The organism is Actinomadura sp. KC06, from assembly GCF_004348735.1.
Taxonomy (GTDB): domain Bacteria; phylum Actinomycetota; class Actinomycetes; order Streptosporangiales; family Streptosporangiaceae; genus Spirillospora.
In genome coordinates this window covers 1-44,757 of record NZ_SMKT01000066.1, presented here as the reverse complement: position 1 = coordinate 44,757, position 44,757 = coordinate 1, and the positions used below count along the sequence as shown (strand labels likewise).

Genomic DNA, 44,757 nt, shown 5'->3' with positions numbered 1-44,757 from the left:
GGGAATGGTTCGACGGGGAACCGCTCCGTGGGGAACGGCTCGGCGGCGTACGGTCCGGTCTCGGGGGACCACGGGGGGTCGCGGGGACCCTCCGCGGTCGCACCGGACCGTACGTCGCTGTGGTTCACGGAGGAGATGAAGGGCTCGGTCACCTACGGCGAGACCGATCCGCGGACCGGCGCGAAGGCGGAGGGGCGGCGGCCGCTGTCGTTCCGCCTGACGATCACGGCGGACGACACCGACCGGTTCGTCCGCGAGCCGGGTCACGAGGCGCGTGCCGAGGGGTGGGTCGACGCGTCCGGGCACGGGGGCCGGCGCCGCGTCGAGCACGGCACGTTCAACCTGTTCGTCGACCCGTCGCCGGGCGTGGACGGCGAGGACAGGCGGCTGATGAAGTACCGCCTGTTCTACACCGACGGCGACGGCCACGCCCGCACGCTCAGCGGTGTGAAGAACGTCCTGCACGGTCCGCCGACGCGGATCTGGCCGGACACGTCGACGCTGTACGTGCGGCTGCTGGACGGCCACGTCGGCGAGGCCGAGGAGGACGGCGCGGAGGTCGTCGCGGCCGGTGTGCTGCACATCCGGCTGACGGACTTCGCGCGGCAGCTCACGACGTTCCGGACGTCGGGTCCGGACGGCGCGGAGTCGCTGCTGAACTTCGGCAGGTTCTTCGCGGGCGAGCTGTGGGAGGTCTACGGTCCGGACCCCGTCTAGGCGGGGGCGGGGTCCATCGGGGGGCCGAATACGTGCAGGCCGAGGGAACTGCGGGGTGCTCTCGGCCTGCACCCTTTTCGCCGGGGGTCGCGCGGGGGGTCGCGCGGCCTCCGGCCCCGCGACCAGGAAAGCCCGGCCGCGGAAGCCGGGCCGCGAAAGCCCGGCCGCGGAAGGCCGGTCGCCCGGAGCGTCAGAACTCGGCGGCCCGGCGGGCGGGGCAGCCGGGCGGGCACTTCTCGAGATGCGCGGGCAGCCATCGGGCGAACGCCGGCAGCATCAGCCGGTACCAGAGCCGCAGCAGCGGCCGGGTGCCGGGGATCAGCGGCTCGAACTCCGCCAGCCAGCGCACGTGGGTGCCGGGGTCGCGCGCCTCCAGGTGCACGTCGCCCCGGTAGCGGCGGACGGGCAGCCCCGACAGGGCGACGTAGGCGTAGTGCGTGCTCGGCTCGTAGACGACGGTCTGCTCGCGGACGGGCCAGAGCACTCTGACGGCCCCGATCCCGTACCGGGTCGTGTCGCCTTCGCGGCCCTGCTTGGCCCCGGTGGGGAACCTGCCCCACGCGGCCCACGCCTCGGGAACGACCAGGTGCCGGAACACGTCCTCGGGCGTGGCCGTGGTGGTGAAGGTGGCCTGGATCACCACCGAACGGTAGCCAGCCGCGCGTCCCGGGCACAAGCGGGGCGCCCCGTGCCCGCCGATGGTCAGCGGCCGGTGAGGCGGGCGATGTAGACGCCGCGGGCCTCGTCCAGGAGGTCGAGGTGGGCGGCGAACTGCTCGGGTGCGTCGAAGCGGGCGGTGTCGCGGAGCAGGTCCTCCAGGCGGTCGAGGTACTCCAGGCACCAGCGCAGGTCGGCGCCGCGGGCGACGCGCCGTCCGTCCACGCGCAGGTGGACGGGGCTGGTGTGCGCGAACGCTCCGGAGTAGTGCATGGAGCGTTCGTGCCGGGGCCCGGCGGCGACGGCGACGACGTAGGTCGGTTCGCCGACGGTGAGTTCGGCGGTGACCTCGCCCGGCGGTCCGTCCGCGAGGATCCCGTCGGCGGTCCGCAGTTCGATGCGCAGCACTTCGGGCCCGATCGTCCGTGCGGTGACGGTGACGCGTTCGCCTGGGGCGACGTCGAGGATGTCCCCTGGGCCGTGGCCGTCGACGTGCAGTTCCAGCCAGGGGCCGGTGGTGGCGAACGTCCGTCCGCGGCGGATCGCGTCGGCGAACGACGCGGCGGTCAGCGGGCCGTCCACGCGGGCGTAGACGCGTTCCCAGCCGGGCGGGCTGGACTGGTTGCCGCGGCGCTGGAACGACAGCATCGTGTCGGTCCCGGCGGTGACGGCCAGGGCGTTGCCCGCGCCGAGGAGCCGCCGGTAGACGACGGCGGTCGCCTGGATCGAGGAGTGGTTGAGGACGTCGAGGGAGTCGATCAGGCCGAGCGCGGCGTCGGCGACGATCTCGCGGGACGAGCAGTTGCGCCCGCCCGCCAGCACGGCGGGCGGCGGGTCGTCCTCCTCCACCGGGATGTGGAACGGGTGGCTGTATCCGAGGACCGCGCCGAGGCCGCGCAGTTCACGGCAGCCGGTAGCGTTCGGCGGCCAGTCGGCGGTGCCGAGGAACCCGGTGTGGAACCGTCCGGGCGGCGCGGTGACGCCGAACGCGTACAGGTGCCCGAGCAGGTCGTTGCGGTACTCGACGCCGAGGCGCGCGATGTGGGCGGCGTCCGACCACGGCAGGTCGCGTCCGGCCCAGTGCTCCAGCGCCTCGCGGTCGTAGACGCGCCGCGAGGCGACGTTCCCCGCGACGAGGTTGAGGACGTGCAGGTCCTCCCCGTGCTGGACGGCGGCGGCCTGCGCGGGCGTGCCCACGGTGTCGCCGGCCCAGTTCATGTGGACGTGCATGTCGCCGCCGTACCAGCCGCGCGCGGCCGCGTCGTAGAGCCGCGGCGGCGCCAGCTCGACGAGGGTCTCCGCGCCGACGTCCGGGGTCACCTGCGTTTCGGCGGTCTCGTACTCCATGCCCCTGGTGACGCGGACGGTGAGCGGCTCGGCGGGCACGTCCAGGACGACGTCGTCGCCGTGGAAGTAGGGGACGCGGTGCGCGTCGATCCGGTGCGGCGCGCCCGCCGGGTACCAGCCCTGCCCGTCGGCGCCGGCGACCGTCCAGCGGCACGGGAACCCCGCGCGCAGCCGCAGCCGCGCGGCGAGGGCCTGCCGGGTGAGCGACCCGAGCGGGACGCGGGTGTCGCCCGCGACGACCTCGCTGCGCGACGTCACCGGGACGAGCCGCGCGCCGCGCGCCGGGATCTCGTGCGCGGCGCCGTCCACCCGGACGGTGACGGGCGCGTCCCGCGAGGAGTCGACGAGCAGCGTGGTGCGCACCGGCCCGCCGTCCAGGACCGCCTTCGGGACGGCCTCCAGCGACACGCCGTCCGGCAGGACGCGCAGCGCGGCGAGGTTGTCCAGGACGCGGCCCCTGAGCGCGTCCCGGACGACCTCGTGCAGGTCGAGCTCCTGCACGCGCGCGTCGATCTCCTCGGCCGACGCGCCGGGATGCGCCGCCAGGACCTTCCCCAGGCAGGTGATCCAGTAGTCGTGCTCGTCCATCAGGAACGCGCTGGTCTCGATCTGCCGGACGTACCCGATCGGGTCCTCGCCCCAGGCGGGGCCGTGCTCGCGCAGCAGCGCCCGGTACTCCTCCAGGGCCCGCGCGACCGCGGCCGGCTCGAGGTCTTGGGGGTCGGCGTCGGCGTCGCACATCGTTCCTCCCGGTGGCCGCGTCTCCGGGGCCGCGTTGGGGTGGCGCGGAACGCCGCCAGGGTGACACGGAAGCCGTGCCCCGCCTAACGCGCGCCGTCCCGCGGGATGCGGAACGTACGACCCGGGATGCGGATCGTTCGACCCGGGCTGTGGATCGTTCGACCGGGTCGAAGAATCGTGCACGGCCCACCGGGCGGGCCGTCAGCCGCGGACGTGGCCGTAGAGGCGTTCGACGTGGAGGCGGACGACGAGCCGCCCGTCCTCGGCCATGACGCGCCGGTACTCGTCCCAGTCGGGGTGCTCGCCGCGGATGTCCCGGTACACCTCGACGAGCTCGGCCACGGCGGCGTCGCCGGGGTCGGCGGCGACGGCCGACAGCTCCGCGGCGCCTTCGGCGACCGCGTACGACCAGCCGTCCGGGGTGCTGACGTGCAGGCTCGCCCGCGGGTCCCGGGCCAGGTTGCGGGCCTTGGCCCGGTTCGCGGTGATCGAGATCCGGACGAGCCGCCGGTCGGGGTCGAAGTGGTAGTTGATGTTGGACGACTGGGGCCGCCCGTCCCGCTTGAGGGTGATCAGCACCCCGAGGTCGTGCCCCGCCACCAGCTTGGCCAGTTCAGCGTCGTCCGCCATCGTCGTCCGCCTCCGCAGAAGTCCGGTTTCCAGGCGTCAACCGCGCCCCGCCCCGATCGCTTCCCGCCCGGCGCCACCGGGCGGGAACGGCTTGCCGGACTATCGGACGGCGAGGGCCGGGAAGTCGAGGACGCGGGCGTCCGGGGCCGGCCGGTCGCCCGGCGGGCCGCCCCGCTCGCCCCCGTCCTCGCCGCCCCGGTCGTCCGGCAAGCCGTTCCGGCGGACGGCGCGGCCGGTCATGATGTGGCCGCGGAAGGTCGCGCCCTTCGCGGTCACCTTGATCGGCTGGAACGCCTCCGGCGGCAGCGCGCAGAACCCGGTCCGCACGACGTCCTCGAACAGCGAGTCCGAGACGACGTAGGCGAGGTCGCGGTCCGCGTCGTCGACCAGCAGCCGGCGCAGCGGCGCGGCGTCCAGCAGCCGCTGGACGACGATCGGCGCGTCGCCGGCGGGCCCGAACGGCCCGGCCGTCAGCGTGCCGTGGTGCAGCGAGAGCCGCACCCGCAGCCGGTGCCCGCCAGCCTCCCCGGCGGCGCCACCGCGCGCCTCGCGGTTGAGGTCGCGCAGCGCCTCGGCGAGGCCGATGACGAACTCGCCGGCCACCATGGCGGGGTCGGTCCCGTCCGGCAGCGTGGCGAGCTCGCCGTCCCCGCCGACCTGCTTCTCCCAGTGGCCGCGGTCGAGGCCGGCCCCGTGCGCGGCGCGGTCGAGCGCCTCGCACAGGTCGCGCTGCGCGAGCAGCTGCTCGCGGGTGTCGCGCTTGCTGTACCCCTGGATGTCCACCGCCATCAGAAGGCGGTAGCTCAGTCGTGTGTTGCCGTTCCCTTTCACTATGCCGATCCGCCCCTCGGTCCTTAGCTGGGCAAATGGGCCCGATGCCCGCATTCGCTCCAATGCGTGGAGTGAGCGTTGCCCTTCCGGGGACCGGCGCGGCGTGGTCCCTGCCGGCTTTCGGAACTAGGACGCGGCCCGCGGGCCGTCCGCGCCGGGGGTAAGGAAAAGGTGTCGAACCGGCTAGGGGCCCGCTGGAAAATCCGCCACGGAAGCGGCCCGGTTGAACCTCCGGCGACCCGGGGCGCGTACTGCCTCCCGACGTGACACCTGGCTCACGGTCACCGCGCCGTCCGCCCCCGCTTCAGCCGGAGACCCCCGATGGCCCACAGATCACCGACCGCCGTGTCGGCCCCGCGAGAACGTCCAGCCGCCGGCCCGTGGAGCTGGTTCCGCGGCCCGCAGCCCGCGGGCGCCGTGGACGACCAGGTGATCGTGACCGAGCTGTACCGCGTGTACGGGCGCCCGCTGCTGTCGTTCGTGCTGCGCCTGACCGGCGGCGACCGGCACTGGGCCGAGGACGTCGTGCAGGAGACCATGATCCGCGCCTGGCGCAGCGCGCACCAGCTCGACGAGAACGCGACCTCGCTGCTGCCGTGGCTGGCGACGGTCGCCCGCCGGATCGTCATCGACGACCAGCGGCGCAAGAACGCCCGGCCGCAGGAGGCGGGCGAGGGCCCGCTGGAGAACATGCGCGTCCCCGACGGGTTGGAGGATCTGCTGCGCTCCGTCGTCGTGTCCGAAGCACTCCTCGCGCTGTCCCCGGCCCACCGCGAGATCCTCAACGAGACCTTCTTCCGGGACCGCTCGGTGAACGAGGCCGCCAAGCAGCTCGGCATCCCCGTGGGCACGGTGAAGTCCCGGGTCTACTACGCGCTCAGGGCACTGCGCGTCGCCCTGGAGGAAAGGGGCGTGACGCCATGAGCGCGGACATGCTGCACATCGACGTCGGCGCCTACGCCCTCGGCCTCCTGGAGGAACCGGACCGGCGGGCGTTCGAGGCCCACCTGTCGGGGTGCGTCGCCTGCCAGGTGGAGCTGGGCGAGCTGCGCGGCATCGCGGAGACGCTGGACGGCATCGGCCCCATCGCCGAACCGGCCGACGCCCCGGCCGCGCCGCCGCCGCCCGAGCCCGCCGTGGTGTCCGACCTGCTGCGGCACCGGATCCGCCGGGAGCGGCGGCACCGCTCGACGCGGGCGCTGGCCGCGGCCGCCGCCGGCGTCGTGCTGCTCGGCGGCGCGCTCGGCACCGGGTACACGCTGGGCGCCGACCGCGGCGGGACGGCGGCGTCCGATCCGGACGGCGGGACGGCCGCGCTGATGCGGGACGGGCGGCGCATGACGGCCACCGAGACCGGATCCGGCGTCACCGGGACGGTCGCACTGCAGGACAAGGCGTGGGGCAGCCGGATCGGGCTGGAGCTGAGCAAGGTCCGCGGCCCGCTGGAGTGCGAGCTGGTCGCCGTGGACCGCGCGGGCCGCGCCCACACGGTGGCGGGCTGGGCCGTCCCGGCGGCGGGGTACGGGCTGCCGGGGTCCGCGCAGCCGCGGCTCGCGCTGCAGGGCGGGACCGCGCTGCGGCCCGGGGAGATCAGCCGGTTCGAGGTCCGCACCACCGGGCGGGGCGCGGCCCGCACCCTGCTGACCGTCCCGGCCTAGGGGCCTGCGGCGCGTTCTCGCGGTCCGGCCGCACCGGCCGCGGGGACGTGCCGCTCCCGCATGTCTCCTACGCTGGGACGATGAGTGCGACCCGGCCGTCATCGGGTCCGGAGCTGATGCTGCCGGGCCTGCGCGAGGTGTACGCGGCGTTCGTCCGGGAGGCGGACGCGCTCCCGGCGCTGCCCGGCCCGCTGGAGGCGGAGGCGTGGGCGTCCGCGCGGCTCGGCGCCCTGGAGGCCGCGGCCCCGCACGCGCAGGGCCTGCGCGCCGCGCTCGGCGACCTGATCACCTGCCTGCGCGCCGCCGCGACGCCGGGGGCACGGGCGTTCCTTCGGGCCCTCGCCGCGATCGGCCCCGTGGCGGGACGCAGGGCGGCGGGCCGGGCGGCCGGCGGGCTCGGCGACGTCCCGGCGGCGCCGTGGGAGGGGTCGCTCGGACGCGTCGTCCCCGGCCAGGTGTGGCTCATCCAGGAGGGCCCGCTGGACGGCGACCGTCTCGTCTGCGAGTTCCGCTACGAGGACGCCGGTACCCGGGGCCTGCACGCGACGGCCGTGCGGCTCGGGCACGGCGACGCGCCGTCCGAGGTCGTCATCGTCGGGGACGTCCCGGCGCTGATGGCGGCGGCGCGGCAGGCGATGCAGGCGGAGCTGTGCGTCGTCCAGCCTTACGATCCGGCGGCCGTGGGACCGAGGCTCCGCGCCGCGCTCGACCACGCGGAGCCCCTGCCCGAGGCGTGCTATCCGGCCATGGCGCTCGCACGCCACCGCGCCGCCCTGCTGCCCTAACGGCCGAGGGCGCGGTAGCGGCGGACCGACAGCGGGGCGAACACCGCGGCGATCGCCAGCGGCCACACCACCGCCATCAGGACGCTGTGCTGCGCCGCCCACGACCCGCCGGACACGGGGTCGCCGAACAGCTCCCGGCACGCCGTCACGGTCGCCGACATCGGGTTCCATTCGGCGATCGCGCCGAGCCAGCCCGGCATGGTGCTGGGCGCGACCAGCGCGCTGGACAGGAACCCGATCGGCCACACCAGCACCTGGACGGCCGCGACCGACTCCGGCCCCTTCGCCATCAGGCCCAGGTAGATGCCGAGCCAGATCAGCGAGAACCGCAGGAGCCCGAGCCCGGCGAGGGCCTTGGCGGCGCCGTCGTGGACGCGCCAGCCGATCAGGACGCCGCACACCGCCATCACGGCCAGCGCGACGACGGAATGCAGCATGTCGGCGGCGGCGCGGCCCACGACGACGGCGGACGAGGACATCGGCATCGCCCGGAACCGGTCGGCCACCCCCTTGGCGGCGTCACCGGCGATCGCGGTGAACGTCGTCTCCACGCCGAACGCCATCGTCAGCGCGAACATGCCGGGGACGATGAACTCCCGGTAGTTCCCGCCGCCAGGCACGTCCATCTGGCCGCCGAACAGGTAGCCCATCATCAGCACGACCATCACGGGGAACAGCAGCGCCATCGCGACCTCGCCGGGCCGCCGCGCCCAGTGCGCGAGGGCCCGCCCGGTCAGGACACGGCCGTCTGCGACGGCCCAGCGCAGCGTCTGGACGCTCACGAGCGCACCTCCTCGTCCTTGTCTTCGGTGTTCTCGGTGCCGCCGGTGAGGTGCAAGAACACCTCGTCCAGGGTGGGGCGGCGGAGGCCGATGTCGGCGACGCGCAGGCCCGCGTCGTCCAGGGTCCGGACGGCCTCGGTCAGAACGGCCGCTCGTCCGGTGACGGGGGCGCCGACGCGCAGGGCCTCGGTGTCGACGTCGACCTCGCCGGACGCGACCCGCCCGATGATCTCGGCGGCCGCGGTGAGCGACGCGGGGTCGTCCAGGACGACCTCGATGCGGTCGCCGCCGAGGCGCGCCTTGAGGGCGTCCGGGGCGCCCTCGGCGATGACGCGGCCGTGGTCGATCACCGAGACGCCGTCCGCGAGCCGGTCGGCCTCCTCCAGGTACTGGGTGGTGAGCAGGACGGTCGTGCCGCCGCCGACGAGGGTGCGGATCGCGTCCCACACCTCGTTCCGGCTGCGCGGGTCCAGGCCGGTGGTGGGCTCGTCCAGGAACAGCACCGGCGGCGCGAGGATCATGGACGCGGCCAGATCGAGGCGGCGCCGCATGCCGCCGGAGTACTCGCTCGCGGGCTTGGCGGCGGCGCCGGTCAGCCGGAACCGCTCCAGCAGCTCGTCCGCCCGCCGCCGCGCCTCCTTCGCGCCGAGGTGGTAGAGGCGGCCGAACATGACGAGGTTCTGGCGCCCGCCGAGCACCTCGTCGACCGCCGCGTGCTGCCCGACGAGCCCGATCCTGGTCCGCACCTCGGCGGGCGCGCGGACGACGTCGTGCCCGGCGACGCGGGCCGTGCCGCCGTCCGGCCTGGCCAGCGTGGCCAGCACGCGGACGGCGGTCGTCTTTCCCGCGCCGTTGGGGCCGAGCAGCCCGTGCACGGTGCCCGCGGGCACGCGCAGATCGAGCCCGGCCAGGGCCTCCGTGCCGTTCTTGCGGGGGTCGCCGTAGCGCTTGCGCAGCCCTTCGGCGACGACCGCGAACCGTGGTTCCGCCACGCGTCCTCCAAAACTATGTACGCAGTACGGACTTAGCATCGCGGACAATATAACGTACGTCGTACAGAGTTTCATCCCTGAGAGGATCGCCGATGTGACGACCGAGTACAGCGGGGGCGGCGACCCCAGGCGCAGCCTGGAACTCCTGTGGGGCGTGCGGGAGCGGCCGAAGCGCGGCCCGAAGCCGCGGCTGACCGCCGAGCAGATCGTCCGGACCGCGATCGAGGTGGCCGACGCCGACGGCCTGGACGCCCTGTCCATCCGCCGCATCGCCGACGAGCTCGGCGTCTCCCCCATGTCGATCTACACCTACGTGCCGGGCAAGGCCGAGCTGATCGACGTCATGCTCGACCGCGCGTTCGGCGAGCTGACGCCGCCCGTCCAGGACACCTGGCGGGAACGGCTGGAGCACATCGCCCGCGAGAACTGGGCCATGTTCCACCGCCATCCGTGGCTGCTGCAGATCACGGTGGTCCGGCCGCCGATGGGGCCGAACACGATCGGCAAGTACGAGTACGAGCTGCGGGCCGTGGACGGCGTCGGCCTCACCGACCTGGAGATGGACTCGGTGGCCGCGCTCATCACCGGCTTCGCCGAGAGCGCCGCCCGCGTGTCGGTCAGCGCCGCCGAGGCCGAGCGCCGCAGCGGCATCAGCGACGCGCAGTGGTGGGAGGCCACCGCCCCCTTCCTCGACACCTACGTGAACGAGGCCGACTACCCCATCGGCACCCGCGTCGGCACCGCCGCGGGCCAGGAGTACAACTCCGCCGTCGCGCCGCGCCGCGCCTTCGAGTTCGGGCTCGCGCGCATCCTGGACGGCATCGCCGTCCTCATCGACTCCCGCTAGAGCGGCGCGCGCTGGTGCGCTTCGTCGGCACGGCCCGCACCGGGTCTTCGGGCCACGGATGCCTGGGGTAGCGTCCGCGCAGCTCCGCCCGGACCGCCTTGTAGCCCTCGCGCCAGAAGGACGCGAGGTCGGCCGTGACCGCCGCCGGGCGTCCGGCCGGGGACAGCAGGTGGACGACCAGCGGCACCCGCCCGCCCGCGAGGCGCGGCGCGGCGTCCCATCCGAACAGCTCCTGCAGCTTCACGGCCAGGACGGGCCGTTCCTGCGCGTAGTCGACCCGGATCCGGGACCCGGACGGGACCTCGATCCGCTCGGGCGCGTACTCGTCCAGCCTGCTCGCCTGCTCCCACGGCAGGAGACCGCGCAGCATGGCGGCGACGTCGATCCTGCCCAGGTCGGCCCGGCGCCGCGCCCCCGCCAGCCACTCCGGGACGCGCTCCAGCAGCGCCGCGTCGCCGACCGCGGGCCACGGCTCGCCGAGCGCGGCGTGGAGGAAGGCGAGCCGGTCGCGGAGGGCGTGGGCCGCGGGCGTCCAGGTCAGCAGGCCGAGCCCTTCGGCGCGGACGCCGTCCAGAAGCGCCGCCCGGACCAGTTCGGGGTCGGGGTTGCGCAGGGGGCGCGCGTCCAGTTCGATCGCGCCGAGCCGTTCGACGCGGCGCGCGACGACGTCGCCGTCCCGCCAGGCGACCTCCTCGGCCGTCTCCAGGAGCGGCGCGGCGGCGAGCCGCGCGATGTCCTCGCCGATCACGACGGCCTGCCGGACGCGCGCCGACGCCGCGCCCGCGGGCCGGTCGGCCGCCGCGATCGCCAGCCATTCCGCCCGCGCTCCGGCGAGGGCCGAGCCGTCGGCGAGCGCGGCGCCCGTCCCGGACGCCATCAGGTATCCGCTCCCCCGCCGCGCCCGCGCGACCCGCTCCGGGAACGCCAGCGCCACCACGACACCCGCCGCGTGATCGTCTCCCCCGGCCGCCGGGGACTCGTCCGCGTCCGGGAGGGATTTGTGCAGGCGGCGGGCCTCGTCGCGCCAGCGGGCGGCGTGGGCGTCGGCCGGGCGGCCGGGGCCGCGGAGGGCGCGCCAGGCCGCGGTGAGGTCGTCGCCGGACGAGCGCGGCGGAGGCTCGGACAGCAGCGCGACGATCTCGGCGGCGCGCCGCGCGCCGACCTCGGGCGCACCGTCGATCAGCGCCCGGGCCAGCCGGGGATGGAGGCCGACGCGGGCGAGGCGGCGGCCCCGGTCGGTGACGTGCCCGCCGTGCACGGCGCCCAGCGCGTCCAGGGTGGCGCGGGCGGCGTCGAGCGCGGCGCGCGGCGGCGGGTCGGGCAGGGCGAGGCCGGACGCGCCGGGATCGCCCCAGCAGGCGGCCTGGAGCGCGAAGCCGGTGAGGTCGGCCAGCTCGATCTCGGGACGGGGCCGGGCGGGCAGCCGGTCGTGCTCGGCCTGCGTCCAGCAGCGGTAGACCGCGCCGGGGGCCTCCCGTCCGGCGCGGCCCGCGCGCTGGGCGGCGGTGGCGCGGGACGCCCGGACGGTGGTGAGCGCGCCGAGCCCGCGGGCGTGGTCGGTGCGGGGTTCGCGGGCGAGGCCGGAGTCCACCACCGTCCGGACGCCGGGGACGGTGAGGCTCGACTCGGCGACGGACGTGGCCAGGACGATCCGCCGCCGGGACGCGGGCGCCAGCACGGCGTCCTGCACCGACCGCGGCGCCTGGCCGTGGACCTGCAGGACGTCGGCGCGCACATCGCCGAGCAGCCCGGCCACGCGGGCGATCTCGCCGACGCCGGGCAGGAAGCACAGGACGTCGCCGCCGCGTTCGTCCAGGGCGCGGCGGGCCGTGGCGGCGACGTGCGCGAGGAACGCCGGGTCGACGCGCATACCGTGCGGCGGCAGGACGGGACGCGGCGGCGGCGCCCAGACCGTCTCCACGGGGTGCAGCGCGGCCTCGGTCTCGACCACCGGGGCGTCGCCCAGCAGGCGCGCCCAGGGGCCGGTGTCGGCGGTCGCGGACGCCGCGACCAGGCGCAGGTCGGGACGGAGCGTCGCGCGGACGTCGAGGAGGAACGCCAGCGCGGTGTCGGCGTCCAGGTGCCGCTCGTGGCATTCGTCGAGGATCACCGTGCCGACGCCGTCGAGCTCCGGACCGTCCTCCAGCCCCCACCCACCGCCATTCAACGGACGAGCTCCGCTCGACGGGTCCGCTAGGAGCCGCTGCAGGAGGACCCCGGTGGTGACGAGGTCGACGCGGCTGCCGGGACGCGTCTCGCCGCGGACGATGACGCCGACCTGCCCGCCGACGCGTTCGCCGAGGAGCCAGGCCATGCGGCGGGCTGCGGCGCGGGCGGCGAGCCGGCGCGGCTCCAGGACCAGCACCTTCCCGGCCGGTGCGGCGCCGCCGAGCGCGAGCCCGGCGAGGGCCAGCGGGACGAGCGTGGTCTTCCCGGTGCCGGGCGGCGCCGCCAGCACCGCCGCGCCGTGGCCGTCCAGGGCCGCGCGGAGGGCGGGGACGGCGCGACTGACCGGAAGGCTCTCGGCGGCGTCGATGTGCACCGCCCCAGTCTGCCCCTTGGGCGGCCTCTCCCGGAGCCCGGACGTGCCGTTGCGTAATCGCCCATGCGGGGAATGCCACGCAAATGAAAAAGGCTCCGTGCGTTGCGGTGATAGTTGCACCGAGCCTTTCAGCAATTACCTTGCCGCCATCTGAGTTTTTCCCCGGATTCGATCGTCCAACCCTGCCGAAAGGCCAGGTAGACAATGCTTTCAAGAGCTAGAAGTTGCTTCCACGTTTGATTTACGTCACCGTGTGAACTGTAGCGGCAATACCGTGGGTATCCCCATAATGAGGACGTCATAGCAGGGTGCTGGGAGGGTCTCGTCATGATCGGCAGTTCCATCTATCTGCGGGACAGGGCGGCGTTCACCGGCGGTTCACCCCAGGCGGTATACGAAGAGCTGTGGCAGCGCGGCCGAAAGGGTAGATTGCGGACCCGCGCAATTCTGGCCGTCGCGGCGCTGCTCCTGTGCGGGCTGCTGGTCAACGCCATATTCGGAATCGTGATGGCGCTGCTGATCGCGGCCGCGGACACGTTCGTGCATTGGCGCGTGCATCACGCGTCCAGCGTGTGGCGGCGCGGGCTGCGCGGCGAGGCGCGGATGAACCGGTGGCTGCGCCACACGCTGGAGCGGCGCGGGCACCGGGTGCTGTACGAGCGGGTCGTCCCCGGGCACGGACCGGCCGACCAGCTCGTGGTCGGGCCGGGCGGCGTGTGGCTGGTGCACAACGAGGCCTGGCATCCCGACGCGGAGATCTCCCACCACGGCGGCCGGCTGTTCATCGACGGCCGGACCCAGTCGAAGCTGGTGGGCGGGCTGACCGCGCGGGCCGACGCCGCCGCCGAGCTGATCTCGCGGGTCGCGGAGGTGCCCGTGAAGGTGACGCCGGTGCTGGCCGTGCACGGCGGCCGCCTCGTCCGGACGCCGTTCACCGCGGACGGCATCGTGTTCGCGCCGCCGCCGCGGCTGATCCGCTGGATGAGCCGCAACCCGTCCGCCGACCACTCCCCCGACGAGGTCGAGGCGATCGCCAGGGCCGCCGTCCGCGCGCTCCCGATCGGCGGCCGGCTCACCCCGCCCGCGGCCGGCATCACGGCCGCCTGACCGTGACGGTCATCCGACACCTGTGGCCGGAGGGCTCACTCGCCGCCGCCCACAGGGCGCCCACCGCCCGCTACGGGCCCGCCACCCTGGCGGGCGGTGCGGCGCAACCACAGCAGGCCCGCGACCGGCAGCACCAGCGGCACGAACCCGTAGCCGCGCCCGAACCCGGACCAGACGGTCTCGTCGGGGAACGCCGCGGGGTCGGCGACGCTGAGCGTGCCCACCACCAGCACCCCGGCCAGCTCGATGGAGCACGCGGCGACGGCGACCCGGAACGACGTCCGCCCGCCGCGGGCCAGCGCCACCGTCGCCAGGACGTAGACGGCGGCGGCGAACGCCGACAGCGCGTACGCGACCGGCGCGTCGGAGAACCGGGTGGCGATCTGGACGCCCGCCCGCGCGCCGGCCGCGAGCGCGAAGACCGCGTAGACGGCGACCAGGAGCCGTCCCGGCCCGCCGCCGGTGCCGGGGCGCGCCGTGCCGCCCGTGCGGATCTCGGCGCCGGCGCGGGCGCCGTCGTCCGCACGGGCCCGGCCGCCGGCGCGGGCCCCGTCGCCAGCGCGGGCGTCAGGCACCGCCGCTCCACAGCTGGTCAAGCCGGACGACCATGACCGCGACGGCCACCCCCGCGACGACGATCACGGCGGAGCCCCACCGGGTGCGCTCCAGCAGGCCCCATCCGGCGCCCGCGGCGGGGATCAGCAGGATGCCGAGCAGGTAGCCGACGAACGTGGCGGACCCGTCTGGGCCCTCGTCGCCGGACAGCTTCACGAACCCGACGACGGCCTGCGCGACCAGCAGGACCTCCAGGACGCCGAGCGCGATGAGGTGAGCGGCGTCCATCGCCCGGTTGCGCAGCGCCGTCACCACGGAGTACGCGGCGATCAGCAGCGCCACCGCGATGATCGCGGTGGTCAGGACGTCCGTCACGGACAAAAGAGTACTACCGCCTGTAGAGGACGGCGCACGGCGGTGGGGCATGGCAGCATGGCGGGCGTGAACGCGCTGCAGTGGCTGACCCTGACCCGGCACGGCGAGAGCACCGGCAACGTCGCGTACCAGGCGGTGCTCGGCACCGACGCCGAGGAGGCCGGCATCCCGGAACGGGACGCCGACGTGCCGCTGTCGGACACCGGCCGCGCGCAGGCGGCGAGCCTCGGCCGCTGGCTCGCCGCGCTGCCCGCCGACGAGCGCCCGACGACCGTCGTGGTGTCCCCCTACCTGCGCACCCTCGACACCGCGAAGATCGCGCTCGCGCAGACGTCCTACGCGGCGCCGCAAGACCCGGACGGCCTGCGCCCGAGGGTGGACGAGCGGATCCGCGACCGCGAGCAGGGCGCGCTGCAGGGGCTCACCGAACTCGGCGTCCGCCGCCGCTACCCCGCCGAGGCGGAGCGGCTGCGCCGCCTCGGCAAGTTCTACTACCGGCCGCCCGGCGGCGAGTCGTGGGCCGACCTCGCGCTGCGGCTGCGCAGCTTCTACCGCGACCTGGAGGCCGACGCGCCCGGCGGGCGGGCGCTGGTCGTCACGCACGACGCGATCGTGGTGATGACCCGCTACCTGGTGGAGGGCCTGTCGGAGCGGGAGGTCCTGGAGATCGAGAAGACGCCGATCGCGAACGCGTCGGTGACGCGGTGGCGGCAGGACGGCGCCGCCCTGCGGGCCGTCACCTACAACGACCGCGAACACCTCGTCAACGCGGGCGTCTCCCCCTGAACCCGCTCGGCGGCTAGTCGCCGTCGTTGAGGAGGCGGTCGCTGCGGGACGCGACGGCCGCGAGCCGCGAGTCCCCCGGCGGCAGCACGGCGCTGAGCCGCTCCAGTGCCTCCAGGTCGGAGCGGCCGGGCTCGGTCTGCGCGTAGGTCCACAGCGCGTCGGCACCGCCCCGGTCGAGCGCCTGCCGCCTGACCCGCACGGCCAGCTCGTCGCGCTCCTCGCGGAGGGCGGGCGCGTCCGAGCCGGGCAGCAGCTCCCCGGTGTAGAGCCGCACGGCCCCGGCGACGTCGCCGTCGTCCAGCAGCCGCCGGACGGTGAGGAAGTCGGCCTCGACCGCGCATTCGAGCCGGTAGGGACGCGCCCGGACGATATGGCCGAACTGCTGGCGGAGCCGGTGGATCTCGGGCCGGACGGTCGCGGGGCTGCCGTCGTCGCCGTACAGGTACAGCGCCAGCCGGTCGCCGGTCAGGCCGCGCGGGTGCAGCGCGAGCAGGGCGAGGATCTCGGCGTGCCGCAGCGACAGCGTGATCGGCCCGCCGTCGAGGCGGGCGTGCGGGCGGCCGTCACCGAGGAACGACAGCGTCAGCAGCGGCCCCTCCCCGGCGGCGGACGGGGCGGAGCGGCATCCCGGCGACCGGGCTCCCGGAGCGCCCCGGCCGCGCCGCGGGCGGACGGCGGGCGGGCGCAGCAGGAACGCCTCGCCGAGCGACTCGGCGACGGCGGCGCGGCCGTCGGGCAGCGTGACCGTCCCGCCGGACTCGGGGGCGGGCACGCGCCGCCCGCGCCACCCGGCCAGGGCCGGCTCGCCGGGCCCGGCGCCGATGATCCGGCCGGTCGCGGTGATGAGGACGCCGGGTTCGCGCAGGCCCCGCAGGTGCGGAAGGAGGCGTTCGCGAAGCAGCTCGTCCCGCTGCCGCATCTCGTTCTCCAGCCGCGACTCCGCCAGCCGGGCCGCCGCGCTGACGAGCGCGACCGTCGCCGGATGCAGCGCCTCCACGGTCGCGCTCACGTCGATGCAGCCGATCACCAGCCCCGAGTCGGGGTCGGTGATCGGGGCGGCGGCGCACGACCAGCGGTGCAGGACGTGCGCGACGTGCTCGGCGGCGTACACGAACTCGGGCCGCCCGGTGGCGAGGGCCAGGCCGATCCCGTTGGTGCCGACGACGTCCTCCGACCAGCGGAACCCCTCCCCCAGCCCGATCCTGTCCGCGGCGCGGCGCACGGCGGGCGGGCCCTGCGTCCACAGCACGTGCCCGCCGTCGTCGGTGATCACCATGAGGTGCTCGGTCTCGTCGGCAACGTGCCGCAGCAGGTCCTCCAGCAGCGGCAGGTGCGGGTCGAGCGGATGGGCGATGCGGGCGTCGGCGATGACGTCGCGGTCGTACACCAGCGGCGCCGCCCGCACGTCCACGTCGACGCCGGCGGTCTCGGAACGGCGCCACGAGTCGGAGATGGCCTGTCGGACGGCCAACAGGTTCTGCGTCACCAGCAGTCCTTCCCCCGGAGAGGTCCTGGCGTGTCTGAGGATCGGCCCATCCGCTGGGCGGCGCAACCGTTTTCCTGAGATTCTCTCGCAATCGATCCCGCCACGGTGAGTGACAGAGTGATCGCAACGTGCATGCAACGTGGGAGCGCTTACTGTAACCGGCACTGGAAGCCGAAGGGGCTGTTCCAGATGGTTCCGTCGTCCGACGCGCGTGTCCGGGGGGAGCGCGCGCCGGACGGCGGAGCCGGGGCCGCACACGAAGCGGCTCGCGTGCGGCCGCCATCGTCCGGGGGACGCGGGGGGCGTCTCCCGGACGTGCCGCACGGACCAGAGCGCCCCCCGGGCTCCACGGGGAGGACGAAGAACGCATGCTCTGCCTGACCTGTCACCGTGTCCGGCCGGCCCTCGACCGGACGGACTACACCGCCGAACGCGCCCTGCTCATCGTCAGCCGGGGCCTGTGCGCATGCGGGACGCCGGCACCGGCCGAACGGGCCCGCTCCGCGGAAGATCGAAAACCGGCCGGCGCGCCGAAATAATCCCCTGAGTCCACAAACCGTTCATGGGCGATTCGCCTAGAGTTTAAGGAGTTTTCCATCCGCACCGCCCCCTGGAGGGAGCGCCATGACCGTGATCCCCGGTCTCGTCCGCCGCGCCGCCGCCGAGGCGGAGCGCCAGCTGCGCGAGGGCATGGGCCTTCTCGTCAGACTCGGGCGGGATCTGGAACGGTCGGCGGAACTCGGGCGGCTCCTTCCCGCCCTCACCGAACGCCTCAAGATACTAGAGGACGCCGTCCGCGACCAGGACGCCGAGCTGCGCCGGGTGCGCGCCGAGCTCGACTCGCTGGTCGGCCAGCTCAACGACCGGCTGCTGCCGCGCATCGACGAGCGGATGGACGACGCCGAACGCGACCTGGCCGCCGTCGCCACCAGCCTGATCCGCACCGGCCGCGACGCCGCCGGAAACGACGCCCGGCTGGATGCCGCCGAACGCCGCATCGGCGACCTGCGCAGCAAGATCGCGCAGCTGGAGCAGCGGTCCGGGCTGTGGCGCGACCTGCAGTCCGACCTGGCCCGGCTCGGCGACGACCTGGACGCCGTGCGCGCCCGCATCCCGCTGCGCGCCGCCGACCCGCCGACCGTCCTCAAGCCCTCACCCGCCACCAATCAATCGACGGGCTCCGCCCGGCCGCCCGAGGCCGCCCCTGCTCCGGTGCAGAACATCACCGACCGTCCCGCCTGACCCGGCACGGAGAGGGCGGGCGGACGTCCTCAGCGAGCGGGCGTCCTGAACAATGGGCGCATGACGCAGCCGCCGGACGACCGCACCACCGACACCCCTCGCCCCGCGGCCGCGCGGGCGTTCGCGAGCGACAACCAGGCGAGCGTCCACCCGGACGTCCTCGCGGCGCTGGCCGCCGTCAACGACGGGCACCAGCCCGCCTACGGCGCCGACGCCGTCACCGCCCGGCTCCGCGACGTCGTCCGCCGCCACTTCGGCGAGCGGGCCGAGGTGTTCCCGGTGTTCAACGGGACGGGCGCGAACGTCGTGTCGCTCCAGGCCATGTCGGAGCGGTGGAGCTCGGTCGTCTGCCCGGAGTCCGCGCACATCAACACCGACGAGTGCGGCGCGCCCGAGAAGATCGCGGGCCTGAAGCTGGTCACGGTGCCCGCGCCGGACGGCAAGCTGACGCCCGAGCTGGTCGAGGCGCACGCCACCGGGTTCGGCAACGTCCAGCGGCGGCAGCCCGCCGTCGTGTCGATCACCCAGAGCACCGAGCTGGGGACCGTCTACACGCCGGAGGAGACCGCGGCGGTCGCCGCCGCGGCGCGCGAGCGCGGCATGTCCGTGCACATGGACGGCGCGCGGATCGCCAACGCCGCCGCCTCGCTCGGCGTCCCGCTGCGCGCGCTCACCACCGACGCGGGCGTGGACGTGCTGTCGTTCGGCGGCACCAAGAACGGGCTGCTGCTCGGCGAGGCGATCGTCGTCCTGAACCCGGACGCGGTCCGCGGCGTGGACTACCTGCGCAAGTCGAGCATGCAGCTGGCGTCGAAGATGCGGTACGTGTCCGCGCAGCTCGTCGCGCTGCTGGACGGCGACCTGTGGCTGCGCAACGCCGCCCGCGCCAACGGCATGGCCCGCCGCCTGGAGGCCGCCGCCCGCGCCGTCCCCGGCGTCGAGATCACGCAGGCGGTGGAGGCGAACGCGGTGTTCGCGATCGTCCCGAAGGGCGCGGCGGACCGGCTGCGCAAGCGCTTCCCGTTCTACACCTGGGACGAGCGGACCGGCGAGGTCCGCTGGGTCTGCTCCTTCGACACCACCGAGGACGACGTCGACGCGTTCGCCGCCGCCCTGGCCGAGGAGATGACCGCCTGACCCGGCGCCGCCCGACCGTCCCGGCCATCGGGAACGGAACGGCCGCGCCGCCGCCCCGGGGCTATCGTGGATCCGAACAGGATTCGGTACAGGAGGCGACCCCGATGGCCAACCGCACCTTCGTCGTCGGCGTGGGCATGACCAAGTTCGAGAAGCCCGGCTCTCGCGACTGGGAGTACCCCGACATGGCCAGGGAGGCCGTCGGCAACGCCCTCGCCGACGCCGGCGTCGGCTACGACGCGGTCGAGACGGCCTACGCGGGCTCGATGTACGGGTCGATGGGCCAGCGCGCCCTCTACGAGACCGGCATGACCGGCATCCCGGTGATGACCGTCATGAACGCCTGCGCGACCGGGTCCAGCGCCCTGTTCCTCGCCCGCCAGGCCGTCCGCGGCGGCCTCGCCGACTGCGCGCTCGCGCTCGGCATGGAGAAGATGAAGAAGGGCTCGCTCGGCGCGGGCGTCGGCGAGTCCAAGGTCACCATCATCGACCACCACCTCACGTCCATGGCCGCGGGCCGCGAATGGGAGATGGACAAGGCGCCCATGCCGCAGATGTTCGGCAACGCCGGCCGCGAGCACATAGAGAGGTACGGCTCCACCCCCGACCACTACGCCTGGATCGGCTGGAAGAACCACAAGCACTCCGTCAACAACCCCTACGCGCAGTTCCAGACCGAGTACTCGCTGGACGACGTCAAGAACGCCACGATGATCTTCGATCCGCTGACCAAGCTGCAGTGCTCCCCCACCTCCGACGGCGCCGCCGCCGCGATCGTGGTCAGCGAGCGGTTCCTGGACGAGCACGGCCTCTGGGACCAGGCCGTCGAGATCGCGGGCCACCACATCGCCACCGACACCCCCGACAGCTTCGCGGACCACTCGTCCATCCAGGTCGTCGGGTTCGGCTGCTCCCAGCGCGCCGCCCGCGCCGCCCTGGACGAGGCGCAGGTGTCCATCGAGGACGTCGACGTCGTCGAGCTGCACGACTGCTTCAGCGCCAACGAGCTCATCACCTACGAGGCGCTCGGCATGGCGGAGGTCGGCGAGGGCCACAAGCTCGTCGACGACGCGGCCACCACCTACGGCGGGACGTGGGTCGTCAACCCGTCCGGCGGCCTCATCTCCAAGGGCCACCCGCTGGGCGCCACCGGCCTCGCCCAGTGCGCCGAGCTGACCTGGCAGCTCCGCGGCAAGGCCGGCGCCCGCCAGGTCGACGGCGCCCGCGTCGCCCTCCAGCACAACATCGGCCTGGGCAGCGCCTGCGCCGTCGCCGTCTACAAGCGCTGCTAGCCCAGGGGGCGCCCCCTGGAACCCCCGTCACGGCGCAGGCGATCCTCACGCCGCCGTTGCGGTCTGTCGTGCCCGTAGCGGCCGCCCGGGCGTCGCTGCGGTCGCCTGCGCCGCCGGGTCGTGCGACCTCCGGCGCTGGGCGCCTACGGCCGCACGACCCGCGACCCCGGTTGAGCTCTTGCCCAGGGAGCGGACGTGTCCCCGATTCGGGGCGTGCGACAAAAGTTGACTCTTGTCTCATCGGCGCTAGGCTGGCATAAGTGGTCACTTCCCCCCAGGAGGTGCGATGCCCGCCCCGTCCTCGCGTGCCCGCGCTCCGCTCGGGCCCGGCACGCTCCTCTGGCGGCACGCCGCCGACCTGCGCTCGCTGCTCCCCGGCGCCGCCGCCGGGCTCATGCAGCTCATGCACCCCGCCATCGGCGCCGGCGTCAGCGAGCACTCCGCGTTCTTCGACGCGCCGTTCGACCGGATCCACCGGTCCGTCCCGCAGATCTGGGCGACGATCCTCGCCCCGGACGGCGAGCCCCGCGCCCGCACCATCCGCGACCTGCACCGCGCCATCGGCGGCGTGGACGAGCGCGCCCGCCGCTACCACGCCCTCGAACCCGAGACGTTCTGGTGGGCGCACGCCACCTTCACCTGGGAGATCTTCAAGGCCGCGGAGACGTTCCACCCCGGCACCCTCACCGCCGAGGACCACGAGCGGATGTACGCCGAGACCGTCACCTGGTACTCCCGGTACGGCGTCAGCATGCGTCCCGTCCCCGCCGACTACGCCGCGTTCCAGTCCACGTTCTGGCACATCTGCGCCGAACGGCTCGAACTCACCCCGGCCGCCGCCCGCGCCCTGGAGATCGCCAAGCACGGGTCAGACACGGTCACGCTCCTGCCCGTCGGCGGCCACCGCCTCGACCGCGCCGGACGCCTCGTCATCGAACGCCCGCTGCGGCTCATCACCTTCGGCTGCCTGCCCCCGATCGTCCGGGAACGCTTCGACATCCCCTGGACCGTCCTCGACCAGGCCCGCTTCGGCGCCCTCGCGATGGCGCACCGGCACGGCTACCGCATGATGCCCACCGGCATCAACCGCTGGGCGCTGCGCAGCATGCTCCGCTACATCGGCGCCCAGACCCGCCAGGACCGCTACCAGCCCGCCGCCTGACCCGCACCTGCCGCCGGACCCGCACCGATCACGAGCGGCCCGCGCTGTGGCGGGCGGAGCGGCCGGAGCGGCCCGCGCGGGCCGGGGCCTCCACCGGTTCGCGCAGCTGCGCGAAGACCGAAAGGACCCGGCGGACGTCGCCGTCGCTGAGACCCGCGTGCGCGGACAGGCGCACCAGCGTGCGGCCCACCGACGCCGTCGGCGGGAACAGCGCCGCGCTGTAGATCCCGTGGGTGACGAGCGCGTCCCGCAGGAGCGTCGCGTCGGCCTCCGAGCCCTTCTCCAGCGCGATGATCGGCGTGTCCGACTCGACGAGCCGGTAGCCGAGGTCGGTCAGCCCGTCCCGCAGGCGGCGGGTGACGGAGCGCAGCCGGTCCCGGCGGCGGTTCTCGTCCCGGACGACCTTCAGCGCCGCCGCGAGACCCGCGATGTCGTGCGGCAGCAGCGTCGAGCTGAACACGGCCGGAAGCGCGGTGTGGGTGAAGTAGTCGGCGAAGCCGGGACGGTCGCAGGCGATCAGCCCGGCTCGTCCGGGTACCGCCTTCGCCAGGCTCGCGGTACGGAAGTCGACGCGGCCGGTCAGCCCGAGCGCGGCGACGAGGCCCTCGCCGCGCTTGCCGTGCGTGCCGAGCGAGTGCGACTCGTCCACGACGAGGAGGCAGCCGTGCTCCTCGGCGATCTCCACCAGGCCGGGCAGCGGGGCCACCGACCCGTCGGTGCTGTAGACGGCGTCGGCGACGATCACCCCGGAGCCGCCCACCTCGATCCGGCGGCGCAGGTGCGCGAGGTCGTTGTGGCGGAAGTAGGCCAGCTCGGCGCCCGCGGCGCGTGCGCCCTCCCACAGCGACATGTGCGCGAGGACGTCCAGGTAGACGGGAACGTCCGGCCCGGCGACCACCTGCAGCAGCCCGGTGTTGGCCGCCCAGCCCGACGGGCACAGCACCCCGGCGCGGGCGCCCATGTGCCGGGCGAACTCCGCGCCGAGGAGGATCTGCGGATGGTCGTCGGGCAGGCACGGCCCCGGCGTCGGCGCCGCGCCCTCCCCCGACCGGAGGCTGGCGATCATGGCGTCGGCGATCGCCGGATGCTCGGCGATCGCGAGGTAGTCGCTACAGGTCAGCACGATCGCGCGGCCGCCGGGCGCCTTGGCCGGCCACGGCCGGCGTCCGCCCCTGCTGACCCGGAAGTCCCTGATGCGTTCGCCCAGCCGCTGGTGAGCGCTGGTCATGGTCGTCACTCTCCCCCGGTCATGCAATCTCCGGCCCTCAAGACCGTCACTTCCTGTAGCGAAGCCTAATCATAGTGTGAAAAGAATCTATTGCGTGGACCAAAGAGGCGTGCCGGGCAAGAAAACTTCTGCCCGGACGCCGGGCGCGCGAGCGGCGGTCGTGAACGTCCCCCAGCGTTCGCGTCGCGCAGGCCTGGCGGTCGCGTACTCTTCAATCAAGTAGCCGATCACTGAGGTGTGGAGACGATCGCCGCCGGCGCTGAACGCGCGGCGCCCGCCGAACTCCCCGGCCCTGGCGGCGCCGCCACGACGCCTTCCCCCGTCCAGCGGGTCCGCAAGTCCCGCTGGACCGCCCTCGGGGTCCTGCTCATCGCCGCCGCGGCGGCGGCGCTGCTGATCACCGACCCGCCGCGCCCTGTGGCCCTCGACGGCGCCGTCGCCGCGCTGACGCACATGCGGTGGGAGTTCCTGCCCGCGCTCGTGCTGCTGTCCGTGCTGCACTACGTCTGCTCGGCGATCGCGCTGCGCGGCGCGTCCGGACGGCCCATCCCGCTCTTCGAGACGACGTTGACGCAGTTCACCGCCGCGGCCGCCAACCGCGTCACGCCGGGCGGGCTCGGCGCCGTGGCCGTCAACACCCGCTACCTCGTGTGCCGCGGGCTGCCGCTGTCCCGGGCGGTGATCGCCGTCGCCGTGCTGCAGGTGGCGGGCGTCCCGGCGGACCTGCTGCTGCTCGGCGCGGTCCTCGGCCTCGGCGGCGGAAACGGCCGGGTGCTCGACGCGCTGGGCCACCACGCCGCCCAGGCCGCCGGGCTCGTCCCGCCCGTCCCGCTGCTCGTCGCCGGCGGCGTCCTCCTGCCGGCCGCGGCGCTGTGGGGGCGCCGCGCCGCCCGCTCCGCCGTGGTCGGACGGGCCGTCGCCGGGTTCGCCGACCTGTGCCGCCGCCCCCGCGACCTGGCGGTCACGCTCGCCGCGTCCGCCGCGACCACGCTCGTGCTCGGGGTGGCGTTCGCGCTGAGCGTCTTCGCCGTGCCGGGGACGGGCGCGGGCCCGGCCGACGTCCTCGCGCTCGTGGCCGCCTACCTGGTGGGCGCCGCGGCGGGCGCGGCGATCCCCGCGCCCGGCGGAGTCGGCTCCACCGAGGCGGCTCTCGTGGCCGCGCTCGCCTCCCTCGGCATGGCCGCGGGACCGGCCCTGCATGCCGTGCTGCTGTTCCGCGCCGTCACCTTCTGGGCGCCGGTCCCGGTCGGCCTGCTCACCTGTCGTACACTCCGCAGGTGAGCGCCTTTACGTTGTAGATCACTAACTGGCGGACGCGGTCAGGCGTCCTGCTTCACGGCGGCGCGGGCGGAGCCGGTCAGCGCGGGCAGGTAGCCGAGGCGGTGGCCGCGCGCGGTCGGGTGGTAGGACGACTCGATCGGGATCGTCACCGCGTTGAGCCAGTCGTCGCCGGAGCACAGCTCGTGCCCGGCGAACTCGTCCCGGACGTCCGACCAGGTGAAGCCCGCGCGGCCCGCGGCGGTGGCGATCACGCCGTCGAGCGTGTCGGCGGCGCGGTTGAGCGCCGTGCGCTTGCCGTTGCTCAGCCCCACGCACACGTTGACGATCTTGTAGAGGCGGGGGTAGCCGAGGACCACCACGCGGGCGGACGGGGCCCTGTCGCGGATCTTCGTGTACACCGAGTCGAGGCGTCCGGGCAGGGTGTTCGTCATGTAGGTCTCGGCCTGCGTGACCCTGCTCTTGCAGTTCGCCTCCGACTGCAGCACGCAGGTCTGCATGACGTCGGAGAAACCTGCGTCGTTGCCGCCGACCGTGATGCTGACGAGTGTCGTCGACGAGCTGAGCGAGCCGAGCTGGCCGCTGGTGACGGTCGCGGTCGTCGCGCCGGAGCACGCGGCGAACTTGAACGACGACGCGTTGTTCGCCGCCGCCCACAGCTTCGCGTAGGAGTTCGCGCTGCGTTTGCACGCTCCACTGTCAGGGTCGTAGCTTCCGGCACCGGTGCCGGACGAGTAGGAATCACCGAGCGCGACATAGTTCGTCGCGGCCGCCGAAGCGGACGCGGGCCAGACCATTGAACCGGCGGCGAAGGTCACCGCACCGAAAGCGACGAGACAAGGGCGTGAGAGGCGCATCTGCACTCCGGGGCGTGTTATCGAATTGTGTCGCCCGCATAATACCCAGGCGGCCATTCTCCCAAGCCGGCGTTCTGATCAACATGATTTGGGCATTATTCGCCGTTGAAACCGGGTTTAGCGCCGTCCGTCCTCGCCCCTCCGCCTCCGGCCGCACCAGCGGTCACCCGTCGCCCACCTGGTCCATTGCACCTGCGGGAACTTCCTCGCCGGCCCGGGACGGGAATCTCACCCTTTGGCACATAGTGGCGAGAGCGGAGGACGTCAATGCGAAATCGGATGTTAGACCGCATTGGGCCACTTTGCGGTTATCGAACGTTCGCGCCCGGACCCTTTTCGACGCACCCTTCACGCGGGTGCGCCGGCGTTCCAGGGGTGGCGGCGGCCGTCCGGTGGCCGCGGACGCGGAGGGTCTCGGCGAAGGTGTGCCGGCGTCCCGGGGTTCCGTGGACGAGCATGACCTCCCGCGCCGCGATCTCGTCGGCGATGCCGAGCAGGCCACCAGGACGGCCAGCACCAGCTCGGGCGGGCTGAGCCGCAGGAATTCCCGCACGCCGGCCGCGGAGACCGCCGCCAGCGCCGCGTCCTCGAGCTCCGCCGGCCCGTCCAGTTCCCCAAGAGACCCGAACGGCGCGGCCCCTTCATGGCATCCCTCACGCCTTCCCGCCGGCGGGGGCCGGGACCGGGTCGGCGGGCGCGGGGGCGTCGGCCGGGACGCCCCCGGCGAGGACGAGCCGGGCCCGGTCGCGGTCGAAGACGCCCTCCCACTTGCTGACGACGATGCTGGCCAGCATCTGCCCGCACAGGCTCACGATGCCGCGCATCATCGACAGGAACCGGTCCACGCCGAAGATCAGCATGATCCCGGCGATGGGGATGACGCCGGTGGTGGAGAGGCTGGCGGCGAGCAGGACGAAACCGGCGCCCGCGATGCCCGCGCCGCCCTTCGACGTGATCAGGAAGACGGCGAGCAGGCCGAGCTGCTGCCAGAACGACATGCTGATGTCGAAGGCCTGCGCGATGTAGAGGCCGGCGAACCCCATGTAGAGGCAGACGCCGTCGGAGTTGAACGCGTACCCGGACGGGACGACCAGCCCGACGATGGGCCGCGGGCAGCCGAGCTTCTCCAGCTTCTCGATGAGCTGCGGCATGACGGCCTCGTAGTTGGCGGTGCCGAGGGTGATGAGCAGCTCGTCCTTGAAGTAGCGGTAGAGCGGGATGATGCGGATGCCGCACAGCCTGGCGACCACGCCGAGGACGAGCAGGCAGAACACGATGCCCGTGGCCCAGAACAGGCCGACGAAGGTGCCGAGGCTGGTCAGCGTCTTGGTGCCGAACTTGCCGGTGGTGTAGGCCATCGCGCCGAACGCGCCGATCGGGGCCAGGTACATGATCAGCCGGACGATGCCGAACACGGCCTCGCCGACCCGCTCCACGCCGCGCGCGATGGGGGCGCCGCGGTCGCCCATCATCTTGAGGGCGATGGCGAACAGCACGGACACGAGCAGGATCTGCAGGACGTTGCCGTCCACGAAGGCGCTGACCACGCTCTCCGGGATGATGTTGACCAGGAAGTCGTACCAGTGCTGGTGCTGGCCCTCGGCGGCGTATTCGCCCGCCTTGCCGGTGAGCTTGATCGCATCCGGGTCGGCGTGGACGCCGTCGCCCGGGCGCAGCACGTCCATCACCACCAGGCCCATGACCAGCGCGATCGTGGTGATGATCTCGAAGTAGACCAGGGCCTTGACGCCGACGCGGCCCATGCCGGCGAGCGCGCCGGCGGAGGCGATCCCGGTCACGATCGTGCAGAAGATCACCGGGCCGACGAGCATCCGGATCAGCGAGATGAAGCCGTCGCCGAGCGGCTGCATCGCCGCTCCGGTGTCCGGCGCGACGAGCCCGAGCAGGGCGCCGAGGGCGAGGGCGATCAGCACCGTGAGCCAGAGTTTCGTGGTGAAGGCGGCCCGCAGAGCGGACGTGGCACTGGACATCGGTCACCTCTGTTCGTCTGTCGCACAGATGTACGCCGGTTAGAAAGCGAGTGTGACCGACACGCCACCCCCGGTCAAGAGCGTCAGCCGGAGGGGACGAAGTCGATGTCGCGGGAGATGGCGTCCGCCGCCTGGACGACCAGGGGGACGAACCGCTCGTGCAGCTCGGCGACCGAGACCCGGCCCGCGTTGGCGGACACGTTGATGGCCGCGATCACCGCGCCCGACCCGTCGCGCACCGGCGCCGCGGCCGAGCGCACGCCCTCCTCGCGCTCGCCGTCCACGACCGCGTAGCCCTGCTCCCGCACCTTGGCGAGCTCGGCCGCCAGCGCGTCCGGGTCGGTGATCGTGTGCGGGGTGAGCTGGTCGAGCCGCATCTCGCCGAGGCGGTCGCGGAGGCGGTCGGGCGGGAGCGCGGCGAGCAGGACGCGTCCCATGGACGTCGGGTGCGCGGGCAGCCGCGAGCCCACGTTCAGGACGATCGACATGCTGCGCTTGGCCGGCACGCGGGCCACGTAGACGATCTCCTCGCCGTCCAGCGTGGCCGCCGAGCACGACTCGCGCACCTCCTCCGCCAGCCGGCGCATGTGCGGCTGGGCCCGCTCCCAGATCGGCAGCGAGGCGAGGTACCCGTACCCGAGGCGCAGGACGCGCGGCAGGAGCCGGAACCGCCGGTCGTCCACCTCGGCGAACCCGAGCCGGACGCAGGTCAGCAGGATGCGCCGGGCGGTCGCCCGGGACAGGCCGGTGAGGTCGGCGGCCTCGCTCACGGTCAGCGTCGGATGGTCCGCCGAGAAGGCCTCCAGCACGCGGAACGCCTTCTCGACCGAGTCGATCACATCCGGGTCCTGCCTTGACATTCCTTGACTCCCGACTCCAAAGTAAACTACCGACGCACGAACGTTCGTCAGTAGAACAGATTCCGGCGGACAGCTCCTAGTCTCCGGCACCCGGGACGCGCCCGCGCACCCAGGACGCCCCGGACGCCCGCCGAACAACGGAAGGCCCATCGTGACGGAAGGTCTGCTCTACGTCCTGTCGCAACCGCGCGACGGCGACGAGGCCGGGTTCCACGACTGGTACGACAACGAGCACGGCCCCGCCCGGCTCGCCCTGCCGGGCGTCCGCCAAGGTCACCGGTACCGCGCCGCCGACGGCGAGGCGCCGTCCTGGCTCGCATGGTACGACCTCGACCTGGAGGTCCTCCACACGCCCGGCTACCGGCGCCTGCGCGACGAGCGCAGCGCGCGGGAGACCGCCGTCATGTCCGCGCTGGTGTCCCTCGACCGCCGCGTCTACGAACTCCTGGACGACCACGGCGCGCCCGCCGCCGCTCCCCCGCCGCTCCTGCTGGCCCGGGCCATGACGGTCGAGCCCGCACGGGAACCCGGCTTCCACGCCTGGTACGCCGAGGAGCACATCCCGTCCCTGCACGCGCTGCCCGGCTGGCGCAGGACCCGTCGCTACGTCCTCGTCGACGGCGAGGCTCCCCGCTTCCTCGCCCTGCACGAGATCGACGATCCCGGCGTCTTCGACACCGACGCCTACCGCGCAGCGACCAGCACTCCGTGGCGCGCCGAGATCATGCGCACCGTCACCGTCGAGGAACGCCGCTCCTTCGCCTACCACGGCACCTTCCGTCCCGGCGGCGCGCCCGCCGCCGCTCAATGACCCACCGCCACACTCATCGGGGGACCTCCATGCCTGCCCGCGTCGACGCGTTCCGGCCCGCGGACCTGACCGCCGAACAGCGCGAGCTCTACGACCGGCTCCTGGACAGCGCCCGCGCCACCGGCAGCCGCCCGTTCCCGCTCGCCGACGAGGAGGGACGGCTGCGCGGCCCGTTCAACGGCATGCTGCTCAGCCCGGAACTCGGCAACGCCCTGCAGGAACTCGGCTCCGTCGTCCGCTACGGGACGGGATTCACCCCGCGGCAGAAGGAACTGGCGATCCTCGCGGTCGCGGCGCACGAGCGCTCGGAGTACGAGTGGGCCGTCCACAGCCACGCGGCCCTCAAGGCCGGCCTCACCGAGGACCAGATCGCCGCCGTCCGCACCGGGTCCGACTGCCGCCTCGACGACCCGCTGGAGGCCACCGTCCTCGCCGCCGCCCGCGAACTGGTGGCCAGCGGCGACCTCACCGACGACAGCTTCACCGAGGCCACCGGCACCCTCGGCCTCACCCGCCTGTACGAACTGGTCACCCTCGTCGGCTATTACCGCATGGTCGCCGACCAACTCCGCGTCCTCCGCGTCACCGACTGACGCGATCCGCCGTCAGGCCGCATTCGTCGTCAGGCCGCGCGGCCGCGGCGCGCCGCCGTCCTGACCTTGTGCCAGGCGGTGCGGGCGTGGCCGTTCAGGCGCCGGCTGATGCGGCGCGCGGTGGGGAATTCGGTGCCGAGCAGGCCGAGCCCGGCGAGGATCGCCACGATGCCGGGCCCAGGCAGCACCAGCATCACGACGCCCGCCAGGATCATGGCGGCCCCCGCGATCCCGACGGCGACCTTCCGCACCAGCCGGAAGGGCCCCCGGCGTCCCGCCTCCGGCGGCGACCCCGCCCGCGCCTCAGATAGCTCCATCGTGGTCACGCAGCCTCCCCGGTAATCCCGCCCCCTGTCTTAGGGACGATCCGAGCGACCCCTCAAGATCCCGATCCACGCCCGATGTGTCCGGAACCACACGGCGACCCGCCACCGCGACGGAGCCGGGGCGGCCTCGTCCGCGATGGTCGTGGCGGGGACGGGTGCGGCCGGGGCGGCGAGCGGGGCGGCGGCTAGCATTTCGGCAATGAAGATCCGGTACGCCGCTCTCCGGGCGCGTGGACGCGACGGCTCAGTGGTGCACCGGTTGACCGCGCGGGCCTGGCGGCGGCTCGGCGGGCGGATGCAGTGGCGGCTCGCCCGGCTCCGGCACCGGACGTTCCTGGTGTACGCGGGCGGGCTCGTCCGGGACGATCAGGGCCGGATCCTGCTGCTGCGGCACCGGCTCTGGCCCGCGTACCGCGCGTGGGGCCTGCCCGGCGGCTATGTCGACGCCGGCGAGCGGCTCGAGGACGGCGTCGCCCGCGAGGTGCGGGAGGAGACTTCCCTCGAAGTGCAGGTCAGCGGCCCGCCGGCGGCGATCGCCAGCGGCTTCCGGCATCGCGTCGAGGCGTACTACGAGGCCCGCGTGATCGGCGGGGACCTCGGCCTGGACGCGGCGGAGATCCTTGAGGCGCGCTGGTATCCGTTGGACGACCTCCCCGACGAGATGTCCCCGTCCCTCCGCGACCTGATCACCTCACTCGGCCCGCGGCGCCCGGCGGTCTAGGGCAGGTCGCCGGAACCCGGCGCCGAGGGCTCCTCGTCGGGCCCCTCATCGGGTGGCGTCCCGGTGTCCGGCGTCGACGGCTCCTCACTTGGAGGCGTGGCCGGTTCCGTGCTCGTCTCCTGGTCGGACGGCTCGTCACCCGGCTCGGAGGGCGGCGGCACCTCGGTCGGCGGCTCGCTCGGCTCACTCGGCTCGCTCGGTGACGGCGGTGCCGGCGGCGGCGGGACGCTCTGCCCCGGGTCGGGGCTCCACGGCGAATCCGTCGGCCAGGGCTCGCAGTTGACGCCGTCATGGTCACGGTCCTGATACCAGTGGTATTCGGGGTCCCAACCCTTGTAGTAGGGGCCGTATCCGTAGGCCTTGGCCTGTGCGCACGTGGCGAAATGCGGGTCGACGCCGTCCGCCGCGCCCGGCTCCGGAGTCGACGGCTCGCGCGGCGGCGGCGTCTCGCGCGGTGGCGGCGTCTCCGGCGTGCTCGGCGGGACGGTGGCGGGCGGCGAGGTCGTCTCGCGCGGGGCGACCTGCTCGGACTCCTCGGAGCCCGACCCGCACGAGGAGGTGACGAGGCCGGCGAGCAGGACCGCGGCCAGGGCGGCGAGCACCGAGAGGAGACCGCGGTGCCGCCGTGCGGCGCGATCGAGCGGTGGATGGAATGGCTCCGGCATGGTGCGACCTTCGCGAGTGGAGTCCGTCGCACCCAGAACCTCAGTTCACAGCAAACATCCCCGATAGGGACAGAACCGGCACGTATCGCGGCGGCCAACTTTCCGCCAAATACCGTGCTTGACCTCAAGACGAGTCGAGGTTCCATGCTGGAGTCATGAAGCTGACCGACATCGAACGCGAATACCTGTCCACGCAGCGCCTCGCCCGGCTCGCCACGGTCGGCCCCAAGGGCGACCCGCAGAACAATCCCGTCGGGTACACCTACAACGCCGGCACCGGCACTTTCGACATCCTGGGCTGGAACCTCGCCAAGTCCCGCAAGTACCGCAACGTCCAGGGCAATGATCAGGTGGCGCTCGTCATCGACGACCTGGCCTCCGTCCGGCCGTGGCACGTGCGCGGCATCGAGGTCCGCGGCCGTGCCGAGACGGTCGTCGAGGACGACCCGCAGAGCTCCCGCTTCGGCGCGGACCTGATCCGCATCCACCCGCACACGATCTTCACCTGGGGCCTGGACCCCGCCACCGAAGGCATGGCCAAGCGCACCGCCGGCTGACCGTCCCGCCGGCGTCCGGCCCGTGATGGACGGTCTAAGGACGATGACCGGACGCATCCGCCGGCCGTGCCGCGACGCGTCCGGGCGTGGTGCCGAAGGCTTGGCGGAACGCCTCGATGAAGGCGCTCGGCCCGGCGTAGCCGCAGGCCGCCGCGACGCTGGTCACCGACGAGCCGGACGCGAGCAGGATCAGCGCGTGGTGCAGGCGCACCTGCGCTCGCCACTGCGGGAACGTCATCGACGTCTGCAGGCGGAACAGCCTGCTCAGGGTCCGTTCGGACGCGCCCGCCGCACGGCCGAACTCGGCGAGCGTGCGCCGGTCGGCGGGGTCGTCGGCGAGCGCCGCGGCGATGGCGCGGAGCCGGTCGTCCGCCGGGACGGGCAGGTGGAGCGGGAGTTCCTCCACCTTGCGCAGTTGATCCAGCGCCACCCGCTCCAGGTTGCGCCGTGACCGGACGGTCAGACCGTCGTCCCCGGCCGGACCCTCCTCCGCAGCCGCGGCGTCGTCGGTGGTCAGGGCGATGATGACCTCGCGCAGCAGCGGGGACACCGCGAGCACCGTCGGCCCGCCGAACGCCGGCTCGTCGCGCGTGAAGTTCACCGTGCGCAGCTGGGTCGGCCCGTGCGCCTGGTGGGAGTGCCGTACCCCGGCGGGCAGCCACACCGCGCGATGCGGCGGCACGACCCACATCCCCGCGTCGGTCGACACCTGGAGGACGCCGTGGCTGGGATAGACGAGCTGGTGGTGCCGGTGGTCGTGCCAGCCGACGCGCTCGCGGTGGGCGAGCGGCAGCAGCGAGGCCGGACGCTCCACAGGTTGGCGGTTTTTCGACATATGCCTGCAGAATACCGATAGCCACCGACCCCGCGCGTTCATGATCCTGGACGGCATGGCGACGAGCACGCACCCCACCCCGGTGGCAGGCCATGGGACGCCATCGGTCCTGCGGCGGATGTGGATCTGGGCCGCCGCCCACGCGGTGGACGACCTCTACCAGGGCCTCGTGCCCGCGAGCGTGCCCTACTTCGTCCTCGAACGGAACTACAGCTACGTGGCCGCGAGCGGGCTCACGCTCGCCGCCACGCTGGGAAGCTCGCTGCCGCAGCCGCTGATCGGCGTCGCCGTCGACCGGCTGCGGCTGCCGCGGCTCGCCGCCGCCGGCGTGCTGCTCGCCGGGGCCGGGTTCGCGCTGTCCGGGACGGCCGGGTCGTACGCGATGGTGTGGCTGCTGCTCCTGCTGTCCGGCCTCGGGGTGGCGATGTTCCATCCGGCGGCGGGCAAGGCCGCGCGGGAGGCCGCCGGCGACAGCGTCACCGGGATGAGCGTGTTCGCGGCGGGCGGCAGCCTGGGGTTCTTCCTGGCGCCCGTCCTGGCGACGCCCGCGCTGGTCGCCTGGGGTGCGGCCGGGACGGTCGTGTTCCTGCCCCCGGCCGTGCTGGTCGCGTTCGTCCTGGCCAGGAACGCCCGCCAGGTCAGGGACGGGGTCGCCGCGGCGGCCGGGCCCGCTCTGTGGAGGCCGTTCGCCGTCCTCACCGCGATCTCGGTGGTCCGCTCGGCGGTGTTCGCGGCGGTCGCCACCTTCATCGGCCTGTACTGGATCCGGCATCTGGACGCGTCGCAGCCGATGGCCGGGGCGGCGCTGGCGTGCTTCCTCGGCGGCGGCGTCGCCGGGACCGTCCTCGGCGGGCGCCTCGCCGACCGGTTCGGCCTGGTCCGGACGGTCCAGCTGGGCGCGCTCCTGGTCACGCCGATGCTGGTCGGCCTGCGGCTGGCGCCCGGGGCGCTGCTGCCGCTGCCGTTCGCCGTCCTGGTGGGGCTGACGCTGAACGTCCCGTTCGCGGTCGTGGTCCGGCTCGGCCAGGACTACCTGCCCGGACGCCCCGGCACCGCGGCCGGGGTGACGCTCGGCCTCAGCGTCAGTGCCGGCGGGCTCCTGACCCCGGTCTTCGGGCTGGCCGCCGACGCGCACGGCCCGCAGGCGGTCTTCACCCTGCTGTGCTTCGTCCCAGCCCTGGCCTACGCGCTGGGACTGTTCCTGACCCCGCCTCCCGAAAGGCCCACATGACCCCGTTCGTCTTCCGCGGCGGCGACGGCCGCGCGCTGGCCGCCGACATCGACGGTTCCGGACCGCCGCTCGTCCTCCTGCACGCCGGGGGCCCGGACCGGCGCAGCCTCCGCCCCCTGGCGCGGCTGCTCGCCGACCGGGCCACGGTGATCCTGCCGGACATCCGCGGCTACGGCGCGTCGGTCTGCGCCGACCCGTCCCTGCACACCTGGGACCAGTACACCCTCGACCTGCTCGCGCTGCTCGACGCGCTCGGCCACCGGCGCGCCGTCCTGGCCGGCGCGGGCCTCGGCTCGACGATCGCGCTGCGCACGGCGCTGCGCGTCCCCGGCCGGGTGGACGCGGCCGTCCTGCTCGGCGTCGAGGACATCGAGGAGGACGCCGCCGCCAAGGCCGCCGAGATCGCCTTCCTCGACGCCTTCGCCGCCCGCGCCGCCGCCGGCGGGCTGGAGGCCGCGTGGGAGCCGATCCTGGGGCGGTTCCCGCCGGTCGTCGGCGCGATGGTCCGGGACGCCATCCCGCGCAGCGACCTCGCCAGCATCGTCGCCGCCGCGTCCATCGCGCACGACCGCTCCTTCACCTCGGTCGCCGAACTCGCCGATGTCGGCGCACCCGTCCTCGTGTTCCCGGGGACCGACCCCCGGCACCCGCGCGCCCTCGCCGAACGATGCGTCCAGGTCATTCCCCACGCGACCCTCGCCCCGGTCGCCATCTCGAACGAGTTGAAGACGGAGGAAGACCTCGCCTCCGCCACCGCCCCGTCCATCCGAGACTTCCTCGACTCCCTGCCGCACCGGCCGCACTCCGCGTGAGGTGATCTCGGCGGTAGGGTCGGGCGACCCTCGACCGTATGAGATCAGGCGCGCTGACAGTGCACGAAGTGGTACGCCGATTGAACGGTTCGCCCGCCCCCAGTTGTTCGCGGAGGCGAACCGCGGTTAGACGCGGGATCGTTCAGGTGTTTCAGGAAAGGGCGCAGGGCAGGTGTTTGATGCCGTTGAGGAAGTTCGAGCGCAGCCGGTCCGGCGGTCCGGCGGCGTGGACGCCCGGCGCCCGGCGGAGCAGTTCCCGGAATATGGCGGTGACCTCGCCGCGGGCCAGGTGGGCGCCCAGGCAGTAGTGCGGTCCGGGGGCTCCGAAGCCGAGATGGGGATTGGGTGAGCGGGTGATGTCGAACCGGTCGGGGTCGTCGAAGACGGTCTCGTCGCGGTTGGCCGACCAGTAGTACAGCAGGAGTTTGTCGCCCTTGCTGAAATGGTGGCCGTTCAGTTCGCAGTCTCTGGTCGCGGTGCGCCTCATGTAGATGACGGGGGACGCGACGCGGACGATCTCGTCCGTCGCGGTCGCCGCGTACCGTTCGAAATCGTCTGCCCACAGCTGCTTCTGCTCCGGGTGCTCGGTGAGGAGCATGAGGCCGTGCGAGATCGCCGTGCGGGTGGTCTCGTTGCCTGCCTGCAACAGGATGCCGAAGAACGAGCCGAGTTCCTGAGCGGTCAGTTTCTCGCCGTCGATATTGGCGTTGATGAGCTTAGACGTCAGGTCGTCGCCGGGAGCGTCGGCACGTTCAGCCGCCAGTTCCTTGACCATTCCCGCCAGCTCGGCCGCGGCGGTGAGGAGCGTGACGGGCTCGGTCTCGGTCCTGTCCGGGGTGTACTCGGGGTCGCCCGCGCCGAGGATGATGTTGGTGCGTTCGGCGACGAACCGGTGCCGGCTCTCGGGGACGCCCATCATCCGGCAGATGATGGTCAGCGGCAGCCGCTCGGCGACGTCGGTGACGAAGTCGAACGTGCCGCGCTCGGGGAGGCCGTCCACGATCTCCGACGCCATCTGCCGGATCTCGCCGTCCAGCCGCCTGATCATGCTCGGCGTGAACGCCCGGGAGACGATCCGGCGCAGCCGCGCGTGCCGCGGATCGTCCATGTTGATCATGGAGTCGAAGAACTCGACCGACGCCGGCGGCCGCTCGAAAACCATCACGCCCTCGGCGTTGGAGAAGTCCTCCGGCCGCCGGCTGGCCTCGACCACGTCGGCGTAGCGCGTCACGGCGTAGAACCCAGGGCCGCGTTTCGCCCACCGGACGCGCGGTTCGGCGAAGAACCCGATCGGCCTCTCACGCCGCAGCGTCCCGAACGCCGCGGCTCGCTCGGCGTAAGGCGCCGCCCAGAAGGCGCCCTTGGACAGGTCGATGTCGGCCAACCCGGGCACACTGCCTCCTCGCACGCTCAGAGCTTGCGGCCCACACCCGCGTACGCCGGGATACGGCCACCGTAACCGGGCGCCTCCTCGACCGTCCCGCCGGACCGGTCGGTGAGCCGCACCACGGACGGTCCGTCCGGGCCGGGCTCGTCGGGACGCCAGTCGGTGAGCCACGCCAGCCCCGGATCCACCAGGTCGTACCCCTTGAACAGGTCGTGGATCTCCTGATGCGTCCGCAGATGGACGGGGGTGGCGGTGCGGCGGTAGATCTCCTTGGCCCGCTCGGTCTCCTCGGGACGGGCCTTCTCCAGCAGATCCCCGGTCAAATGCGAAATGACCAGATGACTCCCGGCCGCGGTCGCGTCACGGTACTGCGCCGCTATCCCCTGGGGGTCGTCGGAGCCGTCGACGAAATGGAGTATCGACACCATCATCACCGCCACCGGGCGGCTGAAGTCGAGAAGGGCCCTGGTCGTCTCGTGCCGCAGAACCGTGTCCGGACGCCGCAGATCCGCCTCGACGACGCCGACATTGTGCGGCGTCCGCACCAGCGCGCGGCTGTGTGCGCAGACCACCGGGTCCCAGTCGACGTAGACGACCCGGGCGTCCGGGTTCACCGAAAGCGCCACCTCGTGCACGTTGTTCTGGGTGGGTAGCCCCGCGCCCAGGTCGAGGAACTGCGTGATTCCCGCCTCCGCGGCCAGATACCGCACCGCCCGCACCAGAAACGCGCGGTTGGCCCGCGCCCCTGCCTGCGAGCCCGGCATCACCGCGATGACCTTCTCGGCGGCCTCCCTGTCGGCGGCGTAGTTGTCCTTTCCGCCGAGGTAGTAGTCGTACATCCGGGCGACGTTCGGCACCGTGACGTCGACGCCCGACGGCGGGCTGTCTTCCTTCATCGACGGAACCTTTCGTCCGAACAGAGCGGTCGGCGTTGATCAACTCATCATGACAGGGACGTCAAAGGACGACAAACCCCAGGTGATCACGGCAAGTCGCCGGACTTTGGCACGGCGTCACTTACGCCTGGTAAGGACGCCGCAATGACGCGAGCGGCCGATTTCGTAGCAGCCGCCGTGAACAGGGTCAAGGGTCCAAAATATGCACACAGCAGGCGAGGCGCTATCACCTGCTGTTAATCGAGAATCTCACCGTCGTCCACATGGCGCCAATGCACGCCCATTGACACGGCCGAAGACCGCAATCGATGATCCACATGTCTGCAAGGGAAAAGGAGAGCCCGGATTGGCCGAGCCGAAGAGTGATGAAGAAACCGTGTACGACCGTCTGCCCGGCGAAGTGCCTCCAGTGGCGAAGCTGATCGGGTGGACTCTGCTGAGGATCGACAGGGAGGCCCAGGCCATTCACGTCTCGTTTCAGGGCGCGGCTGAGTTCGTCAACCCGAGCGGTTCGATTCACGGTGGATTCGTCACCGCCATGCTGGACGAATGCATGGGATCGGCGGTCGTCGGAATCCACGAGGCGCAGTTCCTCCCCGTCACTGTCTCCATGACCACGGATTTCATCAGGCCGGTTCCCGTCGGAAAGGTCTACGGCGAGGGACGCATCACATCGATGCTCGGCAAGTCGGCTTTTCTCGAAGCGCGCCTGACGGATGCGCAGGAGCAGACCTTGGCCCGTGCGACGGGCGTCTACCGCCTCCTGCCCTGGCCGGAGGCCTTCCGCCCCGTCCCGTCCTGACACAACCCCTCTGCCGCACGACCAACGGAAACCGAAGGATCAATCGCAATGAGCAATTTCGAGAAGCTCCTCGCAGCGACCCAGAGCGAGTTCGACAGCGAGATCGGGCAGAACCCACTGATCGAGACCGTCGTCAGCGGCCAGATGAAGCGCGAACACTACGTGGCCTATCTGCGCGAGACCTACCACATGGTCCGCCACACCTCCCGGATGCTCTCGCTGGCCGGAGCCCGGCTCGGCGACGACTACCGCAAGCTGCGCGACTGGTTCTTCGAGCAGGTCCAAGAGGAGAACAACCACGACCTCTTCTGCATCAGGGACCTGGAGAACCTGGGCGAGAACGCCGAGGAAATCCTGGCGGTGCCGCCGAAGCGCGGATCGTGGGGCCTGGTCTCACAGAACTACTACATGGCGACCTACGGGAGCCCGCTCGGCATTCTCGGCGTCGCGAGCCTCACCGAAGGACTCGGCGCGGACCTCGGCAAGTCAATGGCTCAGGTCCTGCGGGAGACGTACGGCCTGGAAAAGAACCAGGTGACGTTCATCAAGAGCCATGCCGGATTCGACGCACGGCATATCGAGGACGTGAAGCAGGCCGTCAACGAGCTGCTGCTCAAGGACTCCGACCTGGACGAGATCATCCACGGCCGCCGGATGACGATCTACTACTACGCCCAGATGTTCCGCGACGTGCTGGCCAGCGCCTAGGCATCTCCGCCCACGCTTCAACGGAACCGAATCCAAGGGAGAGCGCCTTGCCGCTCGAAGCAATCGCCGTCCTGGACGATGGCGATCCGACCACCACGACCACCTACGCGGCGGCTCCCAAAGACGAGGAGGTCTTACGGGAGCTGCGGCAATACCAGACCCACGAAGTCGCGGAAGCGCAGGAACTCGACGAATATCGCGATTTCCTCGAGAACGCGCTGAGGCCGTTAGGTCTCTACAGCGATGACTTTCTCCCCGATACCGCGTCCACCTGCTACAAGATCACGTTCGACCGCGAGCTGGTCGCCATCTTCCGGCTCACCCCGGTGGCACCGGACTCGCCGCTGCTCCAGATCATCCCCGGCGCCGCGGGGAAGCGCGTCCTCGAGGTGAACAACATCGCCGTCGACAAGGCGTTCCGGGGCGACCTCCTGCTGGGCATCATCCTCCGCAACTGCGCCGTGCTGTCCCACACGATGGGATTCGACTTCGTCGCCGGTGTGATCAGGCAGGAGATCCTCTCGTGGTTCACCGACTTCGGGACGATTCCGATCCGGCACGAGCCCCTGCATCTGCTCGGCGACGACACCGTCAACGACTTCGTCACCTACTTCAGGACCGACAGCCGAGAATGCGTCGACTACGCGATAACCCGTGGATATCACTATTTCCATCGGAAGGTGACGATGAGAAACATCAAGGCCGATGTGAAACGCGCCCGCCGGCGCGCGGTGGACGGAGAGCTGGCCCTCCATGCCTGACCCAGAGGCCGAGCGACAAAACCAGGCTACCGCCGCCGCACCCCCATCCGAGCCGCCCCCGTCCGAACTGCCCCCGTCTGTGCTGCTCCTGGCGCCGCTGCTCCAGATGATGGCGGCGAAGACGCTTCACGCGGCGGCCGAGCTACGCATCGCCGACCTGGTCGCCGAAGGCGCGCGCACCACAGGCGAGCTGGCGGAACGGACCGGCACCCACGCGCCATCCCTGCGACGCCTTCTCCTCGCCCTCACCGGGCAGGGCATCCTCGTCCAGACCGGGACCGACCGCTTCGATCTCACCGAACTCGGGCAGCCGCTCCGCGCGGACGCACCTGACTCGGTACGGGGCGTCCTGCTGATGGGCTGCGGTCCGGAAACGTCGCGGAGCTGGGACCGGCTCGTGCCCAGCCTGCGGACCGGAACCCCCGGCTGGGACCTGGCGCACGGCATGAGCTGGACCGAGTACTACGCGCGCTTTCCCGATCGGGCGACGATCTTCAACCGGTCGCAGGCGGAGCACACCCGCGACACGGCGCCCGGCATCCTGGCGGCCGCCGATTTCGGCAGGTTCCGGGAAGTCGTGGACATCGGCGGCGGGGACGGCACTCTCCTGACCCACATCCTGCAGGCTCACAACGAACTTCGAGGCGTGCTCTTCGACGTCCAGACCGGCCTCGCCGACGCCGACGCCACGCTGGCCGCCGCCGGGGTCGGGCAGCGATGCCACGTCGTCGGCGGCGACTTCTTCGACAAAGTTCCAGAGGGAGCCGACGCCTACCTGCTGAAAGAGATCCTGCACGACTGGGACGACCAGCAGTCCATCACGATTCTCCGCAGCGTCCGCGCCGCCATTCCGTCGGACGGACGTCTGCTCCTGGTCGAGCGGATGCTTCCGGACAAGGCCGTCGCCGGGTAGTGGCGATGGCGCGGGGCCGGCTGAGCCCGTCGAGATGCCCGATGAGTTGCGGGAGCGGGTCAACGAGTTGATCCATCGGCTGGAGAGCCCGCATGGGGCGAGCTGAGTCCGGTCGTTCCGGGCTGGTCGTCCATGTCTTCGTCGCGCGGTCGGGGCCGTCCGCCCAGGAGCATGCCGAGCGCCTCGGCGGCCTGTGGTCGGCGCTCGGGTCCCGGCTCGGGATGACCGTGGAGAGCGGCGGCGCCGTGTCGGTGCGGGAGGCGCCGGAGGGGCCGCTGCGGCAGGGGGTGCTCCGCGACGTCCATGATCTGAGGTGTCTGGGTGTCGCGTTGACCGGCGGGACGTGGCGGGAACTCGCCGAGCTGTGGGAGGGGTGTGCGGGCGATCTGGGTTGGGTTCTCGGCGAATGCCGTCTGTTCGTGGACTACGAGCGTGGACAGCCCGCGCGGGGACTGACCCGGAGCGTCCTGCCCGCGCTGCCGGGAGCGGAGCGGGAATACCGCTTCACCAGGGCCAACCGTTTCGCGGTCTGGGAGACCGGCCTGCGGGACGGTAACGCACGGCGGCTTCGTGTCTTCGCGGTGATCGCGGACGTCGAACGCGAACGCGATCTGGACGCGTGGCTGTGGTCGTCCGGTGATGAGCGCATGTCGCCTCTCGCCCGTTTCCTCATGCATGCCGCGAAGGTTCGGTTCCAGCTGCGCGTCTATGACGAGGGACGGGTGTTCCACGAAGCCCGGGAGCGGGTCGACGAGCAGGCCGCCCGGGTGGTCGCGGCGCTGGAGGACGACCGGCTGCTCGCCGCTCACCGGGAGCTGATGCACCGCCAGGCGGCGCCGGACGGGCTCATCTGGACCATGACCCGGCTGCGGGAGATGCTCCGCACGGTGGAGATCGCCCGCCACAACATGCGCGGCACCCCGTTCGAGGACGACCTGGCGCTGGCCGACTGGTTCCGCCTCCGCATCCAGGACGACCTCGGCTACGCGGACGCGACACGGGAACGCGCCCGGGAGATCGGTGCGATCACCGACCTGGTGATCCGGGAGCGGCTGCAGGCCCGCGCCGAGGCGTCCGAACGGCGCTGGGGCCGGTTCGGGGTGCTGGAGACGGCCGTCATCGGCACGCTCCTGATGATGCTGGCCGCGGTGCAGTCCCTGGGCTACAAGGTGCCCGTCGACGACGCCGCCAAGCCGTACATCGTCGCGGCGCTGGGAGCGGTCGCGTTCCTGCTGACCGCGTTCGGATTCGTCAGATGGCGGAGGAACCGTTGAACCCGTTGGAACAGATCGACCGCTACCAGCTGACCGAGAACCTCAAGGACCTTGAGGAGGGCATCGCCGGTCTTCGCCGTCTGGTGGCCCGCAGACCGTCACCGCAGCTGTTCAGCAGCCTCGGCAACGCGCTGAGCATGCGCCACGACGCCTTCGCCCGCCCGGACGACCTCCAGGAGGCCGTCCACTGGCATCGCCAGGCCGTCGCGGCGCTCGACGGGCAGCCCGGGCTGGCCGAGGCACAGGCCCAGCTCGCGCCGATCCTGTGGCACCTGCACCACCGCGAGGAAGCTCAGGCCCTGTTCGAAGCGGCACTGCGCGGCACTCTGGAGGACCGGTCGCTGGTGCTGACCAACTACGGGTGGGCGCTGCATATGACGTTCATGGAGACATCCGACCGGGCCGACCTGCTCCGCGGGCTCGAGGTGCTGAAGGAGGCGGTGGAAGCCACCGATCGGGCCACGGACCGCTACACCTGGCGGCTCGCACGGTACGCCAGCGCGCTGTTCGCCGAGGTCGCGGACCCCGCACGCAGAGCGGAACTGAACACCGTGCTGGAAACCATACGGCAGCGCTACCCGGCGGCATCCGAGCCGGTCAAACGCCAGGTCCAGGTGCTGGTCGGCTTCATGCTCGCGATGGGAGAAGTCCCTGAGATCCCCCAGGAGGCCTTCGACCATATGGCGAACATGCCGGAGGACCTCACCGAGGTGTTCGGCACCGGCCGGGAGGCCCAAGCCCGGCTTCTGGCCATGAACAGCAGCGTACTGATCGAGGACGTTCGCCTGGCCGGAGAGGTCCAGCGGGCGAACGACGCGGTGGAGATGTTCAGGCAGGCGCTCTCCGCGCTTCCGGACGACTCGCCGAGCCTGCCGGAGATTCTGGGCGGGTTAGGCGCGGTCCTGGGCCTGCGCATGGAGATGGCCGGGACCACCGACGATCTCGACGAGATGGTCGACGCCCTGCGCCGCGCGTGCGCACTGGCCCGGCCGGGCAGCGGCATCTACGGCATGGTCTATTCCGACTTCGGCAACAGCCTCGCCTTGAAGTTCCGGCTCGGCGGAGGCCTGAAGGCCCTCGACGAGGCGATCGCGGCCTACCGGCAGGCCATCGCCCTGGTTCCCGAACATCCCGAGCTGGCGATGGCCATGACGGGGCTCGGGGCCGCCCTCACCTACCGCTACGAGGTGACCGGACGGCTCGCGGAGCTGGACGAGGCCATCGTCCACCATCAGGCCGCCGTCGACCGGACCGCACCCGACCACGGCCACCTTGCCCTCTATCTGGTCAACCTCGGCTCCGCACTGCAGGAAAGGTACGAGGCCACGCGTCGTACCGAGGACACCGAAGCCGCCGTGGCCGCGCTGCGCGCCGCCGTCGCCGCGACGCCGGTCGGAAGCCCGTCCCGGCCGAGCCACCTGGCCTCCCTGGGCGAGGTCCTCGCGACCAGATACCAGGTCACCGGGCAGTCAGGGGCCATGGCCGAGGCCGTCCGCTATCACCGAGAGGCCGCCGAGACCGTCGATGAGGGCAATCTCCAGCGGCTGCAGGTGCTCAACAGCCTCGGACGCACCCTGGAGCTGAGCGGAGCCGACCCGGCGGAGGCCATCGCCGTGTTCAGGACGGTCAGGGCAGGGGCCCGGCCGGGATCGTCCTTCCATCGCAACGCCACCGTCAACCTCGCCGGGGCACTCCTCGACCGCGCGATGACCGGTCGCGCGCCCGTGCGGGCGATGGCCGAGCTCATCGCGGATCTGTTCGACGATCGGCCGCGCCGGAGAAGATTCCTCGGTCTCCTGAGCGCGCGTCAGGCCCCGTCCGGCGGCACTCCCGAGCTCGACGAGGCCATTGAGCTGCTCTCCGAGGCGGCCAAGGAGGGTTTGCCGGGCACCTCGGACGTCTACAGCCGGCTGGGTCTGGCCATGCGCCTGCGCTACCAGCTGACCGGTGAACCGAGGGCCCTCACCCGGGCGCTTCGGACGATGCGGGCCGCCGTCAGTGAGTCCGGCACCGACGGAGCGAGCCGGTCGGTCGCGCTGTTCTACCTTGCCGAGACCCTCCGTGACCAGTGGCAGCTGGCCGGCGACGAGCGCGTGCGCGAGGAGAGCCTGCTGCGGTACCGGCAGGCCGCCGAGGAGGAGTCGGCGTCGGCCAGTTGGCGGGCGACGGTCGGCCAGAAGTGGGGCGAGTTCGCGATGGAGGAGGACGCGCCCGCCGACGCGGCCGCGGGCTTCGGCGCCGCGGTGGCCGCGCTGGACGAGGCGGCCTGGCGCGGCCTCGGACGCGCCGACCAGGAACGGATACTCCAGGAGTACGAGGGACTCGGACGCGACGCCGCGGCGGCCGCGCTCCAGGCCGGTGATGCCCGTGCCGCGCTCGAACTCCTTGAGCAGGGACGGGGCGTCCTGCTCGGCCAAGCGATGGACGGCCACACCTCACTGGATCTCCTGCGATCGGTCGCGCCGGAATTGGCGGACCGGCTGGCCGAGATCCATCACTCCCAGGAGGCCGCCGAGCGGCTGGACCTCACCGAGGGCCCCGACGCGCCGCATCGCCTGGACGAGCGGCCCGTCCTGGCCCGCCGCCGCCGCGAGGCCCTCGCCGAGATCCGCGAGCTTCCCGGATTCGAGGACTTCCTGCGGACGCCCAGCAGCCGGAGCCTCCTGACGGCGGCCGAGGACGGGCCGATCGCGGTCCTCAACGTCAGCCGGTACCGGTGCGACGCCCTGCTGGTCACCGCCGACGGGGTCCGCGTCCTCCCGCTGGCCCTGACCGCGGAGCAGGCTCAGGCACAGGCGGACGCCTTCGTCGCGGCGCTGCAGGCCCAGGACCTCACGGGCATCCAGGACTGCCTGAACTGGCTCTGGTCCGTTGTCACCGGTCCGGTGCTGGACGCGCTGGGGCCGACCCACCGAATCTGGTGGTGCCCGACCGGACCGCTCACCCTGCTGCCGCTGCACGCCGCCGGGGAGGCCCTTGACCGGGCCATCTCCAGCTACACCCCGACCCTCCGCGCGCTGATCAGCGCCCGTGACCGGGCCCGGGGACCTCGCGCCGCGCGGCGGATGACGCTGGTCGGCCTCACCGAGACCCCGGGAGCGCCACGGCTGGAGGGGGTGTCCCGCGAGATCCAGGCGGTCACCGAGCACTTCCCCGACGTCGTGGAACTCCGCGATGGCGACGCCACCCACGACAAAGTCATCGCCGCCCTGACCCAGAACACCTGGGCGCATCTCGCCTGCCACGCCGTCCAGGAGATCTCCGAGCCCGCGCAGGCGAGGCTGCTCCTGCACGACCGCCCGCTGCTGGTCAGGGAACTGGCCGCACAGCGACTCGACCAGGCCGAACTGGCATTCCTGAGCGGCTGCGAGACCTCCCGCGGCGGGACGGTGCTGTCGGACGAAGCGATCAACATCGCCGCGAGCCTTCAGCTAGCGGGTTTCCCGCACGTCATCGGCACCCTCTGGCCCATCAACGACACGCACGCCCCCGCGGTCGCCGCCGAGTTCTACACCGTCCTCACCGCCGGCGGAACCAGCCCCCCGGACCCCGCGGCCGCCGCCACCGCACTTCACCTGGC

42 protein-coding genes and 1 pseudogene are annotated in these 44,757 nt (G+C 72.8%); 24 read left to right on the top strand and 19 right to left on the bottom strand.

Features of this window, described 5'->3' with window-relative positions; genetic code table 11:
* A pseudogene (locus E1287_RS21635) lies at positions 1–717 on the top strand (FAD-dependent oxidoreductase); the annotation flags it as partial.
* A gap of 190 nt (positions 718–907) precedes the next feature.
* Here the strand turns inward: E1287_RS21635 and E1287_RS21630 are convergent.
* The 4 genes from E1287_RS21630 to E1287_RS21615 all read right to left on the bottom strand — a co-directional run bounded on the left by E1287_RS21630 (position 908) and on the right by E1287_RS21615 (position 4,881).
* The gene (locus tag E1287_RS21630) at positions 908–1,357 is read right to left on the bottom strand and encodes an SRPBCC family protein (RefSeq protein ID WP_243719302.1); all 450 of its coding nucleotides are present in this window, start codon (positions 1,355–1,357) and stop codon (positions 908–910) included.
* A 62-nt stretch (positions 1,358–1,419) separates the two neighbouring features.
* Complete coding sequence (locus E1287_RS21625) at positions 1,420–3,462, bottom strand: CehA/McbA family metallohydrolase (protein ID WP_131966861.1); 2,043 nt, start codon at positions 3,460–3,462, stop codon at positions 1,420–1,422.
* 201 nt (positions 3,463–3,663) lie between these two features.
* Positions 3,664–4,092: a PPOX class F420-dependent oxidoreductase gene (locus E1287_RS21620; protein ID WP_131966860.1), complete on the bottom strand. Its 429-nt coding sequence runs from the start codon at positions 4,090–4,092 to the stop codon at positions 3,664–3,666.
* Positions 4,093–4,191: 99 nt separating this feature from the next.
* Positions 4,192–4,881, bottom strand: a complete 690-nt coding sequence (locus E1287_RS21615) for a hypothetical protein (RefSeq protein ID WP_243719300.1) — start codon at positions 4,879–4,881, stop codon at positions 4,192–4,194.
* 363 nt (positions 4,882–5,244) lie between these two features.
* Between E1287_RS21615 and E1287_RS21610 the strand changes: the two genes are divergently transcribed.
* The 3 genes from E1287_RS21610 (at position 5,245) to E1287_RS21600 (ending at position 7,366) form a co-directional block, all read left to right on the top strand.
* A complete protein-coding gene (locus tag E1287_RS21610; protein ID WP_131966859.1) occupies positions 5,245–5,847 on the top strand; it encodes a sigma-70 family RNA polymerase sigma factor in 603 nt (200 codons plus the stop codon).
* Positions 5,844–6,581 carry a zf-HC2 domain-containing protein gene (locus tag E1287_RS21605; protein WP_131966858.1) on the top strand — a complete coding sequence of 246 codons (738 nt, stop codon included), beginning with the start codon at positions 5,844–5,846 and terminating at the stop codon, positions 6,579–6,581. The genes E1287_RS21610 and E1287_RS21605 overlap by 4 nt, the downstream gene beginning before the upstream one ends.
* A gap of 80 nt (positions 6,582–6,661) precedes the next feature.
* On the top strand, positions 6,662–7,366 hold the full coding sequence (locus E1287_RS21600) for a hypothetical protein (protein WP_131966857.1): 705 nt from the start codon (positions 6,662–6,664) through the stop codon (positions 7,364–7,366).
* Here the strand turns inward: E1287_RS21600 and E1287_RS21595 are convergent.
* Both E1287_RS21595 and E1287_RS21590 read right to left on the bottom strand, forming a co-directional pair.
* Entirely contained in the window at positions 7,363–8,148 is a 786-nt protein-coding gene (locus E1287_RS21595) for an ABC transporter permease (protein ID WP_131966856.1), read from the bottom strand. The genes E1287_RS21600 and E1287_RS21595 overlap by 4 nt on opposite strands.
* A complete protein-coding gene (locus tag E1287_RS21590; protein ID WP_243719298.1) occupies positions 8,145–9,140 on the bottom strand; it encodes an ATP-binding cassette domain-containing protein in 996 nt (331 codons plus the stop codon). The genes E1287_RS21595 and E1287_RS21590 overlap by 4 nt, the downstream gene beginning before the upstream one ends.
* Before the next feature lie 94 nt (positions 9,141–9,234).
* Between E1287_RS21590 and E1287_RS21585 the strand changes: the two genes are divergently transcribed.
* Complete coding sequence (locus E1287_RS21585; protein ID WP_131966854.1) at positions 9,235–9,987, top strand: TetR/AcrR family transcriptional regulator; 753 nt, start codon at positions 9,235–9,237, stop codon at positions 9,985–9,987.
* On the opposite strand, the gene hrpB is transcribed toward E1287_RS21585, so the two are convergent.
* Positions 9,971–12,529, bottom strand: a complete 2,559-nt coding sequence (gene hrpB, locus E1287_RS21580) for an ATP-dependent helicase HrpB (protein WP_131966853.1) — start codon at positions 12,527–12,529, stop codon at positions 9,971–9,973. The two genes, E1287_RS21585 and hrpB, sit on opposite strands and share 17 nt — an antisense overlap.
* A 327-nt stretch (positions 12,530–12,856) precedes the next feature.
* Here hrpB and E1287_RS21575 point away from each other — a divergent pair, with 327 nt between their 5' ends.
* Complete coding sequence (locus E1287_RS21575) at positions 12,857–13,636, top strand: NERD domain-containing protein (RefSeq protein WP_243719296.1); 780 nt, start codon at positions 12,857–12,859, stop codon at positions 13,634–13,636.
* Between the two features lie 35 nt (positions 13,637–13,671).
* Here E1287_RS21575 and E1287_RS21570 read toward each other — a convergent pair whose 3' ends face one another.
* Together E1287_RS21570 and E1287_RS21565 are read right to left on the bottom strand one after the other, a co-directional pair.
* Positions 13,672–14,130, bottom strand: coding sequence for a hypothetical protein (locus tag E1287_RS21570; RefSeq protein ID WP_131966868.1), 459 nt, complete (start codon positions 14,128–14,130; stop codon positions 13,672–13,674).
* Between the two features lie 73 nt (positions 14,131–14,203).
* On the bottom strand, positions 14,204–14,566 hold the full coding sequence (locus E1287_RS21565) for a hypothetical protein (protein WP_131966852.1): 363 nt from the start codon (positions 14,564–14,566) through the stop codon (positions 14,204–14,206).
* Positions 14,567–14,623: 57 nt separating this feature from the next.
* Between E1287_RS21565 and E1287_RS21560 the strand changes: the two genes are divergently transcribed.
* Positions 14,624–15,352, top strand: a complete 729-nt coding sequence (locus E1287_RS21560) for a histidine phosphatase family protein (RefSeq protein ID WP_131966867.1) — start codon at positions 14,624–14,626, stop codon at positions 15,350–15,352.
* A gap of 13 nt (positions 15,353–15,365) precedes the next feature.
* Here the strand turns inward: E1287_RS21560 and E1287_RS21555 are convergent, their stop codons facing one another.
* Positions 15,366–16,838 carry a helix-turn-helix domain-containing protein gene (locus E1287_RS21555; protein WP_243719295.1) on the bottom strand — a complete coding sequence of 491 codons (1,473 nt, stop codon included), beginning with the start codon at positions 16,836–16,838 and terminating at the stop codon, positions 15,366–15,368.
* 624 nt (positions 16,839–17,462) lie between these two features.
* Here E1287_RS21555 and E1287_RS21550 point away from each other — a divergent pair.
* From E1287_RS21550 to E1287_RS21535, 4 genes are all read left to right on the top strand, one after another.
* Positions 17,463–18,080: a hypothetical protein gene (locus E1287_RS21550; RefSeq protein WP_131966851.1), complete on the top strand. Its 618-nt coding sequence runs from the start codon at positions 17,463–17,465 to the stop codon at positions 18,078–18,080.
* A gap of 60 nt (positions 18,081–18,140) precedes the next feature.
* Positions 18,141–19,217 (top strand): low specificity L-threonine aldolase, encoded by a 1,077-nt coding sequence (locus tag E1287_RS21545; RefSeq protein ID WP_131966850.1) that lies wholly within the window; start codon positions 18,141–18,143, stop codon positions 19,215–19,217.
* 104 nt (positions 19,218–19,321) lie between these two features.
* Positions 19,322–20,509: a beta-ketoacyl synthase N-terminal-like domain-containing protein gene (locus tag E1287_RS21540; RefSeq protein ID WP_131966849.1), complete on the top strand. Its 1,188-nt coding sequence runs from the start codon at positions 19,322–19,324 to the stop codon at positions 20,507–20,509.
* Positions 20,510–20,795: 286 nt separating this feature from the next.
* Complete coding sequence (locus tag E1287_RS21535; protein ID WP_131966848.1) at positions 20,796–21,671, top strand: oxygenase MpaB family protein; 876 nt, start codon at positions 20,796–20,798, stop codon at positions 21,669–21,671.
* A 28-nt stretch (positions 21,672–21,699) separates the two neighbouring features.
* Here the strand turns inward: E1287_RS21535 and E1287_RS21530 are convergent, their stop codons facing one another.
* A complete protein-coding gene (locus tag E1287_RS21530; protein WP_131966847.1) occupies positions 21,700–22,899 on the bottom strand; it encodes an aminotransferase class I/II-fold pyridoxal phosphate-dependent enzyme in 1,200 nt (399 codons plus the stop codon).
* Between the two features lie 237 nt (positions 22,900–23,136).
* Between E1287_RS21530 and E1287_RS21525 the strand changes: the two genes are divergently transcribed.
* Entirely contained in the window at positions 23,137–24,180 is a 1,044-nt protein-coding gene (locus tag E1287_RS21525) for a lysylphosphatidylglycerol synthase domain-containing protein (protein ID WP_131966846.1), read from the top strand.
* A gap of 38 nt (positions 24,181–24,218) precedes the next feature.
* On the opposite strand, the gene E1287_RS21520 is transcribed toward E1287_RS21525, so the two are convergent.
* The 3 genes from E1287_RS21520 to E1287_RS21510 form a co-directional block, all read right to left on the bottom strand.
* Positions 24,219–24,995: an SGNH/GDSL hydrolase family protein gene (locus tag E1287_RS21520; protein ID WP_279506054.1), complete on the bottom strand. Its 777-nt coding sequence runs from the start codon at positions 24,993–24,995 to the stop codon at positions 24,219–24,221.
* Positions 24,996–25,687: 692 nt separating this feature from the next.
* Positions 25,688–27,025: a cation:dicarboxylase symporter family transporter gene (locus E1287_RS21515; protein ID WP_131966844.1), complete on the bottom strand. Its 1,338-nt coding sequence runs from the start codon at positions 27,023–27,025 to the stop codon at positions 25,688–25,690.
* An 83-nt stretch (positions 27,026–27,108) separates the two neighbouring features.
* A complete protein-coding gene (locus E1287_RS21510; protein WP_131966843.1) occupies positions 27,109–27,885 on the bottom strand; it encodes an IclR family transcriptional regulator C-terminal domain-containing protein in 777 nt (258 codons plus the stop codon).
* A gap of 151 nt (positions 27,886–28,036) precedes the next feature.
* Between E1287_RS21510 and E1287_RS21505 the strand changes: the two genes are divergently transcribed.
* Both E1287_RS21505 and E1287_RS21500 read left to right on the top strand, forming a co-directional pair.
* Complete coding sequence (locus E1287_RS21505; RefSeq protein WP_131966842.1) at positions 28,037–28,696, top strand: DUF4286 family protein; 660 nt, start codon at positions 28,037–28,039, stop codon at positions 28,694–28,696.
* Between the two features lie 29 nt (positions 28,697–28,725).
* A complete protein-coding gene (locus E1287_RS21500; protein ID WP_243719293.1) occupies positions 28,726–29,289 on the top strand; it encodes a carboxymuconolactone decarboxylase family protein in 564 nt (187 codons plus the stop codon).
* Positions 29,290–29,318: 29 nt separating this feature from the next.
* Here the strand turns inward: E1287_RS21500 and E1287_RS21495 are convergent, their stop codons facing one another.
* Entirely contained in the window at positions 29,319–29,606 is a 288-nt protein-coding gene (locus E1287_RS21495) for a PGPGW domain-containing protein (RefSeq protein ID WP_131966865.1), read from the bottom strand.
* Between the two features lie 208 nt (positions 29,607–29,814).
* Between E1287_RS21495 and E1287_RS21490 the strand changes: the two genes are divergently transcribed.
* On the top strand, positions 29,815–30,336 hold the full coding sequence (locus E1287_RS21490; protein ID WP_131966840.1) for an NUDIX domain-containing protein: 522 nt from the start codon (positions 29,815–29,817) through the stop codon (positions 30,334–30,336).
* Here the strand turns inward: E1287_RS21490 and E1287_RS46385 are convergent.
* Complete coding sequence (locus E1287_RS46385; RefSeq protein WP_207934360.1) at positions 30,333–31,001, bottom strand: excalibur calcium-binding domain-containing protein; 669 nt, start codon at positions 30,999–31,001, stop codon at positions 30,333–30,335. The genes E1287_RS21490 and E1287_RS46385 overlap by 4 nt on opposite strands.
* 155 nt (positions 31,002–31,156) lie before the next feature.
* Between E1287_RS46385 and E1287_RS21480 the strand changes: the two genes are divergently transcribed.
* On the top strand, positions 31,157–31,558 hold the full coding sequence (locus tag E1287_RS21480) for a PPOX class F420-dependent oxidoreductase (RefSeq protein WP_131966839.1): 402 nt from the start codon (positions 31,157–31,159) through the stop codon (positions 31,556–31,558).
* A gap of 34 nt (positions 31,559–31,592) precedes the next feature.
* Here the strand turns inward: E1287_RS21480 and E1287_RS21475 are convergent, their stop codons facing one another.
* A complete protein-coding gene (locus tag E1287_RS21475) occupies positions 31,593–32,393 on the bottom strand; it encodes a helix-turn-helix transcriptional regulator (protein ID WP_131966838.1) in 801 nt (266 codons plus the stop codon).
* Positions 32,394–32,448: 55 nt separating this feature from the next.
* Between E1287_RS21475 and E1287_RS21470 the strand changes: the two genes are divergently transcribed.
* On the top strand, positions 32,449–33,624 hold the full coding sequence (locus E1287_RS21470) for an MFS transporter (protein WP_207934359.1): 1,176 nt from the start codon (positions 32,449–32,451) through the stop codon (positions 33,622–33,624).
* A complete protein-coding gene (locus E1287_RS21465) occupies positions 33,621–34,436 on the top strand; it encodes an alpha/beta hydrolase (protein ID WP_131966837.1) in 816 nt (271 codons plus the stop codon). Before E1287_RS21470 ends, E1287_RS21465 begins: the two co-directional genes overlap by 4 nt.
* A gap of 151 nt (positions 34,437–34,587) precedes the next feature.
* On the opposite strand, the gene E1287_RS21460 is transcribed toward E1287_RS21465, so the two are convergent.
* Complete coding sequence (locus tag E1287_RS21460) at positions 34,588–35,829, bottom strand: cytochrome P450 (protein WP_131966836.1); 1,242 nt, start codon at positions 35,827–35,829, stop codon at positions 34,588–34,590.
* A gap of 17 nt (positions 35,830–35,846) precedes the next feature.
* The gene (locus E1287_RS21455) at positions 35,847–36,719 is read right to left on the bottom strand and encodes an SAM-dependent methyltransferase (RefSeq protein ID WP_131966835.1); all 873 of its coding nucleotides are present in this window, start codon (positions 36,717–36,719) and stop codon (positions 35,847–35,849) included.
* A gap of 346 nt (positions 36,720–37,065) precedes the next feature.
* Here E1287_RS21455 and E1287_RS21450 point away from each other — a divergent pair, with 346 nt between their 5' ends.
* The 6 genes from E1287_RS21450 to E1287_RS21425 form a co-directional block, all read left to right on the top strand.
* Positions 37,066–37,521, top strand: coding sequence for a PaaI family thioesterase (locus E1287_RS21450; protein ID WP_165969122.1), 456 nt, complete (start codon positions 37,066–37,068; stop codon positions 37,519–37,521).
* A 48-nt stretch (positions 37,522–37,569) separates the two neighbouring features.
* Positions 37,570–38,229: an iron-containing redox enzyme family protein gene (locus E1287_RS21445; protein WP_131966833.1), complete on the top strand. Its 660-nt coding sequence runs from the start codon at positions 37,570–37,572 to the stop codon at positions 38,227–38,229.
* A 47-nt stretch (positions 38,230–38,276) separates the two neighbouring features.
* Entirely contained in the window at positions 38,277–38,990 is a 714-nt protein-coding gene (locus E1287_RS21440) for a hypothetical protein (RefSeq protein WP_131966832.1), read from the top strand.
* The gene (locus tag E1287_RS21435) at positions 38,983–39,903 is read left to right on the top strand and encodes a methyltransferase (protein ID WP_131966831.1); all 921 of its coding nucleotides are present in this window, start codon (positions 38,983–38,985) and stop codon (positions 39,901–39,903) included. The genes E1287_RS21440 and E1287_RS21435 overlap by 8 nt, the downstream gene beginning before the upstream one ends.
* A gap of 92 nt (positions 39,904–39,995) precedes the next feature.
* Positions 39,996–41,177 (top strand): CATRA conflict system CASPASE/TPR repeat-associated protein, encoded by a 1,182-nt coding sequence (locus E1287_RS21430; protein ID WP_131966830.1) that lies wholly within the window; start codon positions 39,996–39,998, stop codon positions 41,175–41,177.
* Positions 41,174–44,757: CHAT domain-containing protein (locus E1287_RS21425; RefSeq protein ID WP_131966829.1), on the top strand; the 3,584-nt coding region annotated here is incomplete at its 3' end. The genes E1287_RS21430 and E1287_RS21425, both read left to right, overlap by 4 nt.

Coding starts and splice junctions, on each gene's coding strand:
- E1287_RS21625 (WP_131966861.1), bottom strand. CDS start 3,462: ATGTGCGACGCCGACGCCGACCCCCAAGACCTCGAGCCGGCCGCGGTC.
- E1287_RS21620 (WP_131966860.1), bottom strand. CDS start 4,092: ATGGCGGACGACGCTGAACTGGCCAAGCTGGTGGCGGGGCACGACCTC.
- E1287_RS21615 (WP_243719300.1), bottom strand. CDS start 4,881: ATGGCGGTGGACATCCAGGGGTACAGCAAGCGCGACACCCGCGAGCAG.
- E1287_RS21610 (WP_131966859.1), top strand. CDS start 5,245: ATGGCCCACAGATCACCGACCGCCGTGTCGGCCCCGCGAGAACGTCCA.
- E1287_RS21605 (WP_131966858.1), top strand. CDS start 5,844: ATGAGCGCGGACATGCTGCACATCGACGTCGGCGCCTACGCCCTCGGC.
- E1287_RS21600 (WP_131966857.1), top strand. CDS start 6,662: ATGAGTGCGACCCGGCCGTCATCGGGTCCGGAGCTGATGCTGCCGGGC.
- E1287_RS21575 (WP_243719296.1), top strand. CDS start 12,857: ATGATCGGCAGTTCCATCTATCTGCGGGACAGGGCGGCGTTCACCGGC.
- E1287_RS21560 (WP_131966867.1), top strand. CDS start 14,624: ATGGCGGGCGTGAACGCGCTGCAGTGGCTGACCCTGACCCGGCACGGC.
- E1287_RS21550 (WP_131966851.1), top strand. CDS start 17,463: ATGACCGTGATCCCCGGTCTCGTCCGCCGCGCCGCCGCCGAGGCGGAG.
- E1287_RS21545 (WP_131966850.1), top strand. CDS start 18,141: ATGACGCAGCCGCCGGACGACCGCACCACCGACACCCCTCGCCCCGCG.
- E1287_RS21540 (WP_131966849.1), top strand. CDS start 19,322: ATGGCCAACCGCACCTTCGTCGTCGGCGTGGGCATGACCAAGTTCGAG.
- E1287_RS21535 (WP_131966848.1), top strand. CDS start 20,796: ATGCCCGCCCCGTCCTCGCGTGCCCGCGCTCCGCTCGGGCCCGGCACG.
- E1287_RS21530 (WP_131966847.1), bottom strand. CDS start 22,899: ATGACCAGCGCTCACCAGCGGCTGGGCGAACGCATCAGGGACTTCCGG.
- E1287_RS21515 (WP_131966844.1), bottom strand. CDS start 27,025: ATGTCCAGTGCCACGTCCGCTCTGCGGGCCGCCTTCACCACGAAACTC.
- E1287_RS21510 (WP_131966843.1), bottom strand. CDS start 27,885: ATGTCAAGGCAGGACCCGGATGTGATCGACTCGGTCGAGAAGGCGTTC.
- E1287_RS21500 (WP_243719293.1), top strand. CDS start 28,726: ATGCCTGCCCGCGTCGACGCGTTCCGGCCCGCGGACCTGACCGCCGAA.
- E1287_RS21495 (WP_131966865.1), bottom strand. CDS start 29,606: ATGGAGCTATCTGAGGCGCGGGCGGGGTCGCCGCCGGAGGCGGGACGC.
- E1287_RS21490 (WP_131966840.1), top strand. CDS start 29,815: ATGAAGATCCGGTACGCCGCTCTCCGGGCGCGTGGACGCGACGGCTCA.
- E1287_RS46385 (WP_207934360.1), bottom strand. CDS start 31,001: ATGCCGGAGCCATTCCATCCACCGCTCGATCGCGCCGCACGGCGGCAC.
- E1287_RS21480 (WP_131966839.1), top strand. CDS start 31,157: ATGAAGCTGACCGACATCGAACGCGAATACCTGTCCACGCAGCGCCTC.
- E1287_RS21475 (WP_131966838.1), bottom strand. CDS start 32,393: ATGTCGAAAAACCGCCAACCTGTGGAGCGTCCGGCCTCGCTGCTGCCG.
- E1287_RS21470 (WP_207934359.1), top strand. CDS start 32,449: ATGGCGACGAGCACGCACCCCACCCCGGTGGCAGGCCATGGGACGCCA.
- E1287_RS21465 (WP_131966837.1), top strand. CDS start 33,621: ATGACCCCGTTCGTCTTCCGCGGCGGCGACGGCCGCGCGCTGGCCGCC.
- E1287_RS21455 (WP_131966835.1), bottom strand. CDS start 36,719: ATGAAGGAAGACAGCCCGCCGTCGGGCGTCGACGTCACGGTGCCGAAC.
- E1287_RS21445 (WP_131966833.1), top strand. CDS start 37,570: ATGAGCAATTTCGAGAAGCTCCTCGCAGCGACCCAGAGCGAGTTCGAC.
- E1287_RS21435 (WP_131966831.1), top strand. CDS start 38,983: ATGCCTGACCCAGAGGCCGAGCGACAAAACCAGGCTACCGCCGCCGCA.
- E1287_RS21430 (WP_131966830.1), top strand. CDS start 39,996: ATGGGGCGAGCTGAGTCCGGTCGTTCCGGGCTGGTCGTCCATGTCTTC.